At 71.4% G+C, this 55,546-nt stretch carries 55 protein-coding genes and 1 pseudogene (2 of these 56 only partly in view); 22 read left to right on the top strand and 34 right to left on the bottom strand.

The window, feature by feature from the left end:
* The 14 genes and pseudogenes from AB6L24_RS26385 to AB6L24_RS26320 all read right to left on the bottom strand — a co-directional run.
* On the bottom strand, positions 1-704 hold the 5' portion of the coding sequence (locus AB6L24_RS26385) for an ATP-binding protein (protein WP_405663344.1). Its footprint begins 772 nt before the window's first position; the window shows 704 of its 1,476 coding nt (coding positions 1-704); the start codon lies at positions 702-704; its stop codon lies beyond the left edge, outside the window.
* Positions 705-706: 2 nt separating this feature from the next.
* Entirely contained in the window at positions 707-1,567 is an 861-nt protein-coding gene (locus tag AB6L24_RS26380) for a bifunctional DNA primase/polymerase (protein ID WP_405659139.1), read from the bottom strand.
* A gap of 87 nt (positions 1,568-1,654) precedes the next feature.
* Positions 1,655-2,041, bottom strand: a complete 387-nt coding sequence (locus AB6L24_RS26375) for a hypothetical protein (protein ID WP_405659137.1) — start codon at positions 2,039-2,041, stop codon at positions 1,655-1,657.
* A gap of 19 nt (positions 2,042-2,060) precedes the next feature.
* Complete coding sequence (locus AB6L24_RS26370) at positions 2,061-2,384, bottom strand: hypothetical protein (RefSeq protein WP_405659135.1); 324 nt, start codon at positions 2,382-2,384, stop codon at positions 2,061-2,063.
* A gap of 10 nt (positions 2,385-2,394) precedes the next feature.
* On the bottom strand, positions 2,395-2,583 hold the full coding sequence (locus AB6L24_RS26365; RefSeq protein ID WP_405659133.1) for a hypothetical protein: 189 nt from the start codon (positions 2,581-2,583) through the stop codon (positions 2,395-2,397).
* 216 nt (positions 2,584-2,799) lie between these two features.
* Positions 2,800-3,225 (bottom strand): annotated as a pseudogene (locus AB6L24_RS26360) (XF1762 family protein); the annotation flags it as partial.
* 38 nt (positions 3,226-3,263) lie between these two features.
* On the bottom strand, positions 3,264-3,515 hold the full coding sequence (locus AB6L24_RS26355; protein WP_405659131.1) for a hypothetical protein: 252 nt from the start codon (positions 3,513-3,515) through the stop codon (positions 3,264-3,266).
* 141 nt (positions 3,516-3,656) lie between these two features.
* Complete coding sequence (locus tag AB6L24_RS26350) at positions 3,657-5,870, bottom strand: cell division protein FtsK (protein ID WP_405659129.1); 2,214 nt, start codon at positions 5,868-5,870, stop codon at positions 3,657-3,659.
* Entirely contained in the window at positions 5,867-6,274 is a 408-nt protein-coding gene (locus tag AB6L24_RS26345) for an RRQRL motif-containing zinc-binding protein (protein WP_405659127.1), read from the bottom strand. The genes AB6L24_RS26350 and AB6L24_RS26345 overlap by 4 nt, the downstream gene beginning before the upstream one ends.
* Positions 6,274-7,104, bottom strand: a complete 831-nt coding sequence (locus AB6L24_RS26340; RefSeq protein WP_405663342.1) for a DUF2637 domain-containing protein — start codon at positions 7,102-7,104, stop codon at positions 6,274-6,276. Before AB6L24_RS26340 ends, AB6L24_RS26345 begins: the two co-directional genes overlap by 1 nt.
* A 53-nt stretch (positions 7,105-7,157) precedes the next feature.
* Positions 7,158-7,376 carry a hypothetical protein gene (locus AB6L24_RS26335; protein WP_405659125.1) on the bottom strand — a complete coding sequence of 73 codons (219 nt, stop codon included), beginning with the start codon at positions 7,374-7,376 and terminating at the stop codon, positions 7,158-7,160.
* Complete coding sequence (locus tag AB6L24_RS26330; protein WP_405659123.1) at positions 7,373-7,819, bottom strand: Pycsar system effector family protein; 447 nt, start codon at positions 7,817-7,819, stop codon at positions 7,373-7,375. The genes AB6L24_RS26335 and AB6L24_RS26330 overlap by 4 nt, the downstream gene beginning before the upstream one ends.
* Entirely contained in the window at positions 7,816-8,085 is a 270-nt protein-coding gene (locus AB6L24_RS26325; RefSeq protein WP_405659121.1) for a DUF6284 family protein, read from the bottom strand. The genes AB6L24_RS26330 and AB6L24_RS26325 overlap by 4 nt, the downstream gene beginning before the upstream one ends.
* Positions 8,086-8,180: 95 nt before the next feature.
* A complete protein-coding gene (locus tag AB6L24_RS26320) occupies positions 8,181-8,633 on the bottom strand; it encodes a hypothetical protein (protein ID WP_405659119.1) in 453 nt (150 codons plus the stop codon).
* Between the two features lie 355 nt (positions 8,634-8,988).
* Between AB6L24_RS26320 and AB6L24_RS26315 the strand changes: the two genes are divergently transcribed.
* The 3 genes from AB6L24_RS26315 to AB6L24_RS26305 all read left to right on the top strand — a co-directional run bounded on the left by AB6L24_RS26315 (position 8,989) and on the right by AB6L24_RS26305 (position 11,313).
* The gene (locus tag AB6L24_RS26315) at positions 8,989-9,357 is read left to right on the top strand and encodes a GntR family transcriptional regulator (RefSeq protein WP_405659117.1); all 369 of its coding nucleotides are present in this window, start codon (positions 8,989-8,991) and stop codon (positions 9,355-9,357) included.
* A gap of 239 nt (positions 9,358-9,596) precedes the next feature.
* Complete coding sequence (locus AB6L24_RS26310) at positions 9,597-10,811, top strand: helix-turn-helix domain-containing protein (protein ID WP_405663339.1); 1,215 nt, start codon at positions 9,597-9,599, stop codon at positions 10,809-10,811.
* Positions 10,812-10,863: 52 nt separating this feature from the next.
* Positions 10,864-11,313: an NUDIX domain-containing protein gene (locus AB6L24_RS26305; protein ID WP_405663337.1), complete on the top strand. Its 450-nt coding sequence runs from the start codon at positions 10,864-10,866 to the stop codon at positions 11,311-11,313.
* A 200-nt stretch (positions 11,314-11,513) separates the two neighbouring features.
* On the opposite strand, the gene AB6L24_RS26300 is transcribed toward AB6L24_RS26305, so the two are convergent.
* On the bottom strand, positions 11,514-12,296 hold the full coding sequence (locus tag AB6L24_RS26300; RefSeq protein WP_405659115.1) for a hypothetical protein: 783 nt from the start codon (positions 12,294-12,296) through the stop codon (positions 11,514-11,516).
* A gap of 1,250 nt (positions 12,297-13,546) precedes the next feature.
* Between AB6L24_RS26300 and AB6L24_RS26295 the strand changes: the two genes are divergently transcribed.
* The gene (locus AB6L24_RS26295) at positions 13,547-14,878 is read left to right on the top strand and encodes a DNA gyrase subunit B (protein ID WP_405659114.1); all 1,332 of its coding nucleotides are present in this window, start codon (positions 13,547-13,549) and stop codon (positions 14,876-14,878) included.
* A 99-nt stretch (positions 14,879-14,977) separates the two neighbouring features.
* Here AB6L24_RS26295 and AB6L24_RS26290 read toward each other — a convergent pair whose 3' ends face one another.
* The gene (locus tag AB6L24_RS26290; protein WP_405659113.1) at positions 14,978-17,056 is read right to left on the bottom strand and encodes an alkyl/aryl-sulfatase; all 2,079 of its coding nucleotides are present in this window, start codon (positions 17,054-17,056) and stop codon (positions 14,978-14,980) included.
* Positions 17,057-17,221: 165 nt separating this feature from the next.
* Positions 17,222-18,067: an NAD(P)H-binding protein gene (locus AB6L24_RS26285; protein WP_405659111.1), complete on the bottom strand. Its 846-nt coding sequence runs from the start codon at positions 18,065-18,067 to the stop codon at positions 17,222-17,224.
* A 127-nt stretch (positions 18,068-18,194) separates the two neighbouring features.
* Between AB6L24_RS26285 and AB6L24_RS26280 the strand changes: the two genes are divergently transcribed.
* The 3 genes from AB6L24_RS26280 to AB6L24_RS26270 all read left to right on the top strand — a co-directional run bounded on the left by AB6L24_RS26280 (position 18,195) and on the right by AB6L24_RS26270 (position 24,485).
* Positions 18,195-18,815 (top strand): TetR/AcrR family transcriptional regulator, encoded by a 621-nt coding sequence (locus AB6L24_RS26280; protein WP_405659110.1) that lies wholly within the window; start codon positions 18,195-18,197, stop codon positions 18,813-18,815.
* 443 nt (positions 18,816-19,258) lie between these two features.
* A complete protein-coding gene (locus AB6L24_RS26275) occupies positions 19,259-23,350 on the top strand; it encodes a hypothetical protein (RefSeq protein WP_405659108.1) in 4,092 nt (1,363 codons plus the stop codon).
* 388 nt (positions 23,351-23,738) lie between these two features.
* A complete protein-coding gene (locus tag AB6L24_RS26270; RefSeq protein WP_405659106.1) occupies positions 23,739-24,485 on the top strand; it encodes a glycosyltransferase family 2 protein in 747 nt (248 codons plus the stop codon).
* Between the two features lie 73 nt (positions 24,486-24,558).
* Here AB6L24_RS26270 and AB6L24_RS26265 read toward each other — a convergent pair whose 3' ends face one another.
* Together AB6L24_RS26265 and AB6L24_RS26260 are read right to left on the bottom strand one after the other, a co-directional pair.
* Positions 24,559-25,485, bottom strand: a complete 927-nt coding sequence (locus AB6L24_RS26265; protein ID WP_405659104.1) for an FkbM family methyltransferase — start codon at positions 25,483-25,485, stop codon at positions 24,559-24,561.
* Positions 25,486-25,622: 137 nt separating this feature from the next.
* Positions 25,623-26,861: an amidohydrolase family protein gene (locus AB6L24_RS26260; RefSeq protein ID WP_405659102.1), complete on the bottom strand. Its 1,239-nt coding sequence runs from the start codon at positions 26,859-26,861 to the stop codon at positions 25,623-25,625.
* 240 nt (positions 26,862-27,101) lie between these two features.
* Between AB6L24_RS26260 and AB6L24_RS26255 the strand changes: the two genes are divergently transcribed.
* Positions 27,102-27,551, top strand: a complete 450-nt coding sequence (locus AB6L24_RS26255; RefSeq protein WP_030359624.1) for a DoxX family membrane protein — start codon at positions 27,102-27,104, stop codon at positions 27,549-27,551.
* A gap of 514 nt (positions 27,552-28,065) precedes the next feature.
* Positions 28,066-28,560: a hypothetical protein gene (locus AB6L24_RS26250; RefSeq protein ID WP_405659099.1), complete on the top strand. Its 495-nt coding sequence runs from the start codon at positions 28,066-28,068 to the stop codon at positions 28,558-28,560.
* Positions 28,561-28,956: 396 nt separating this feature from the next.
* On the opposite strand, the gene AB6L24_RS26245 is transcribed toward AB6L24_RS26250, so the two are convergent.
* Positions 28,957-29,337 (bottom strand): ArsR/SmtB family transcription factor, encoded by a 381-nt coding sequence (locus AB6L24_RS26245; protein WP_405659098.1) that lies wholly within the window; start codon positions 29,335-29,337, stop codon positions 28,957-28,959.
* Positions 29,334-29,825, bottom strand: coding sequence for an SRPBCC domain-containing protein (locus tag AB6L24_RS26240; RefSeq protein ID WP_405659095.1), 492 nt, complete (start codon positions 29,823-29,825; stop codon positions 29,334-29,336). Before AB6L24_RS26240 ends, AB6L24_RS26245 begins: the two co-directional genes overlap by 4 nt.
* A gap of 145 nt (positions 29,826-29,970) precedes the next feature.
* Between AB6L24_RS26240 and AB6L24_RS26235 the strand changes: the two genes are divergently transcribed.
* Positions 29,971-31,704, top strand: a complete 1,734-nt coding sequence (locus AB6L24_RS26235; protein ID WP_405659093.1) for an ankyrin repeat domain-containing protein — start codon at positions 29,971-29,973, stop codon at positions 31,702-31,704.
* Positions 31,705-31,827: 123 nt separating this feature from the next.
* Complete coding sequence (locus AB6L24_RS26230; protein ID WP_405659091.1) at positions 31,828-32,028, top strand: DUF4287 domain-containing protein; 201 nt, start codon at positions 31,828-31,830, stop codon at positions 32,026-32,028.
* Here the strand turns inward: AB6L24_RS26230 and AB6L24_RS26225 are convergent.
* Entirely contained in the window at positions 31,964-32,515 is a 552-nt protein-coding gene (locus AB6L24_RS26225) for a hypothetical protein (protein WP_405659088.1), read from the bottom strand. The two genes, AB6L24_RS26230 and AB6L24_RS26225, sit on opposite strands and share 65 nt — an antisense overlap.
* A gap of 604 nt (positions 32,516-33,119) precedes the next feature.
* On the opposite strand from AB6L24_RS26225, the gene AB6L24_RS26220 reads away from it, so the two are divergent.
* Together AB6L24_RS26220 and AB6L24_RS26215 are read left to right on the top strand one after the other, a co-directional pair.
* Positions 33,120-33,899, top strand: coding sequence for a response regulator (locus AB6L24_RS26220; protein ID WP_405659086.1), 780 nt, complete (start codon positions 33,120-33,122; stop codon positions 33,897-33,899).
* Positions 33,900-34,107: 208 nt separating this feature from the next.
* Positions 34,108-34,518: a RidA family protein gene (locus AB6L24_RS26215; RefSeq protein ID WP_405659083.1), complete on the top strand. Its 411-nt coding sequence runs from the start codon at positions 34,108-34,110 to the stop codon at positions 34,516-34,518.
* 53 nt (positions 34,519-34,571) lie between these two features.
* On the opposite strand, the gene AB6L24_RS26210 is transcribed toward AB6L24_RS26215, so the two are convergent.
* Positions 34,572-36,332: a GAF domain-containing protein gene (locus tag AB6L24_RS26210; protein WP_405659080.1), complete on the bottom strand. Its 1,761-nt coding sequence runs from the start codon at positions 36,330-36,332 to the stop codon at positions 34,572-34,574.
* 229 nt (positions 36,333-36,561) lie between these two features.
* Here AB6L24_RS26210 and AB6L24_RS26205 point away from each other — a divergent pair, with 229 nt between their 5' ends.
* The 4 genes from AB6L24_RS26205 (at position 36,562) to AB6L24_RS26190 (ending at position 41,590) form a co-directional block, all read left to right on the top strand.
* Entirely contained in the window at positions 36,562-37,290 is a 729-nt protein-coding gene (locus tag AB6L24_RS26205; protein WP_405659077.1) for a DJ-1/PfpI family protein, read from the top strand.
* Between the two features lie 326 nt (positions 37,291-37,616).
* Positions 37,617-38,159 (top strand): hypothetical protein, encoded by a 543-nt coding sequence (locus tag AB6L24_RS26200; RefSeq protein WP_405659075.1) that lies wholly within the window; start codon positions 37,617-37,619, stop codon positions 38,157-38,159.
* 105 nt (positions 38,160-38,264) lie between these two features.
* Positions 38,265-40,178: a S9 family peptidase gene (locus AB6L24_RS26195; protein WP_405659073.1), complete on the top strand. Its 1,914-nt coding sequence runs from the start codon at positions 38,265-38,267 to the stop codon at positions 40,176-40,178.
* A 641-nt stretch (positions 40,179-40,819) separates the two neighbouring features.
* Entirely contained in the window at positions 40,820-41,590 is a 771-nt protein-coding gene (locus AB6L24_RS26190) for an SURF1 family protein (protein ID WP_405659071.1), read from the top strand.
* Between the two features lie 70 nt (positions 41,591-41,660).
* Here AB6L24_RS26190 and AB6L24_RS26185 read toward each other — a convergent pair whose 3' ends face one another.
* From AB6L24_RS26185 to AB6L24_RS26160, 6 genes are all read right to left on the bottom strand, one after another.
* On the bottom strand, positions 41,661-43,331 hold the full coding sequence (locus tag AB6L24_RS26185) for a hypothetical protein (protein WP_405659069.1): 1,671 nt from the start codon (positions 43,329-43,331) through the stop codon (positions 41,661-41,663).
* Positions 43,328-43,984, bottom strand: coding sequence for a SigE family RNA polymerase sigma factor (locus AB6L24_RS26180; protein ID WP_380842537.1), 657 nt, complete (start codon positions 43,982-43,984; stop codon positions 43,328-43,330). Before AB6L24_RS26180 ends, AB6L24_RS26185 begins: the two co-directional genes overlap by 4 nt.
* A 434-nt stretch (positions 43,985-44,418) precedes the next feature.
* Positions 44,419-45,480, bottom strand: coding sequence for an aspartate-semialdehyde dehydrogenase (locus tag AB6L24_RS26175; RefSeq protein WP_405659067.1), 1,062 nt, complete (start codon positions 45,478-45,480; stop codon positions 44,419-44,421).
* Positions 45,477-46,748 (bottom strand): aspartate kinase, encoded by a 1,272-nt coding sequence (locus AB6L24_RS26170; protein WP_289947889.1) that lies wholly within the window; start codon positions 46,746-46,748, stop codon positions 45,477-45,479. Before AB6L24_RS26170 ends, AB6L24_RS26175 begins: the two co-directional genes overlap by 4 nt.
* 219 nt (positions 46,749-46,967) lie before the next feature.
* Positions 46,968-47,183: a DUF397 domain-containing protein gene (locus AB6L24_RS26165; RefSeq protein WP_405659065.1), complete on the bottom strand. Its 216-nt coding sequence runs from the start codon at positions 47,181-47,183 to the stop codon at positions 46,968-46,970.
* The gene (locus tag AB6L24_RS26160; RefSeq protein ID WP_405659063.1) at positions 47,176-47,985 is read right to left on the bottom strand and encodes a helix-turn-helix domain-containing protein; all 810 of its coding nucleotides are present in this window, start codon (positions 47,983-47,985) and stop codon (positions 47,176-47,178) included. Before AB6L24_RS26160 ends, AB6L24_RS26165 begins: the two co-directional genes overlap by 8 nt.
* Positions 47,986-48,063: 78 nt before the next feature.
* Here AB6L24_RS26160 and AB6L24_RS26155 point away from each other — a divergent pair, with 78 nt between their 5' ends.
* Complete coding sequence (locus tag AB6L24_RS26155) at positions 48,064-48,474, top strand: hypothetical protein (RefSeq protein ID WP_405659061.1); 411 nt, start codon at positions 48,064-48,066, stop codon at positions 48,472-48,474.
* Here AB6L24_RS26155 and AB6L24_RS26150 read toward each other — a convergent pair.
* Both AB6L24_RS26150 and AB6L24_RS26145 read right to left on the bottom strand, forming a co-directional pair.
* Positions 48,471-49,565 (bottom strand): sensor histidine kinase, encoded by a 1,095-nt coding sequence (locus AB6L24_RS26150; RefSeq protein ID WP_405659059.1) that lies wholly within the window; start codon positions 49,563-49,565, stop codon positions 48,471-48,473. The genes AB6L24_RS26155 and AB6L24_RS26150 overlap by 4 nt on opposite strands.
* Positions 49,558-50,253 (bottom strand): response regulator transcription factor, encoded by a 696-nt coding sequence (locus AB6L24_RS26145; RefSeq protein WP_405659056.1) that lies wholly within the window; start codon positions 50,251-50,253, stop codon positions 49,558-49,560. Before AB6L24_RS26145 ends, AB6L24_RS26150 begins: the two co-directional genes overlap by 8 nt.
* An 87-nt stretch (positions 50,254-50,340) precedes the next feature.
* On the opposite strand from AB6L24_RS26145, the gene AB6L24_RS26140 reads away from it, so the two are divergent.
* From AB6L24_RS26140 to AB6L24_RS26130, 3 genes are all read left to right on the top strand, one after another.
* Complete coding sequence (locus AB6L24_RS26140) at positions 50,341-50,991, top strand: M15 family metallopeptidase (RefSeq protein WP_405659053.1); 651 nt, start codon at positions 50,341-50,343, stop codon at positions 50,989-50,991.
* Entirely contained in the window at positions 50,988-52,097 is a 1,110-nt protein-coding gene (locus AB6L24_RS26135; RefSeq protein ID WP_405659050.1) for an endonuclease/exonuclease/phosphatase family protein, read from the top strand. The genes AB6L24_RS26140 and AB6L24_RS26135 overlap by 4 nt, the downstream gene beginning before the upstream one ends.
* Before the next feature lie 114 nt (positions 52,098-52,211).
* Entirely contained in the window at positions 52,212-52,784 is a 573-nt protein-coding gene (locus tag AB6L24_RS26130) for a dihydrofolate reductase family protein (RefSeq protein ID WP_405659047.1), read from the top strand.
* Between the two features lie 24 nt (positions 52,785-52,808).
* Here the strand turns inward: AB6L24_RS26130 and AB6L24_RS26125 are convergent, their stop codons facing one another.
* The 3 genes from AB6L24_RS26125 to AB6L24_RS26115 form a co-directional block, all read right to left on the bottom strand.
* Positions 52,809-53,468 carry a DUF5063 domain-containing protein gene (locus AB6L24_RS26125; protein ID WP_380842553.1) on the bottom strand — a complete coding sequence of 220 codons (660 nt, stop codon included), beginning with the start codon at positions 53,466-53,468 and terminating at the stop codon, positions 52,809-52,811.
* Entirely contained in the window at positions 53,461-54,060 is a 600-nt protein-coding gene (recR, locus tag AB6L24_RS26120; RefSeq protein ID WP_016638709.1) for a recombination mediator RecR, read from the bottom strand. The genes AB6L24_RS26125 and recR overlap by 8 nt, the downstream gene beginning before the upstream one ends.
* A 166-nt stretch (positions 54,061-54,226) precedes the next feature.
* The gene (locus AB6L24_RS26115; protein ID WP_405659044.1) at positions 54,227-54,568 is read right to left on the bottom strand and encodes a YbaB/EbfC family nucleoid-associated protein; all 342 of its coding nucleotides are present in this window, start codon (positions 54,566-54,568) and stop codon (positions 54,227-54,229) included.
* Positions 54,569-54,855: 287 nt separating this feature from the next.
* On the opposite strand from AB6L24_RS26115, the gene AB6L24_RS26110 reads away from it, so the two are divergent.
* On the top strand, positions 54,856-55,546 hold the 5' portion of the coding sequence (locus AB6L24_RS26110; protein ID WP_405663336.1) for an SLATT domain-containing protein. 53 nt of this gene lie beyond the right edge of the window; only the first 691 of its 744 coding nucleotides appear in the window; it begins with the start codon at positions 54,856-54,858; its stop codon lies beyond the right edge, outside the window.

Raw genomic sequence — 55,546 nt, 5'->3', positions numbered from 1 at the left:
GCGACCGCCGCGATCAGGTTCTCCTCATCCTTCGGCGCGCGTCGAAGGTCCCCGCTCATGCCCTCCACGATCCTGATGAGCATGCGCCCGCCGGTGGACTTGCCCGCGCCCTGCGGTCCGGCGAGGAACGGGGCGGGGACGGGCACGGACGGACCGAGGCAGCCGATCAGCCAGGCGATGGCCAGGCACTCGGTTTCCGCATTGGCGAAGTTGCACAGGCGGAGCAGGAGGTCGATGCCCTTGCCGTTGGTGTCCTTGGCGGGCAGGGGGAGTTCGCCGGTGAGCTGGGTACGGCGCCAGCACACCTCGCGGGGGTCGGGAACAGCGATATCCCAGCCGGTGGGGTGGATGCGGACGGACTGCCCGTCGTTGCGGCCCAGGTCCAGCCAGGTTGCCCCGTCGAATCCGGGGGCGATGCGGATGTGCACGGCCTGTGTGTCCTCATACAGGGCGAGTGCTTCGATCAGGTCCAACGCTTCTTTGAGGGCGGTGCCGTTGAATACGCCGTGTCCGTCGCGGTAGAGGCCGACCATGAGTTCCTGGCGGTGGCTGCCTGTGGTGCCCTGGGAGCGGATCGGGCGGGCCACGGGGTGGCCGTTCTTCTGCGCGTACACGGTGCCGTCGGCGGTGCGGAAGTACCGGAAGTGCGCTTGCGCGTAGTCGGTGATGACCTCGCGGGCAGGGTTCTTCTCGTCCTCGCCCATGGTCACAGCCCCAGCCTGGTGCGGGCGTTGGTCCACGCGTTTGTGCAGTGCCGGGGCGACTCGCCCTTGGCCTGCGCGGCGGTGAACAGGCGCCCGATGTGCGTTTCGGTGAGGCAGCCGCACCGGCCGTGCACGGACAGCACGGCCAGGAACGTCCGGTAGACGGTGGCGTGCACGCCACTGCGGGCGTCGGTGATGCGCTGCTCCGCCATGGCGATGCCACGGTCCAGATACGTGGGCGTGCGGTGCCGGCACTCCTTGCTCCCGGTCGATGCGGGCACGGCGATGGCCCGTAGGGCGGGCTGGTCCGCGACGGGCTTCGTCGCGGCGAGCGTGCGCACGGCGTCCGGCAACGGCGTGGGGGTGTCGGTGCCGTGGCCGCGCCAGCGGGCGTAGGACATCGTGGACTTGATGTCGACGCCGGGCCGGACTGCGTTGGCGGAACCCATCGCCCCGAGGTAGATCCAGTGCTCACCCCGGGTGGTGGCCACGCTCTGCGTGGCGGGCAGGTGCTCGCGGGCCCATGTGATCGCGTCGGTGTTGTCCAGGTCGACGACCGTCAGTCCCGCCCCGCCCGGGTGGTAGGCGACCGCGCTCGCGCGCATCCATGCCCACCGCCAGATGCTGGAGTTGATGACGTCCCTGTCGGTGGTCGCGGCGGCCCATGCGTGGCAGACGCCGGGGCAGGCGCACGGCCCGGCGTTCTTCATGTTGGGTCGGCCGCCGCAGGTGTTGTCGGTGCAGCGGCGACAGTTGCCGAACGGCATCTTCCCCGCTCGTAACGGCAGCACAGGCAGGCCGGAGGCTGCCAGGGCGAGCGCGGTCGACAGGTGCCCTCGCCGAATGTCGGTGGGTTGCGTCATGCTGGGAGACCTCCACAGCTCTGATGTGGGCAGGTGGACAAGGGCGGCCCCGGTTCTTTGGCGAGAGGGGAGCCGCCCTTGGCGTAGCTACTGCTCGTCGTCGGCGGGCAGGGGGGTGTGCCAGGTGGCGAGCTGATACATCTCCAGGACCTCAAGCAGGAGTTCGTCCGTCTCGCCGGTGGGGTCGTCGGGGTCGGTGACCAGCACGCGGGGCGGGCAGGTGAGCCGGTCGCGCACGCTCAGGCGGTGGGCGGGGGCGTCGTCGGGGTTGGTGTCGGCGCGCAGCGTCCAGACCTGGCCGGGCGCGGCCAGCACTATCGGGTCACCGCGCAGGATGCCGCGATGGATGAGCCGTAACGCCACCAGCTCGGGGAGGTAGTCGAGTTCGGTCAGCTCCCGGGCACGGGAGTGGAGGAAGACATGGGCCTGGTCGGCGCCCACGATCAGGGCGAGGGGTGTGGTGTGGACGGTCATGGCGGGTGTTCCTTCCAGGTCACTTGGCCTTGGGGCGGGTGAGTTTGACGGTGATCCCGCCGACGCCGAGCGGTCCGGCGACGGCACCGATCGTGGCGGCGGTGTGCGCGGCGATGTCGAGCAGCGCGAGGAACGCCACGACCAGGCCCATGCCGCCGACACAGGCCGAGGTGACCACGGCGGCGCCGACCAGGTAAGTGCGGGCCGTACGGCGCGCAGGGGCGGGCACGGGCTGCACGAGGATGATCGGCTGGCCGGTGGCCTGTGCGCGCCGGTAGGTGTCCGCGGGGATGTGCGGGGCGAGAACGCCCGGGATGACCGCGGGCGGTTGACGGTGGCGCATGGGGCGCCTCCTACCGGTCGGAGATGGTGTCGGCGATGGACTGGATGGAGTCGCTGATGTCGGGGCCGGCGTCGGTGGAGGCGAGCAGGAACCCGAAGAGGACGGCGACCAGCGCGCCGCCGACGGCAACCTTGCGGTGGTGCACAAGCAAGACCAGCACGACACCGGCGAGCAGGACGAGCGAGATGGTCACGGCCATGCCTGGTCTCCTTTCGTGGTGGTGGAGTTGGGCTTAGCGGCGGCGCCGGTAGGCGCGTTGACGGCACGCCGGGGAGCAGTAGCGAGGGGGCCGCCCTGTTGCGGCGCGGGTGATTGGCCGCTTGCACTGCGGGCAGCGTTTACGGCGGTCGCGCGTCGGCCGGGTTTCGTCACTCGTTTCGTCACGCAACTCCGGTAGCGGCGGGGCGTTGTGGGTGGTGATCTCCCAGAGCGCACGGGCGATGTTCTCGGTGCCGAGTACGTGGCGGGGGCGGCTGGGGGCGTCCCAGCCAGGGCGGGCGGGCAGGTCAGCGACCTTGCGCCAGCCAGCGGCGCGCAGGCTCGCGCCGCTTTCGCCGTCTTGGGTGTATGTGATGGCGCGGCGGTAGCCCGCGTTGCGGGCGGTGCGCCATGCAGCTGCGTACAAGGCGGAGCAGGCGTTCGTGGTGCCGTCCGTCGCGACGCGGGTGACTTCGATGGTCAGGCCGTTGTCGAGATGGCGGTTGACAGGGCGGCCCACGATGGCCACTCCGGCCAAACGGCCGTCGTCCGTTTGGACCCCGAGGGAGAACTGATGCCCTTGTGGCGGGTCGTGGTGTCGGTGGTGGGTTTCGACGTAGGCGCATGCGGCCTGCCACTTCATGGGCCGGATGTGCAGTCGTTGCAGGACTGATGGCGCGGTCACTGGGTGCCTGCGCGGTAGGTGCGGGCCCACCGGTTGTAGAGCCAGCGGCCGGTGCGGATGCGTTTGCCGGTGGCGTGGCAGCGGCGGCAGTCCTTGCCGCGCTTGAGGCGGCCCTTGCGGTCGGTGGTCATCGCGAAGCCCCATCCGGAGCACTTGCGGCAGGTGCCGAACGGCGAGGCAGTACACACCGCGACGTAACACAGTGTTATGCCGATGGTGAGGGTGATAGCGAGCAGGGCAGGGGTCATCACGGGCCCTCCCAGGGCGGTTTCAGGGGTTTCCGCAGATGGGCCGCTATCCGCTAGCGGCCTGATCAGATCAGGTTTGGGGTGCTAGCGGGGCCGCTAACGTTAGCGGGGTGTGCCGCTATCGTTAGCGGCCCCGGACCCTCAGCCCGCGTCCCGCTTCCCGTCACGCTCCGCAATCGCGGTGGTGATGTGGGAGCGGTCAATGCCGCGCCGGTTGACGACCTTGCCGTTCACGCGGCGGCCGACCTGGATGGTCGCGATGCCGTGCGGCTTCAGAGCCGCGGCAAGCGCGTCGGGGTCCCAGCCCTCGTAGACCTCCGGGCGCAGCTCCGACAGGCGCGCGGCGACGGTCTCCGACCACAGCTTGGGTTCCTTGGCCGCGACCACGGCCAGGATGTCGGCGAGCAGGTCGTAGGCGGCCACGGTCGGCTCCGGTGCCTCGCCGAGCGCGTGCCCGGACAGGGTGCCAGCGCGCTCGCGGGCGGTGCGGGCGCGGGCGCCGATGGCTTCGGCGGCGCGGCCGTCGATGTAGACGGAGCGCACGATGCGGGCGTCGGAGCCCTCGCCGACCAGGTAGTGGATGCCCTTGTCGCCCCAGGCGAACATGGTCGCGCGGACCCCGCGCTTGTAGGCGGAGGTACCGAGCACCATGTCGTTCTCCAGCTGGCCCATGACCTTCAGGCACATCCGCAGGGAGGCGTTCGCGCTGATGCCGGTGGGCAGGGACTTGGCGTCCGGGCGCTGGGTGGCGAGCAGCACCACGATGCCGGTGGCAGGGCCGCGCTTGACCAGGTCGGTGATGATCTCCTCGAACTCCTTGCCGTGGTCGGCGTGCTCGAACAGGACCTGGCACTCATCCACGCCGACCACGATGGGGTGCAGGCCCAGCGCGCGCTTGTCGGCGAGCGCGCTGGTGACCTTGGACTCCGGGCAGATGTCCCGCGGCAGCGCACGGATCGCCTTGGTACGGCGGCGCAGTTCCTCGCGCAGGGCACGGAAGTCGTTCAGCGCGTAAGCGATGACCTCGTCATCGTCACCCGCTCCGTGCCGGTGCGAGACCGCATCGCCCACCGGGTCGAGGTCGCCGGTGCCCTTCATGTCGTAGGTGTGCAGCTCCGCCCGCGGATCCAGCGCCGCGATCAGCAGGAGCAGTCGGAGGAGGAAGGTCTTGCCCATGCGCGGGATCGCGCCGATGACTCCGGCGATGTACATGAGGGTGAGTTCGACCCAGCGTCCGCGCTGGTCGGTGCCGTAGGCGACGGGCTTGAACAGGTCCGTGGTGCCGGACTTCAGCAGCGGCCAGGCGGGCTGCTTGGCCTTGGACATGTCCTGATCTCCCACCCACAGCACCAGGTGCCCGGTGTGCTCGTCCGGCACCGCCTCAGGCCACACACACCCGAGGGGGCGGCGCAGGCCGGAGGCGAGGCGTTCGCGGCGCTCGATGATGTCGGTGACCGTCACCCCGTAGGGCAGGTTGCCTTCCGCACGCCATCCGGGCCCGTCGCGGGTGATCGGGGCGGTGAACTCGAACCCGTCCCGGCCCTTGCCCTGTGCCTGGTTGATCGCAGGGATACCGAGGGAGCCGAGGGCGCGCAGCACAATGCCGCTGGTGAGCTTCACCGTCTTGGGCAGGTCGACCGCCCGGTGGACGACCGGGGCATCCGCCTTGCGCCCGGCATAGCCGAGCGCCATGACCAGCGCGCCGACAGAGATCGCCTGAAGCCAGCCGGGGGCGAGCACATAAATCGCGAGCGCTGCCCCCAGGCCGACGAACAGCGCCAGCGTGGCGACCAGGGCGCGCAGCCGGACCCGGCCGTCGCGCTGACGCGAGAGCTTCAGGTACTCCGCCGCGTCCTCGCGCCGCACCGCGGCCAGCCGCACCGGCTCGCCCTCGGTGTCCGCGACCCAGCGCATCGCGGCACCGGTGAACTTCGCGGCCCCGGCAGGGGCTTGGAAGGTGAGACGGGCGGCGTACCAGGGCGAGCGCAGCGCGTGATAGCCGACCGTGTGGGCGTAGTGGCGGGTCACCCAGGCGGTGGCGGTCTTCAGCTCAGCCACCGACCGCAGCCACACCGGCACCACATCCCGGCGCCGGGCCCCCATCAACCGACCCAAGTACCCGGGACCGGCCGACTTCGCCTCCGGCTGGTCGACCATCACGCGCTGGTCCAGGTCGGCCGACTCGGTGACCGGCGCGGGGCCCTGCTCGACCGGGCCGGAGTCGGCCGACTCGGTCCGGGCGGCACGGGCCTTGTCCAGGTCGACCACCTCACCGCCGGAGGTCAGGCCGCGGGGGGTGCTCATCTCTGCTTCGAGCCGGTTGAACAGTTCGTTCTCGTCGTCGGAGTGGTTCATCGATTCCCTCCCGTACGGGTCAGAGCGCTGTGGTTCTGGGTGTCGTGGCACAGCAGGCACATGCCGAGCGAGACCGGCAGGCAGTAGCTGTAGGTGACCTGGCACACGGGGCAGGTGCGGCGCGCGAGCATCGCCAGCGCGAGCGCGCCCCACTTGCGCGAGGTCATCGGCCGCACCGGCTTGGCCAGGTCCTCGCGGTAGAGGTAGGCGACCAGCGCACCGGACTTGCGGCCGCGGTGGCGCAGCATGAGCTGCGCCGCTATCGGCTGGCCGCCCGGACGCAGGCCGCGTGCCCGGAGCTGACGGCGCGTGGCCAGGCCGTCGGGGGCGTACTTCCAGGGGTAGGTGGGGATGCCGAAGCGGGCGCCGGTGGGGTCGTAGCACTTGCTGTACGCGGCGCCCATCACGCCACCTCACAGCCGCGCTCGCCGCGCAGCGTGTCGCGCAGCGTCCGGGCGTTCGCGGGCGAGGTGTGCACCGCCTTGCGGATGCCCTCGGCCGTCAGTTTGGCGTCGGGCCAGTCGGCCGTTGCCGTGCGCGCCTCATCGAGCAACTGCGCCGGGGTGCGCTTGGGCCGGGTCGACTTCGCGACGTCCGGTACCCGACCGGTCGCCCGGCGCGGCTGCTTGGACTGAGCGGGCACCGTACGCGCCGCGATCGGGCGGGCAGGGGCCGACTCGATCGCGTGGACGGGCTTGCTCGCCACGGCCGACTTCAGGAACCCGACAGCCACCGGTCGGGGCAGCGCCGTGACGTTCGCAGTGATCGGCGCGGGTGTCGATTCGGGGAAGTCAGCCGTAGACCGAATCCTCCCGGTCTCGGTAGATTCCTCCTCATTCGCAGTCGGGGGCTCGATCGGGTCGGGGCGGTGGTGCAGGACCTTGGCGACCAGATCCGACCCGAAGTAGATAGCCCCGACCGGAAGCGACGTGGCGAGCAGGACCAGCGCCCAGTTCGCCGGGTCCCAGTCAGCGAGTCGGCCCCAGTCGACCGTCTTGCCGTGGAGCTCCGGGACGAGGCCGTGCACGTAGTTGAGGACCAGCGACGCGAGGGTGTAGGTGCCCAGGACGCGCAGGGCGAACTTCCGGGCGTCACCGGTCAGTACGAGGGTGGCGACCAGGGCGAGGGCCATCAGGCCGTCGACGACGAACGGGTACAGCGTCGCGGCCGTATCGTCCGCGCCGATCGCGCGGGCCACGTCGCGCAACGCGTTCCACGAGACCCGAAAGGCCATGGAGACGACGGCGACCAGAGCGAGCACGAGCAGGCTCTTGCCCTTGTTGCTCTTCACCGGTCCGCCTCCCCCGCGTCGTTGTCCGCCTCGTTCGTGGACGGGGCGGGCACCTGGGTGGCGAGGTAGCGGGCGATCAGCAGGCACCCCACCGAGAGGGCGAGGGCGGGCCAAGGGAGGGCGTAGACGAACGCCGACACGCTCGCGGCGACCGCACCCAGCACGCACACGACGGTGGCGACCAGCCGCCACCCCTTGCGACCGACGGCGCTCATGCCGCACCCCCCAGCGCGAGCAGCACCGCCAGGATGAGCAGGGCGCCACCGGCGCAGGTCAGGTCGACCGCGCGGCGCAGGCAGGTGAACTTGGCGACCGCCATCCGGGACAGCCCGGCAATGTCGGCAGCCAGATCGTTCGCCATCGCGGCGGGGATCTCTTCGGGCGTGAGCGTGGCCCACAGCGTGAAACCGTGCCTGCCACGCAAGTTCGGCCGCGCGGAACGCAGCAACAGACCGGCCGCCGTGACCAGCAACCCCATGCCGAGAGCCCCGGTCACGCAGGTGGCAGGGTTCAGGGACAGCGCACGGGCGACGGTCCAGGCGCCGGCGAACACCGCGCCGACGAACGCCAGCAACAGCCCCGTCTTGGTGTCCGTACGCGTAATCTCCGCCTTCACCTCAGCGAGCGCGGCCATCAGATTCCGGTCGGGGGCGCTCACGCGGCACCACCGGGAAGGCTCGCACCGGCCGCAAGGTTGACCAGCGAAACCCGGGCGGCAAGCGCCCGACGGCGGGCCCGGCGGATACGGCGCTCGTCCAGCTCGTTCGGCGTGCGGTCGAGGGTGATGATCTGCGCGTCGAGCAGGTCGACGTCCGCGAGGATCACGGGCATCTCCCGCTCGATCGCGGCCAGCTCCGCACTGGTCGGCTCGATCCAGTCGGCGAACGCCGTAACAGCGTCCTGAACAGTAACGATGTGGTCCATGGGTCGTGTTCTCCCTAGCAGGTGGAACGGCCCGAACAGCGCCCCCGGAGGGCCAACTCCGGGGGCGCGCGCCGTTGAAATTGGGTGGGGGTGGGTCAGGCGTAGATGTGCTGGGCACCGGCCACGCGCAGCGCGGTGTGTGCCTGGCGGGCCCGCAGACCCGCCGCGTCCAGCTCGTCGGCCGGGACGTCGCCCACGGCCATCGCGGCGTCGACCGCTTCCTGAGCAACCGCCAGAAGCCCGCCGACCTGCGTGGTCATGAACAGCGTGTCCATCGCACTGGTGACAGCCGAGCGGGCCGCATAGCGGGCCTGGCGCGTCTCGGCCGTGTCGGCCACGCCTTCCCGGCGGGCCACGATCTTCAGGTACTGCTGTTCACGGTGGCGGACCAGCGCGGCCAGCAGCGCCGGGACCGCATCCGCCAGTGTGCGACGGCGCTGCTCGGCCGTCGCTGTGCGGGTTGTTCGGGTGGTGCTCAGGTGCTGCATGAACCCGGCGACGACGGCCCCGGCCAGAGTGCCGAGAACCGCGATCAGCGTTGCAGTCATGAGGACTCCCAAAGGGTCGTAGGAGCACGTTCCGGCTCCCCTCAGCGCTGCTCGTACGAGACGAGCAGCGGAGGCAACCGGCCGCAGCAGACGAGCTGCGGAGCAGTCGAACCGCTCTGTGCATCACGCGAGGGACCTCGCGTGGCCGCCTACTTGCCCGAGGAGAGGCGGCGTGATCCCCATGCAGTTGTCAAGGAACGATCAGCGCGGGGCCCGCGGCGTGCGGCCTGAGCCGCCTTCCTGTCGGGCAATCCCGGTCGCGATGTCACTGTTCTAGCACGACTGATACAGCTAGAACAAGAGGTTGTGCTGTTCGTGCTACTTGATCTAGATCAGAGGGGGCTAGCATCGAGGCATGACGCTTACCGCTGACGACGCGCGACGGGTGAACGAGCAGATCGCCGAGACCCTGCGAGAGGAGATCAAGACCGGCAAGCTGAGAGCGGGGGACAAGCTGCCATCGGTGAGGGCGATCGCGGAGCGCTTCGAAGTCGCCGCAGGGACGGCAACGAAGGCTGTCCAACTCCTCACGAAATGGGGCTTGGTGACCCCGGACTCAACGCGTGGATACTTCGTGAGCGCCCAAGCCTCGGATGCCCGAGAAGAGCCATCTCCCAGCCCTGAGTTCACTGCGATCATGCGGGAGATCGAATCGGTGCGTGAGCACCTGGGGCGTCTCGATGAACGCCTCCGCCTGTTGGAGGGCTCGGAGGAGAAGAGCTGAAGGGCTCCGCTAAGCGGCGCGCCCGCTCGGCGAGCGCTCCCACTTCCGTGGAGAGGTCTGCAAGAGCCACCATCACCTGGTGCCGTTCATCAGCCGTCAGAGACATGGCTGTGCCTCCTTGCCGCCGTGGTTGTCTCGGTCTCGACAACTACGACGCTAGGACCAGGCCTTGAAGCGACCCCGGAAAAACCTTCCGGGGTCCTCATCCAAACCGAGGTGACGCTGAAGTCATGCGAGGAATGACGCAGCAACTCACGATCGGCGAGCGCGTGGCTTGGTACCGCCACCGCCGCGGAATCTCCCAAGACGTGCTGGCCGGATTGGTTGTCCGTACGCCGGACTGGCTCGGCAAGGTTGAGAACAACCGCATCCAGCTCGATCGGCTCTCTGTGATCCGCGCGTTGGCGCATGCGCTGGATGTGTCCGTCGGCGACCTCATCGGCGAGCCGACTCTGTTGGAGTGGTCGAACGAGAGTGGCCGGCACACGGTCCCCGCGCTGCGTGAAGCGCTCATGGACTACCGGCAGTTGACGCCTCTCCTGAGTGCGCCTACCGATGGCGAGCCACCGACCTTGACGAACTTGCGGTCCGACGTGAGCGAAGTGTGGGGTGCCTATCAGGACTCTCGATTTGGCTTCGCCACGCGGCAGTTGCCGCTCATCCTGTCGGACGCACTACTCGCCGCGCGTACGTACGCAGGCGAGGAAAGGGAGGAGGCGAACGCCCTGCTCGCGCTGACCTATCAGGGCGCGGCCATGGTGCTCGGCAAGCTGGGGGAGAACGAACTCGCGTGGATGGCGGCGGACCGCGGGCTAGCCGCCGCGCAGCAGAGCGGGAACAACGTCATCGTTGGGTCGCTCTTCCGGTCCGTGACGCATTGCTTGCTGTCCACCGGCCGGTACGAGACGGCCGTTCAGCTCGTGAGCGATGCGGCAGGGTTCTTGGAGACAGGGCTCGAAGCGGCCTCGCCCTCGTACCTGTCCGTCTACGGAACCTTGTTCCTCACCGGGGCGATGGCGGCCGCTCGCGCGGAGGATCGCGCGACGGCGCAGACCTACCTGCGTGAGGCGGAAACGGCGGCCACACGCCTGGGAACAGACGCCAACCACATGTGGACCGCCTTCGGGCCAACCAACGTCGCGATCCACAAGGTGGCCACCGCTGGTGAGCTCGGAGACTTCCAGATCGCTTCGGAACTTGGGCCGCAGGTCGATACGAGCGGTCTTCCAACCGAACGCCGTGTGCGGCACGACCTCGAAGTAGCGCGGGCGCTCACCGCTCGAAACCGCACGGATGAAGCGCTCGCTGTAGTCCTCGAAGCCGAGCGGATGGCCCCGGAGCAGGTCAGACACCACTACATGAGCCGTGAACTCGTACTCGGCTGGGTCCGCGGTACCCGCGGGCGACCGAGCCGGTCCGTGGCTGACCTGGCCGAGCGGCTGCGCGTGGTGTGAGCTGGTTAGGCTCGGTCACGTGAGTGAGACCGAGAACGAGCACGAAGCGAAGATGGCGCGTCCGCGCATGGCTGCGGGCGCGCTCTTCTTCGATGACCAGGACCACGTCATGCTCCTTGAGCCGACGTACAAGGACTACCGGGACATCCCGGGGGGCTACGTCGACTCAGGCGAGTCCCCGCTCCAAGCGTGCGTCCGTGAAGTCCGGGAGGAGCTGGGCATCACGCCGGGGATCGGGCGCCTACTTGTGGTCGACTGGGCACCAAGCCCTTCCGAGGGCGACAAGGTGCTGTATCTCTTCGACGGGGGCACTCTGCCGGCGGACGTTCAGAAGCAGATCCGCTTGCAAGTCTCGGAGATCAAGGGGTACGCCTTCCACCCCGTCGACGCCGTGGACGATCTCACCATCCCGCGTCTCGCACGGAGAATCCGATCGGCCGTCACAGCACGTGGTAACGGCACGGTCGCCTACCTCGAACACGGTCGAGCTGCCGAGCAGTGACGCGAGTTTGAGTTGGCGCTCGCTCCACTCTCGGGCCGTCTTTGGATCGTCCGATATCATGACCAGGCACGAACTCGCTGCCGCGATGAGGCACCGGTATTGCACTGAGCCAGCAGCCCAGGACTACCTCAGGTGACTTAATTCTCTCGCACAAGCGAAGCTCGGCTTCTTGCCGCAGTAAGAACTTTTAATCTAACCTGTCAGCGCCTTTTCTCGCCTACCACTTCTTGCGCAAGCTTCTTAGCTTCATCATGTACCGCTTGAGCATCCTCATATACCGCTTTAGCATCCTTCAGGACTTTCTTTGAATCGTCCAGCGAATCCTCCGCCTTACTCATCACGCTAAACACATACCCAAGAATTAGAAAACATACCACCGTCATCACCACGGAAGCCCTAAGCGCCCCCTTAGCGAAGCGTGCCTGAGCAGCCGTTAGAGGGCTCTCCGGCTTGCGCTCCTTAACCGGAACGTCGACCAGGGAGGACCTGCATTGCAGCTCAGCACGCGGCCCGTCGACCAAAAGGGTAAAAGACGTGGACTGCTTCGACGAAAGAAGGGACGGCTCAATCCTGAGCACGCTACCCGCGAGCGAGGAGTTCGGTACACGACTATGAGACGGCACCGTATCGCTCTCCAACAGGGCAATGATGGGTGCACCGACCTCGAATTCAATGGAATCTCCACCATGGAAATCCTGAGCCGTCACAGCCCTGCGCCCCTCATTCTTTACCTCAATTTCCACAACCCGTGGACGACTGAGCCGAGTAGTGCCATGCGCCACACTGAGAGTTCCCGACACTTGGCCTGATGCATTTAGTAGCGATGTGTTCTTCCGCAGGCAGTAGGTGAAGAGGCACTTCGGGTTGACTATCCGGTAGTTCGAATACGCCGCAAAAATTCCAACGCCTACAGCGACGATGGCTCCGACGAAAACGGTCCAGAATGTCCCCGACTCGTACCAGGGAGCTGAGACTGTCATCATGTCGGCATCTAACCAGGCCAGATGCCCGCAGAGCAGCTACTCGAGCAAGCCTCGTCACGGAACTGGCTGCCGCCCTCGCAACGCGCCTCGTCGCTAGGGCAGTCTCAGGCCGTTGTCCCGGACAGTGATGGACAGCGCCGGAGCCGAACCAGAAGATCAGCGATCTCGATGTCTGGTCACGTAGGAGCCCGATCGCGTTCGGGAGGAAGAGCTCGTGGTTCAAGTCTGTTCCCCAACATGGGTAGGCCCTGAGGTAATAGCCTTCATGCGTGATGATCTGCCCTGACTGCCGAACCAGCCTGGACAACACACCTGTTGGGCAGCCGTGCCCGAACTGCGGTGGCAGCCAACGCAACGCCGTGGTGTACGTAGAAGCTGCCTTGGGGGCCAGCGCCACCCTCAGCGCCACGTCGAGTATTGGGTACAACCCCCAGAGGCCGTGGCAACAGAAGTGGCGCGACGTCATCAGCGACCTAGATGCCCTTCAAGCTACCTACCAGCGAAGTGACGTTGATAATGAGGTCGTGCGTCGGCAGGTCGAGAACTTCTTCAAGGACTGCCGTGAGCTCGCCGACTGGCTACAGGAGCAAGCTGGCAAGCCTGCGGCCATGACGTACGTCAACAATGACCCGGATCTGAAGCTGTGCGACGGCATGGCTCAAACTGCAAAGCACCACACGCGAAGGGCTCGCGGCAGCGGACATGACCCGGTTACCGCAAGGATCTCCGCGGTACACGGAGGCCAAGGGGCGCGAGCCGAGATCACATGGTCAGCCCCCAGCGGGCCAGCCGGTACTGAAGATGCTCTCGACCTTGCTCAGCGTTGTAAGTCTGCTTGGGAGCGGTTCTTTCAGGCACATCACTTGACTCCGTGACGAGTAACTGCCTGAGCGTTTGGCTCCGCGCCGCAACAGCTTGCGACTTCCTGACCAGGCGCTGGCGTGGACGGTCCCCACCTGGGCGATGGGGATTCGGGGGCCAAACGGGGGGCCAAACGGAGCGACCTCTCGAAGACCGTCCCGGACAGCTATGGACAACACCGGAGGCGGACAAGCAGGTCAGTGACATGCGATGCAAGGTCGCGAGGCACCTGATCGCGTTCGGGACGAAGAGGTCGTGGGTTCAAATCCCGCCACCCCGACAGCTGAAACACCAGGTCAGGGGCCTGATCCGCATTGCGGGTCAGGCCCCTGAGTGGTTTCCGGTGGCCTTGGGAGAGGTCTGCCGAGCGGGGGGGCGGAGGGGGCTTCGTGGGTGAGGGCGACAACAGGTGCGACGCCAGTCACGGCGACGTCCTGCACGGCGTCGAGGAGATCCGGAAGCGGCCCGGGATGTATGTCGGGTCGGTCGGTGAACGGGGGCTGCATCAGGCTGTGTTCGAGGTCGTGGGGCGGGGGGTGAATGAGGTTCTGGCTGGGCGTGCGAGTTCTGTCGAGGTCACCCTCATGGCCGGTGGAGGCGTGAGGGTTGTCGATGACGGGCCTGGGGTTCCCGTCGAGGGCGGCGGGGATACCGGTGGTCTCGGCGGGCTTGAGGCTCTGTTGACCCGCGTCCATGCCGGGTCGCGGCCCGTCGGGCGCGACACCGCGGTCGTGGGTCTGGGTGACTTTGGGCTCGGCGTCGCCAACGCGCTGTCGAGCCGCATGACGGCCGAGGTGCGGCGTGAGGGTGTCCGCTGGGTCCAGAGGTACGAGCGCGGGGTCGCCGTCGCTCCGCCCGGCGCCGTGGGGCGGACGTCCGGCAGTGGGACGAGCGTCAGCTTCTGGCCCGATCCCGGCATCTTCGCGACCGTGCGGTGCTCGTTCGACGTGCTCGCGGAGCGCTTTCGTGAACTGGCCTTTCTGAACAGGGGTTTGGGCGTCTCACTGTCCGACGTACGGGATCCGCGTGAGCCCCGGGCGGTGCGGTTCCTGGGTGAGGTGCGGGACTTCGTTGCCCTCCTTGATGACCCGGACACCGTTGGCGGCTCGGCAGGCAGTGGCGTTTCGGCAGGCAGTGGCGTCTCGGCAGGCACTGGCGTCTCGGCAGGCACTGGCGGCTCGGCGAGGCGGCCGCCTGTGCACCCGGATGTCATCGCCTTCGCCTGGGAGGACCCGCGGATGGCGGGGACGGCGGAGGTCGCCCTGCGGTGGTGCGCGTCCCGCGAGGAGCGGGTCCGGGGCTTCGCCAATTGCGCGCCCACCCCCGTCGGGGGCACCCACCTGGCGGGCTTCCGCGACGGGGTGACGGCCGCGGTGAACGCCTGGGCGCGGGAGCGGCGGCGGCTGATGCCGACGGAACCAGATCTGGGCGCCGATCGGGTCTGCGCCGGGCTGACGGCCGTCGTGTCGGTGAAGCTGGACCGTCCGGAGTTCGAGGGCCCCACCCGTGGCGTGCTGGGCAACGCGGCGGTACGCGCCTCCTTCTCCGAGGCCGTCCGGGAGCACCTCGGCGGCTGGCTGGCGCGCCACCCGGAGCAGGCCGAGGCCGTCGTCGGCCGGATCCTCCCCGGCGGTCGCGGCGGCCGGATCCTCCCCGGCGGTCGCGGCGGCCGGATCCTTCCCGGCAGCCGCGACCTCGCTGAGGGGTCCGGTCCGCGGTGAGCGGCAGACCCCTCAGCGACTTCGCGGGTTCGTCAGCGGTTCCGCAGGCCCGTGAGTGGTGCCGCGAGTCCGCCGGCGGCCGGGGCCGTCACGCGACAGCTACGCGCCCGCCCTCCGCGGTGTCACGATCGGGAAGCGCGGGTCCGGGAAGACCAGGTAGCCGAAGACGGTGTCCGCGGCCGAGCGGTCGTCCACCTGGATCGTGCCCGCGGTGACCTGGTCGTCGAAGTTCTGGGTGAAGCGGGGGCCAGAGAGGGCGAGTTCGTCGAGGGACGTGCGGGTGAGGGTGATCGTGGCGGTGGGCTTGCCGGCCAGGTGGTCGGGGCCGTCCACGTAGATCAGGGCGCCGTTGCGCAGGGTGGTGGTGCACTCCTGGCGGGGGGTGTCGAGGATCCAGCGCAGGACGATGGGCGTGTGCTGTTCCTCCGCCGCTCGGGGGCCGTCGATGCTCTTGGCCATGGCCTGGAAGAAGAGGTTCAGGGGCATGCTCCGGACCAGGTCCGCGGCACCGTGCCGGACTCCCTGCTGGGGGCCGTCGACGACCTCCTGGGCGCCGGTGAGGTAGAAGTTGCGCCAGGTGCCGTTCTCGGCGCCGAAGCCGAGTTGGGTGAAGGTCTGGGACTGGAGCTGCTTGGCCGTGTCCAGGGCGGCCTCGGAGATGGTGAAGTCCGGGGCGCCGGAGGCGAAGATGACGTGGTTGAGGAGTTCGGCCGCCCAGCGGTACTGGGGCGGATCGGCCGAGAGTGCCTGCTGCGCCTGGGAGTTGACGGCCTCGGGGCCGCCCATCGCGGTCACGTACCGCACCCCCGCCTCGACGGGCGGCAGCGTCCACAGGTGGGCGGGGTTGCCGTCGAACCAGCCGATGTAGCGCTGGTAGACGGCCTTGAGGTTGTGGCTCATCGAGCCGTAGTAGCCCTGGTTGTACCAGTGCTCGGCCAGGCCGCGCGGCAGGTCCTTGAGCTTCTCGGCGATCTCGATGCCGGTGTGGCCCGCGTCGATCAGACGCAGCGCCTGGTCGTTGAGGTAGGAGTACATGTCCCGCTGGTCGGAGAGGAATTCGAGGATTGGTTCCTTGCCCCAGCGCGGCCAGTGGTGCGAGGCGAACTCGACGTCGGTGTACTCGCCGAAGGTCTGGATCGCCTCGGTGAGGTACTTCGACCACGCCTGCGGGTCGCGGACCTGGGCGCCGCGCAGGCTGAGCACGTTGTGCATGGTGTGGGTGGCGTTCTCCGCCATGCACAGGGCCCTCAGCTCGGGGAAGTAGAAGTTCATCTCCGCGGGCGCCTCGGTGCCGGGCGTCAGCTGGAAGACGATCGGCACACCGTCGACGGTGTGCGCGTACAGGCCGCGCCGCCACGGGATCACATACCGCGAGGACCAGGCGTTCTCCGGCGTGGGCGGGATCTCCGGGCCGCCGACGTAGTGGCGCGGCGGGATCAGCGTCACCTCGCCCGTGGAGATCGTCAGGCCGAGGCCCGCGCCGACCTGCGCGTACGGGCCCTTGTCGAGGCCCGCCGCGTACATGTACTCCGCCCGGCGCGCCATCGCCGGGCCCGCGAGGACGTTCTCGCTGATCGCGTGCTCCAGGAACCCGATCGGCGCGTACACCGCGAGGTCGGCAGGGACCTCGTCGCCCTTCTCCGCGAACAGGCCGCGGGAGCCGCCGAAGTGGTCGACGTGGCTGTGGGTGTAGACGACCGCGCTGATCGGGCGCTGGTCCTCGGTGGTGTCCCGGTAGAGCTTGAGTGCGTACCGGGCCGTCTCGTACGAGGCGAGCGGGTCGATGACGATCAGGCCGGTGTCACCGGTCACGATGGTCATGTTCGACAGGTCGTAGCCGCGTATCTGGAAGATCGACCGCGACCCGTCGCTCGTGACCTGATACAGCCCCGCGTACGCCGTCAGGACGCCCTGGCGCCAAAGGCTCGGGTTCACGGAGGCGGGCCCGGTGTCCGGCTCGCCGTCCCGCAGGAAGTCGTAGGCCGTGAAGTCCCAGGCCACTTGGTCCTTGCCGCTCTTGGCCGGGATCACCGGCAGTTCGGGCGGCGGCACGGCCAGCAGGCCTCGCTGGGCGTCGGCGAAGTCGGTGGACTCCGGCAAGGACGTGGCCTGCCGGTTGCGGTTCAGGATGTACTCAGAGGGCTCGACGGGCTCAGTGGGCTCGGTGGTGCCGGCCATGCGCGATCTCCTTGAGAGGCGTGCGGGAATCCGCCGGGAAGGACGGACAGGTGTGACTCTCTGTCGATGCCTCGCCGACGCTAGGCAACGCCGATGCCCTCTACAAGGAAGCGATCTCGCCACTCCGAACAGCCGGTCACCGGCTGGCCGAAAGCCCCCGTCACCTCACCGAAAAGCCGCCCCGTTCCGCCGCGCCCACTCCCCGTACGCGCGCGGCGCGCGGCCGAGGATCCGCTCGGCGTCGGGGCTGACGCGGGCCTCCTCGGGGGTGGGGGTGCCGAGGATGGCGAGGGTGGTGTCGGCGACCGGGGCGGGCATGAAGTGGAGCAGTTGGGCGCGGGCCTCGTCGGGGGTCTGTTCGGTGAAGCGGATCGGGGTGCCGAGGGCCGCGGCCAGTGCCTCGGTCTGCTGGCGGGGGGTGATCAGGGACGGGCCCGTGAGGGCGTGGACCTGCTCCGCGTGGCCCGGCTCGCGCAGCGCCGCCGCGGCCACCTCCGCGATGTCGGCCGGGTCGATGACCGGCAGACCCACGTCGCCGAACGGCGCGGCGACGGTACGTGTCGTCCGTATCGACTCGGCCCAGGCGTAGGTGTTGGACGCGAAACCGCCGGGGCGCAGGACCGTCCACTCAAGGCCCGACCGCCGGACCGCGTCCTCGATCGACCGCATCAGCACGCCGTGCGAGGGCGAGTCCGGCCGCGTCGCCACGCCCTGGGAGGAGAGGAGCACCACCCGCTCCACGCCGCCCGCCGCGGCCGCGTCGAGGATCGCCGCCGGGTCGAGCCGGTGCGCGCTCGCGCCGCCGCTCTGCAGGAACAGCGCCCGCGCGCCGTCGAAGGCCGGCCGCAGGCTCTCGGCGTCCGCCAGGTCCGCGCGGCGCCAGTCGGCTCCCTCCGGCACGTCCGGGCCCGAGATGTTCCGGGACGTCGCCCGGACCTTCTCGCCCGCCGCCGCCAGCGTCCGCACCAGCGAGCTTCCTACGTTTCCGGTCGCTCCGGTCACCACGATCATGTCGTCTCCCGAGTTGGTTGTTGGTCGGTGAGTCAGCCTGGTCGTTCGTCAGTCAGTGAGTTAGTTAGTTGGCTGACTTAGTTGGACGCTAGCACGAGGCCCCGGGGCGCTGTCTATAGTCAGTCAGGTGACTGACTCAGGGAAACGTCGCGGCTCCGGGAAGCGGCAGCGGCTCATGGCCGCCGCCGCGCAGGTCCTGCACCAGCAGGGCGTCGAGCGCACCACCATCGCCGACATCGCGGCCGCCGCGGACGTGCCCGTCGGGAACGTCTACTACTACTTCAAGACCAAGGACGAGCTGGTCCGGGCCGCGCTCGCCGAGCACTCCGGGCATCTCGCCGCGCTCACCGCAGGGCTCGACGCGCTGCCCGATCCGCGGGAGCGGCTCAAGGCGCTGGTCGGGATGTGGGTCGAGCGGCGGGACACCGCGGCGCGGTACGGCTGCCCCACCGGCACCCTGGCCGCCGAGCTCGACAAGCGGTCCGCGGGCGGGCTCGACGAGGAGGCGGGCCGGGTCGTCCGGCAGCTGCTCGACTGGGCCGAGCGGCAGTTCCGTGAGCTGGGGCTGCCCGATCCGGGCGGGCTCGCGCTCGCCTTCGTGGGCGCGTACCAGGGCATGTCCCTGCTGGCCAACGCCCTCCGCGACCCGGAGGTGATGGTCGGCCAGGGCGCCCGCCTGAACGACTGGCTCGACGGCCTCGGTGGCGTCGGCGGTCCCGGCGGCAGCGGTGAGGCCGACGGCGCCTGACCGGCGTACCGGCAAGAGCCGCCGCGTCGTATCGGTACCGGTCCCTCCCCTCGTGGGGACCGGTACCTAACGAGGCGGGCGGCGTCGACCCGCGCCGGAGCGGCGTGGATCGGTGAGGGTCCGGAGTCGCGGTCGACGTGGCAGCGGTCCGGGTGCGACCTGTTCTCCACGTGTCTGGCGAGTCCGTGAACCGGAACCCTCGCCACCGCTTTTTACTCCGGCGAGAACCAGCCAGGAGGGTGCAGCGCCATGAGTCACCTCTCCGAGCGCCGGGCCCGGTGGCCTGCCCTGACGCCTCGCGGTTGGTTCGCTACTGCGCCGCGATCCTGCCAGTTGAGGGTCCGGCTGAGGAGCTTCCGGTATCGTCCGGCCCACGTTGCCGCAGGTCAGGCATATAGAGTGAGTTTTCCGGTCCGGATGTCCAGGTGCGGCGGAAGTGAGGGGTGGAGGCCTTGGGTTCCGACTCGGGGGCGCGTACGGCCTTCGCGGAACGCCTCGCGCTGCTGTATCAGGAGGCCGGGAATCCGCCTCTCAAGCGCGTCGCCGAAGCGGTCGGACAGCTCCAGCGCGTCGACGATCGCGGGCGGCCCGTCCGGGTGTCCGCGCAGCGCATCAGCGACTGGCGGCGGGCCAAGAACGTGCCCGCCCACTTCGCCGCCCTCGCCGCGGTCCTGCACGTCCTCATCCCCGAGGCCCGGCGCAAGCGGCCGACCCCGGTGTCCGCCGGCCTGTACGACCTCGCCCAGTGGCAGCGCCTCTGGGAGCTCTCCGTCGCCGACCCCGCCGACCGGACCGCGGCCGCCGGTGAGGACGAGGAGCGGCCCCCCGCCGACGCCCCGGCCGTGCCCGCCGTGTGCCCCTACCGCGGCCTCGCCTCGTACCGCGAGCAGGACGCGCAGTGGTTCTTCGGCCGGGAGCGCAGCACCGACGCCCTCGTCGCCCAGCTCCGCGCCGCCGAGCGGTCCGGCGGCCTCGTCATGCTCGTGGGCGCCTCGGGTGCGGGGAAGTCCTCCCTGCTCAACGCCGGTCTGGTGCCCACCTTGCAGGGCGGCGCCCTGGGCGCGGGGAACGGCCCGGTGCTGCAGCTCGTCCCGGGCGCCGACCCCGTCGGTGAGCTGACCGGGCGCATACCCGGGCTCGCCGACGCCGTCGCGGGCGCGGGTGCCGATACGTCCCGGTTCGCCGGTGCCGTGCGTGCCGCCCTCGGTGCCTGGGCCGAGGGGCAGAGTGCCGTCGCGGCCGACGGGCAGGACGCCGCAGGGGCCGAGCCCCCAGCACCCCCCACCCCCCGCCCCGTCCTCATCGTCGACCAGTTCGAGGAAGCCTTCACCCTCTGCTCCGACGAGGACGAGCGGCGTACGTTCATCCAGCTCCTGCACGCGGCCTGCTCGGCCGGCGACCCCGGAGCCCCCGCCGACCCCGGGGACCTCACAGCCCCCGGCAGCCCCGGCGCCCCCGCCCCCGCCCTCGTCGTCCTAGGCATCCGCGCCGACTTCTACGAGGAGTGCCTCGGCTACCCCGAGCTCGCCGACGCGCTCCAGCACCGGCACATGGTGCTCGGCCCCCTGACCACCACGGAGCTGCGGAACGCGGTGACCGGACCGGCCAAGGCCGTCGGGCTCGAACTCGAACCCGGGCTCGCGGAGCTGATCGTGCGGGAGGTGAGCACGGGCGGGCCGCGCGGAGCGCACGACGCGGGCGTCCTGCCGCTCCTCTCCCACGCCCTGCTCGCCACCTGGCAGCGGCGCAAGACGGGGAAGCTGACGCTGGCCGGGTACCGCGCGGCGGGCGGCATCCAGGGCGCGGTGGCCGCGACCGCCGAGCGCGCCTGGTCCGGGCTCGACCCGGCGGCACGCTCCGCCGCGCGGCTCCTGCTGCTCCGCCTCGTCCACCTCGGCGAGGACACCCAGGCCACCCGCCGACGGGGGACGCGGCGGCAGCTGGCGGCGGAGTCGGCGAACCCGGACAAGACCGAGGAGTCCCTGGAGGCGCTCGTACGCGCCCGGCTCGTGACCCTCGACGCTGGCACCGTGGAGATCACGCACGAGGCACTCCTGCACGCCTGGCCGCGGCTGCGCGACTGGATCGACGCGGACCGCGGCGACCATCTGCTGCGCCAGCGCCTGGAGGAGGACGGCAGGGCCTGGGAGGACTCCGGCAGGGACGCGGCGCTGCTCTACCGGGGCTCGCGCCTGGAGCGGGCGCGCGCCTGGGCGGAGTCCGCCGGCGACACCTTCCTGACCCGCGGCGCCGCGGAGTTCCTGGCCGCTTCGGCCGGGCTGCGCCGGCGCATCCTGTGGATCAGCAGGGGCGCGGTGGCGGCGCTCGTCGCCCTGGCGCTGGTGGCCGTGGTCTCCGCGGTGGTCGCCTCGCAGCAGCGCAACGACGCGGTGACCGAGCGGAACGACGCGGTCTTCGAGCAGGTGACCGCCGAGGCCGACCGCGCCCAGTCCACCGACCCGTCCCTGTCCGCCCAGCTCGACCTGGTGGCGCACCGGCTCCGGCCGGACGACGAGGGCACGAGGAACCGGCTGATCTCCATCGTCAACGCGCCCCTCGCCACCCCGCTGCTCGGCCACACCGGCGCCGTCTACCTCACCTCGTTCAGCCCGGACGGACGGCTCCTCGCCACCGCCAGCTACGACCGGACCGTCCGGCTGTGGGACGTCCACGACCGGTCCCGCCCCAAGCCCCTCGGCAAGCCCCTCACCGGCCACGGGAGCTGGGTGAGCACCGCCGTCTTCAGCCCCGACGGCACCACCCTCGCCAGCGCGTCCGACGACGGCACGATCCGGCTGTGGGACGTATGGGATCCGCACCGCCCGCGCCCGCTCGGGAAGCCCGTGACCGGGCACGGCGGCACCGTCTACCTGCTCGCGTTCAGCCCGGACGGGCGCACCCTCGCCTCCGCGAGCGAGGACCACACCGTCGGCCTGTGGGACGTGCGCAGGCCGAGCCGCCCGAAGGCGCTCGGCTCCCTCACCGGCCACACCGCCGCCGTGCGCTCCGTGGCGTTCAGCCCCGACGGGCGGACCCTGGCGGCCGGGGGCGACAACGGCACCATCAGGCTGTGGGACACCGCGGAGCCGCGCCGCCCGGAGCCGATCGGGCGGGCCCTCACCGGCCACAAGGACACGGTGCACTCGGTGGCGTTCGACCACGAGGGCCGCACCCTCGCCAGCGGCGGCTCGGACAACACCGTACGGCTCTGGAACGTCACCGACCCCCGCCGCGCGACCTCCTTCGGCGCGCCCCTGACCGGCCACACCGGACCCGTCTGGTCGGTGGCCTTCAACCCCGCGGGGACCATGCTGGCGGCCGCCAGCGCGGACAGCACGGCGAGCCTGTGGAACGTCCGCGACCCGGCGCACCCCTCGCAGGTCGGCGTGGAGCTCTCGGGCAGCGGCGGCGAGGTGTACGCCCTCGGGTTCAGCCCCGACGGCCGCACCCTCGCGACGGGCAGCGGCGACAACAAGGTCCGCCTGTGGTCGATACCCACGTCGGACATGATCGGCCAGATCGGCTCGTTCCGCCCCGACGGGAAGGTGCTCGCCACCGCCGCGCGCGACGAGAAGGTCCGGCTGTGGGACGTGCGCCGACCGGAGCGGCCCGAGGCGCTGAGCAAACCGTTCAAGCCAGGGGCGGGGGCGGTGCGCACGCCGACGTTCTCCCCCGACGGGGACACGCTGGCCGTGCTCACCGGGGCCCGCGCGGTGCGGCTGTGGAACGTGAGCGACCCGTCCCGTCCCGTCTCCTACGGTCCCGCCGTCGAACTGCGCACCCGATTCGCGGCCGCGATGGCCTTCAGCCCCGACGGCCGCGTCCTCGCGACGGCCTACGAGGACCGCACCGTCCGGCTGTGGAACGTCAGCGACCCGGCCCGCCCCCGCCCCCTCGGCGCCCCCCTCACCGGCCACAAGGGGTACGTCAACGACCTCGCGTTCAGCCCCGACGGCCGCACCCTCGCCAGCGGCAGCTCGGACGCCACCCTCCGGCTCTGGGACGTGGCCGAACCGCGCCGCGCCACCCCGCTCGGCAAGCCCCTCACCGGCCACCTCGGCCCCGTCAACGCCCTCGTCCTCAGCCCGGACGGCAAGACCCTGGCCAGCGGCAGCGACGACAGCACGGTGCGGCTCTGGGACATCACCGAACCGCGCCGGGCGACCCGCCTCGGCAAGCCCCTCACCGGCCACACCGACGCGCTCGTGTCCCTGACGTTCAGCGAGGACGGCCGCACCCTGGCGAGCGGCGGAAACGACAACACGGTCCGGCTCTGGGACGTGCGCCGTCCCGCGCGGACGGCCCCGATCGGCCAGTCGATGAGCCCCAACGCCAAGACCGGAAGTTTCCTGTCGTTCAGCCCTCACGGTCACATGCTCGGAGTTTCGAGCGGCACGGATACGGTCCGGTTGTGGAACCTGGACACCGACGAGGCCATTCGCCGTATTTGCTCGACCACACAGGGTGTCCTGACGCCGGAGAATTGGCGTGAGTATCTGCCCCGGCTCTCGTACGCACCGCCGTGCGAAAGGTGAAGGGTCACAGTTTTTCCGCCGCGCCCTGCGGCGTGATCCCGCTCACAACTGGCCAACTCCCGCTCATTCCTTCCCCCCACGCGAGCAGGCTTGTTACGGTTGGGCACAGCCCGATCGCTGGTGCATCCCCCGTCGCCAGCGATCGGGCCCTTCCATGCCCTCTTCGACCTGTGCGTTTACCGCGATTGCGCCCTCCGCAACGCCGTGCGCCAATGCGCCGAATTGCAGAGCTCTTTCAATACTCGCGACCCAGGACCGGATTACGGCAAAAGATCTGTTCCGCCTACACGCAACCCCTGTTACCCCCTGTCCGAACCCCTGTCGGCGAATATCTCGTTGAGGGGTGTACGTCACCCCTTCACCGTTCCACGGAAAGGTGGTGCGTGCCGTGCGCAGGCGCGTCGTCATCATCACGGCAGTCCACGGCCCCTCCGCCCCGTACCTCACGGGCGCCTACGAATCGCTGCGCGCGCAGCGGCTGCCCGAGGGGTGGGAGTGGCACTGGGTGATCCAGCAGGACGGCACCGGCGAGGGCGTCGCCCCGCACGTCCCGGACGACGGCCGCGTGACGTTCCGCCAGGGCCGTCGCGGCGGGCCCGGCGTCGCCCGCACCTTAGCCCTGGGCCACGCCGACGGCCCGTACGTGAAGGTCCTCGACGCCGACGACCAGCTCTCCCCCGGTGCGCTGGCCCGCGATCTGGCCGCCCTGGAGAGCGATCCGACGCTGGGGTGGGCCACGTCCCGCGTCCTCGACCTGCTGCCGGACGGCAGCACCGTGGGGTTCCCCGGGGATCCCGGGGAGGGCCCGATCGAGCGCCGGGCCGTGCTCGACCACTGGGCCGCGCACGACTACCGCGCGCAGGTCCACCCCGCGACGCTCTTCGTACGCCGCGACCTGCTCGTCGCCCTCGGCGGCTGGATGGCGCTCCCCGCCTCGGAGGACACCGGCCTCCTGCTCGCCCTGAACGCGGTGTCCCGCGGCTGGTTCTCCGCCGAGGTGGGCCTGCTCTACCGCAAGTGGCCCGGCCAGGCGACGAGTCAGCCCGCGCACACGGACGCCGCGGAGCGGGACGTGCGGATGGCGGTGGTGCAGGCGCGGGCGCGGGCGCTCGGGGGGTTCGAGTGGAGCTGCTGAACGGGACTGCGCGCGACCGCGCCACCGCGTGCGAAGCCACCGCCCGCAACGCCACCGCCCACGACGTCTCCGCCTACAGCGTCTCCGCGTCGACCCGCGAGAAGATCAGGTCGCTCTCCTCGACCACGGGCCCCCGCAGCCGCACCGGCGCGACGGCCGGGCCGCGCAGGGCCGCCGGGTAGGTCCCGACGGCGTACTCGTTGGCGATCCGATAGGCGTGGAACCCGTGATCGCCCATGGTCGCCATCAACTCGTCCACGGAATCACCGAGTTGGCGCATGCGGTCCGGGGTCACCTCCACGGTCACCTCGGCGTCGGGGCGCAGCCGGTCGAGCATCGGGGCCAGGCCGCGGACGACGCCGCCCTCGGCGCCCTCGACGTCGATCTTGACGACGCGGGCGGTGGCGATCTCCTCGTCGTCGAGCAGCTCCGGCAGCGGCCGGGCCTCGATGTCGAACGTCGACTCCGCGGGCCCGTCGTAGGGGACGATGCTGTTGGCCCCCATGTTGTGCGAGCTGGCCAGGACGAACGTCAGCGTCCGGGCCCGGTCGGACACGGCGGCGTTGAGCGCGCGGACGTTCCCGCAGCCGTTGAGCCGCACCTGCCGCAGCAGCCGCTCGTGGAACACGGGCGAGGCCTCGACCGTCACCACCCGCCCGGTCGGCCCGACGAGCCGCGAGGCGAGCACGCCGTAGTAGCCGATGTTGGCGCCGACGTCGACGAACGTGTCCCCGGGGCGGAGCCGGCCGCGCAGCCACCGCGTCATGTGGGGCTCCCACGAGCCGAACAGGTAGAGGTAGCGCTGGATGAGGTCCTGGGTGTCGACGGCGAACCGCGCCCCCGGCGCACCCTCCGCCCCGCACGCCCCGAAGTCGACGTCCACCACCCGGCGCCGGGGGTGCTCGCGCAGGCGGGAGTTGAGGTAACGGGAGGCCAGGGCAGCCTTGCCGATGGCGCCGGGCGCCCGGCGCACGTACGCCCGCGCGAGCGTGGTCAGCACCTCCGAGGCGGGACGGACCTCTGAGGCGGGACGGCCCTCCGGGACGGGACGGACCTCCGCCGTGGGGTGCCCCTCCGAACGTGGACGCGACATCCGGTCCGCCTGCCTCTCCGCACGGTACGGCGCGGACCGTGGCGTCAGGCCGTGGCCGCGGCCGTCCGGTCTTGGTCAAACGGCAGCTCCAGCATACGAATCGCGTTGCCGCGCAGCAGCTTGTAGGCCACGTCCTGCGGCAGGTGACCCACGTGGTCGGTCGCGACCTGCTTGGTGTGCGGCCAGGTGGAGTCGACGTGGGGGTAGTCGGTCTCGAAGGTGGCGTTGTCCACCCCGACGGTCTCGATGGCCTCGATGCCGTGCTTGTCGCGGAAGAAGCAGCAGAAGATCTGCCGGTAGTAGTACGTCGACGGCGGCTCGGGGACGAGGTCCTTCACGCCGCCCCACGCCCGGTGCTCCTCCCAGACGTCGTCGGCGCGTTCGAGGGCGTACGGAATCCACCCCATCTGCCCTTCGCTGTAAGCGAGCTTCAGCCGGGGGAACTTCACGAGCACCCCCGAGAACAGGAAGTCCATCATCGATGCCATCGCGTTGTTGAAGGACAGCGAGGCCTGGACGGCGGGGGGCGCGTCCGGGGACGCGGCGGGCATCTGGGACGACGAGCCGATGTGCATGTTCACGACCGTCCCGGTCTCCTCGCAGGCGGCGAAGAAGGGGTCCCAGTAGCCGGAGTGGATGGAGGGCAGCCCCAGATAGGTGGGAATCTCGCTGAAGGTCACGGCGCGCACGCCACGGGCGGCGTTCCGCCTGATCTCCGCGACGGCGAGGTCGACGTCCCACAGCGGGATGAGGCAGAGCGGGATCAGGCGCCCCCCGCTGTCCCCGCACCACTCCTCGACCATCCAGTCGTTGTACGCGCGGACGCAGGCGAGCCCCACCTCCTTGTCCTTGGCCTCGGCGAAGGTCTGGCCGCAGAAGCGCGGGAAGGTGGGGAAGCAGAGCGAGGCCTCGACGTGGTTCATGTCCATGTCCGCGAGGCGCGCCTTGGGGTCCCAGCAGCCCCGGCGCATCTGCTCCCGGGTGATCCCGTCGAGCGTCATCTCGTCCCGGGAGAAGCCGACGGCGGCGATGATGCGCTTGTACGGGAAGATCTCGTCCTCGTACCGCCACCAGTCCGTGACCTGGCCCTCCGGGTCGGTGGTGAAGCGGTACTTCCCGCCCACGTACGCCAGTTCGCCGATGCCCGCGGTGAAGGGCTGCGGGCCCCGGTCGCGGTACTTGGCCGGGAGCCAGGTCGCGAAGAGGTGCGCGGGCTCGATGACGTGATCGTCCACGCTGATGACCTTCGGGATGTCCCTGGCGCCGCTCTCGTTGCCGCTCACGCTGTGTCCCCTTCACCGCCCGCCGGATCCACCGGCCCGAATCTGACGACCCATCAGATCGAGGCTATGGCGCGGAGGGCTGGACGGCAAGCGGCAGTACGGAGTCGGGCGCGGGGGCCTCGGGGGGCCGCACCGGGTCGTACGGGGCCCTTGCGGTCTCGGCGGGCATCCGCTGAACTGACGGATCGTCAGACATGGGTGCGAGCGGGGACGGACACCGGGCGGCGGGAAGGGCACGCGATGCAGACGATCTGGCTCAGCGGCGCGGAGTGGTTCGCGATCCTCCGGATCGGGCTCGGGCTGTGGTGGCTGGAGAGCTGGCGGCACAAGGACAAGAAGACCTGGTTCACCGGCGGGGGCATCGGCTGGGCGGCCGGCATCGCCGAGAAGCACCGGTGGCCCGTCGTGCGCCGCGGCTTCGACACCGTGGTGAAGCCGCGCCCACGGCTGATGGCCTACGTCGTCGCGTACGCGGAACTGGCCCTGGGCCTCGGCCTGATCGCCGGCTTCCTCACCCCGATAGCGCTGGCCTGCGGCCTCGTGCTGAACCTCATCTACCTCGTCCTGATGATCCACGACTGGGCGGAGCAGGGCCAGAACCTGATGATGGCGCTGATCTCGGCGGTGGCGCTGCTCGCGATGAGCTGGCAGGTGTGGTCGGTGGACGAGGCGGTGGGGTGGTTCTTGTGAGGGGGCGTCCTGGGGGGCGCCGGGGGTGGTGGCCGTGAGGGCGGCCGAGGGGGCGCCAGGGACGGCGGGTGGAAGGGCGCCTGAGGGGGCGTCAGGGACGGCGAGTGGAAGGGCGCCTGAGGGGACGTCAAGGACGGCGAGTGGAAGGGCGCCTGAGGGGACGTCAGGGGCGGCGGGCGAGGGTGGGTCCGAGGGGACCTCGTGGTCGGGAAGGAGATGGGGCGTGAGCGGATCTGGGTGGGATGAGGGTTCGGGCGGGGTGCCTGGGGTCGAGGGTTCGGCCGGGGCCGATGGTGTCGCCGGGGCCGAAGGTGCCGCCAGGGCCGAAGGTGCCGCCAGGGCCGAAGGTGCCGCCAGGGCCGAAGGTGCCGCCAGGGCCGAGGCCGGGGTGGAAGTCGACGTCACGGCAGGGGCCGAGGCCGGGGGCGGGGCCGAGGCCGAGGGCACGGCTGACGGGGCCCTGCGGGCGGGGCACGCCGCTCGGGCGCGGAGTGCTGCTGCGCGGGCTGCCGCTGTGAGCCGGTACATCGAGCGGGGGCGGGAGGCGGGCGGTGCTTCCGAAGCAGACGGGGGCGCGGACGGCGCTTCCGAGGCGGCCGACGTGGACGAGGGGGTTGTCTGGAAGGCGGCCCATGCGGCCCGGGTGTCCGCGCAGGCCGTCGCCGTACTGGCCGAGACCGACCCCGACCCGGCGGCGGACTCGCGCTGCGCGCGGAACGCCGCAGCATCCGCCGCGCAGGCCGCCCGCATGGGGCAGATCCACGACGGCGACACCGAACTCGCCGTGACCGCCTGCGAAGCGGCCCTGAAGGCGGCGCAGTCGGCGGGGGCGGCCTCGAAGGCGGGCGAGCTGGGCGCGAACCAGGAACTGAACGCGGCGGCCGACGCGGCGGAGGCGGCGGCGGTCGCTGCGGCGGAGCGGGCCGGGTGGGTGCGCCCCGGGGAGGAGGCGCCGCGGGTGGCGACGGGGGTGCGGAGCGGGGAGTTGATGCGGATGCTGCATCTGTGAGGGAGCGGCGGGCGCCTGGGGCGGGACCGGAGGTGAGGCCGGTCCTGGTCGTCGCCCCGTGGCACCTCGGCGAGGCGACGGCGCCTCCGACTTCGCCACCGACAACGGTGACGTGGCCATCGCCGGCGACTCCGGCGGCGTCCTCAACACCTACGGCGCCCCGCTCGTCGACGTCGACCCGCGCTGCGCCGTCCCGCAGCCGGAGGACGAAGGCATCGGCGGCCGCCTCCTCGGCGGCCCGAAGGCCGCGTGCAACGTGGCACCGGTCGACCAGTACCAGGCGCCGCAGCGCCTGGTACTGCCCTTCGGGCAGCAGCCGTACGCGACACGGCCCTCGCCCGCGCCGATTCCGGTGCGGGCGGGGGCTGTCGGCGAACGGGCCGGGCACGCGCGCGTCTACCGCGCGTCCCGTTCCGCGGCCTCCGCCGCCTCCGCGATGCGCTTGACGGTCGCGAGGCGCCGGTCCCAGTCGGCCGCGAGCGCGGCCATCCAGCGGGCCGTGACGTCCAGCGCCGCGGGCCGTACCGCGTACCGCACCTCGCGTCCGACCCGGTTGCCGGAGACCAGCCCTGCGGCGTCCAGGACCGCGAGGTGCTTGACCACCGCCTGGCGGGAGACGGGGAGTTGGTCCGCGAGCGTCGTCGCGGTGGCCTCGCCCCGCGCGGCGAGCAGGTCGAGGAGCCGACGCCGGGTCGGATCGGCCAGCGCGGCCAGAACGCCGTCCACGGCCTCGCCCACGACCTCGGTCCCGCCCTCGGTCGGGTCCTGATCGGTCACGCGGCCGGCTGCTCGGCTCGCTGCTTGAGCGCGTCGAGCTCCTGGGGCCAGCCGCCGGTGTTGTCCCGTACCGCCTGGGCACGCAGTTCCTCGGACCCGGCGAGGGCCGCGAAGCCGCTCTCCACGACGCGCAGCCGCGTCTTGTCGCCCTCCGGGGTCAGCGTGAACTCCACGAGGGTGCTGTTGTCGGCCCGCAGCTCCTCGCCCGGGAACGCGCTGGCCCAGCGGTACGCCACGTACGTCTGCGGCTCGACCTTCTCCACCCGCACCGGATAGTCCCCGTACTCCGGATTCCTCGCCAGCGTCGACTCGCCCTCCCGGGCCGTGGTCCCCGCCAGGCTCGCCTTGTCGGCCACCCAGAACCCGGGCTCGGTCACCAGGGACCAGACCCGGCCCAGGGAGGCGGCGATCAGGGTCTCGCGCTCGATCCGGTCCTGCGGGCCATTCGGGTTGTGCGGGTCCCGCGGGCTGCTCCCGGTGTCACTCATGGCTGGCTCCTTCGGTCGTCTCGGCCTCAAAGGGTCGCTTGGTGCAACCTCAGAGTTGCACATCGAGGAGATCGACGCAACCTATGGGTTGCACATCGGGAGCGCCCGGCCGCACGTTGTCAGTGGGTGCTGTCACTCTGCGCTCATGGGATTCTTCGAGGAGTTAGTGCTGCCGGAGGAACCGGCGGAGGCGCGCGGCGAGTTGCTCCGGCTCGGCCCCCCAGGGGAGGACGCGGGGCGGGAACAGCCGCCCGTCGACTGGTTCGTGCCGGTGCTCGTGTCGCAGGCGGGCGTGGCGGGGGCCGGGGCCACCGCCAAGGTGATGGTGGTCGGCTGGTCCGTGTGGCCGCGGTCGGTCACGCTGCATCTGGCCGTGTTCGAGACCGTCCACTGGCAGGGCGAGCGCGGGGGACGGCAGTCCGGGCTGCGGGTGGGTCTCGCGCTGTCCGACGGGCGGCGGGTGACCTCGCTGGGCAGTGCGGCGGAGCCGCGCGTGCTGGGGCCCGCCGCCTACGCGTCCGCCGAGCCGTCCGGAGGACTCGTCCCCCTGGACCCCGGCACGGACTTCCTCCACCAATCGCTGTTCAAGACCGACGTCGACCTGTACCTCGGGGAGCTGCCGCCCGCCGGTGAGACGCAGCTCGTGGTGGAGTGGCCCGACGAGGACATCCCGGAGACCAGAACCCCGGTCGACGCCGACGCCCTGCGGGCCGCCGCCAGGCGCTCCGTGGAGGTGTGGCCGGACCTCAAGGCGCCCGACCCGGCCACCCAGCCGAGCGCCTTCGGACTCTTCCGGCGCAGCGGCCCGCCGAGCCTCCTCGCCCCACCTCTCACCCGATGGCAGCGCGACGCACTGCGCGAGCAGGAAGAGGCCCGGCAGCGCTATGTGCCGCGGGGTGACTGGGAGCGTGTGGTGTACGCGGACTGGGGCGACGCGGCGCTGATCCGCGCCCGCCTGGAGGGCGGCGCGCCGGCCGACGCCGACCTCTGGGGCTCAACCCCCCTGCATTGTGCGGCCGAGCAGGGTTCCGCCGACGCGGTCGCCCTGCTCCTCGAACACCTCACGGAGGTCGACGCGTTCGACGACGAGGGCAACACCGCCCTCTGGCACGCGGTGTGCAGCATGGACGAGGGAAGCATCCGCGCGCTCATCGACGCCGGGGCCGACGTCTGGACGCCGCAGATCGGCGACTGGTCACCCGGCCGCCTGCTGCTCAGCACGCCGTACGCCCCGCTCGTCGCGGGTCTGCCGGGCGCCGTTCCCCTCTCGGCCGAGGACACCGCCGCCTTCCGGGCCGCGGACGCCCTCATCAAGGCGTTCGGCGACGAGGAGTTGCACACCGAGGGCCTCGGCATCGCCTTCGTACGCGACCTGGACGGAGACGAGTTGATACGACGGCTGGGAGCGGACCCCGGGCGGATCCCCGAGACCCGTCCGCACGACACCCCGTTCGACGACCGGGACTTCGACACGGCGCTCCGGCACGTGGCGGTCAGCGAGATATCCGGAACGCCCGGCGGCTGCGTCCTCACGCAGTGGGGGTACATGCCGAGCGACGACGCAGTCCTGCGCGCCATCACGGCGGGCACCTCGGCGTACGGCGTGTACTTCAACGCCAAGGGCGGAACGCACGGCACCCTCGCCCGGGACGGCGAGATCATCGAGGGCGAGGAGATCGGCCTCTCCCCGTTCGAGTCCGACCCGCCCTCCTACTGGCACTTCCGCTTCTGGCAGCGCGGCGCCCGCTTCCCGCACGACGCGCCCAGCCTCGCCTACGCCTGCGCGGCGGCCGGGATGCGCGTCAGCGAGGGCCGCGCCGCCGTCACCCGGCAGGGTCCGCTGCGCCGGGTCGAGCTGCCCCGGAGGCTTCGACGCTGAGCGGGCGGCCTCGGAGCCAGCAGGGCCTGTGATGTGGATCACTTCACGAAGGCGATGAGTTCCGGGGCGAGGGCGGTCCAACCAGCAACAAGACCAAACGTGAGACCCAGGGAGGGCGTTGAGATGTCTGCTGCCGCTGTGAAGGGGCCCGCCAGCTACTTTCCTTCGATCGAGGCGAAGTACGGGCGGCCCGTCGCCGAGTGGGTGGAGCTCATTCGGGGGTCCGAGCTGAGCAAGCACATGGAGCTCGTGAAGTGGCTCAAGGACGAGCACGGTCTCGGGCACGGGCACGCCAACGCGCTGGTAGCCCACGCCCGGAGGTGAGCGCGGCCGCCGCCCCCGCAAGCACCGCGGCCGTGATCGTCAGCGTCAGCGCCGCCGGATTGACGTACTCGGGCACGCCCACCGAGTACGTCGTGCCGTCCGCCGCGTGGCAGCCGAAGCGCAGCGGGATGTACGTGGCGCTGTAGCGGTCGATCGTCGTCACGTCGGCCGGGTCCTCCGCCCGGACGCAGGCCGGGCCCGCCTCCGTGTCGTCGAAGGCGAGCAGGCTCAGGGCTCCCCGGGCGTAGACGGCCAGGGCGCCCGCGCCGGCCAGGGACGCCGTGGCGCGGAGGGCAGGGAGGGTGCGGAGGGCCGGGAGGGTGCGGGGCTGTGCGGGGGGCGCGCTCGCCGCGTGTGTGCGGCCCGTGGCCATGCGTACCAGCGTGATCGTCGCGTACGCCGTCAGGCCCACGGCCAGCGCCCCCGCCACGAACACGATGCCCATGAGCGAGATGACGTTGTGGCCGGCCATCGGATCCGTGGACATGTTCCCCCGCTTGCTCGCCCTGCCTGGATCCCACCGAGTGCGTGTCCCGCGCGCATGGTCCGTGCGCGCGTTCCGATTCCGGGCTGTTGTCCGAATATCGGTGGGTGGCTGGGAATCTACCAGGGCAGGAAATGTCCCGAGTCGCGGCATGCGTACCGCTTCAGCGCGCGGGGGCTCGATGCGCCTGCGCGGCCGCTCCCCTGCGGCCGCGCAGGCGGGTGCGGTGGTCGCTGGACATGTACTCAGCCATGCCGCACCGGAACGGACCCGGTGCGGCGGAGTGCGGCTCCGCTGCGGCACCGGAATCCCGTGTCGAGGGTTGTTCCGTACTCAACAATGCCCGGTGCGGGGCGCGTTGCGCGAGGGCCGAGTGGCCCTCGTACGGGGCCGCTCGGCCCCTGCGTCCGGGCCCTGCCGGGCCGTTCGGCCCCTGGCAGGGAGCAAGCCCTTACCGTCACCCTCGAAGGGGCACGGTTCACCGCCCCCGTACGGACATGAATGCCCTGCCGTACGGGCACGGACACGGGCACCGGCGCCCCCTCCGCGTGGCAGAGCCGCCGACCGGCAGACCGATGGACACGCCCGGGCCGACCAAGGGGTAGACATGGACAGCACTGCCGCAGCACCGGACCCTGCCCCCACCGACCCCGGCGAACCCGCCGAACCCGGCACCCCGCCACGCCCCATCCGCGTCTTCCTCCTCGACGACCACGAAGTCGTCCGGCGCGGGCTGCGCGACCTGCTCGGCGGCGAGCCCGGGATCGAGGTGGTCGGGGAGGCCGCGAGCGGGGAGCAGGCGCTGGCCAGGGGACCCGCGCTGCGGCCCGACGTCGCCGTCCTCGACGTCCGCCTGCCCGACGGGAACGGCATCACCGTCTGCCGTGAACTGCGCGCGCTCATGCCGGGGCTGGCGTGTCTGATGCTCACCTCGTTCGACGACGAGGACGCGCTGCTCGACGCCATCATGGCGGGCGCGGCGGGCTACGTACTCAAACAGATCAAGGGATCCGACCTGGTGACGGCGGTGCGGACCGTCGCATCGGGGCAGTCGTTGCTCGACCCGGCCACGACCGCCCGGCTGATGCGGTCGCTGCGCGGCCCGGAGAGCGAACTGCCGCCCGAGGACGCCCGGCTCTCCGTCCTCAACGAGCGCGAGCGTGCCATCCTCGCGCTCATCGGGGAGGGACTCACCAACCGCCAGATCGGCGGGAAGCTGTATCTCTCCGAGAAGACCGTGAAGAACCACATCTCCCGGATGCTGGCCAAGCTGGGCGTCGAACGGCGGGTGCAGGCCGCCGTCATCGCCGCGCAGGTCGCTCCGCTGGGTGATCGGGCCCAGGCTGGGCCCGGGGCGCCGCCGTCGCAGGGGCGGCCTGGCCGGTGAGCCCACCCCGGCCCCGCCCCTTCCCGAACGGGGGCTACGCCCCCTGGCCCCCGCTCATCGGCGCTCCGCGCCTCGTCCTCAAACGCCGGACGGGCTAGGACTGTGCCGGGGCGGGCCAGAACCTTGCCGCCCCCCCCGGGAATGGATCAAGGCACTCCATGGCTGTCCCGCATGGATCACGCCACCGTCCCGAAGGAGTGTCATCAGCATGTCCACTGCCAAGCCCGCCGCCGAGCGCGTACGCGTCACCGCCGACCCCGACTGGTACGAGTCCGCGGGCATCTCCCTCGGCGTCCGCGTCGGCAACCTGGTCTTCACCTCCGGCCAGGCCCCGATCGACGCGCAGGGCGCCACCGTCGGCGCCGGGGACTTCGAGGCGCAGGCCCGGCAGGCGCTCGCGAACCTGTCGACCGTCCTCACGAACGCGGGCTCCAGCCTCGCCGACGTGGTCAAGGCCACCGTGTTCGTCACCGACATAGCCCGGCAGGACGTCTTCGCGGAGCTGCGCGCCGAGCACTTCCCCGACAAGCCGCACCTCGCGGAGTCGTTCGTGGAGGTGTCCTCGCTCGCCGACCCGGAGTGGATGATCGAGATCGAGGCGATCGGGCTCGTGCGCTGAGGCCGTCCGTCCGGCCAGGGGTGACATCGGGCGGGGTACGGCCGCCCCCGGCCCTACCCCGCCACCGGCACCCGCCACTCCAACCGCGTCCCCCTCCGCTCCCCCGCCCGCACCACCAGCTCGCCCCCGAGCCGCTCGGCCCGCTCGGCGAGGTTCCGCAGCCCCGCGCCCCGCTCGGCCCCGGCCTCGGCCCCGACCCCGACTCCGGCCCCGGCGGCCTGCCCCGCCCCCGCCTCGATCCCCACCCCGTCGTCCACGACCGCCAGTTCGAGCACCCCTTTGCGTACGACCAGAGAGACCTCGGCCCGGCGGGCGCGGGCGTGCCGGGCGACGTTGGAGAGGGCTTCGTTGAGGACGGCGACCACGTCGTCGGCGACCGCGCGGGGGACGTCGGTGTCGACCAGACCCTCCATGCGCAGGGCGGGCGTGAAGCCGAGGGCGGCGGCCGCGTCCTCGATCGCGCGGACCGTGCGGACCCGCAGCCCGGCCGCGCCGCCGGGCGCCTCGTGGTCGCGCAGGCCGAAGATGGTGGAGCGGATGATCTTGATGGTGGCGTCGAGGTCGTCCACGGCCCTGCGCAGCCGCTCGGCGGCGCCCGGGTGCTCCACGAACCGCTGCACGCTCTGCAGCGTCATGCCGGTCGCGAACAGCCGCTGGATCGCCAGGTCGTGCAGGTCGCGGGCGATGCGGTCGCGGTCCTCCAGGAGGCTCATCTGCTCGGCGTCGCGGCGCCGGTCGGCGAGTTCCAGGGCGAGCGCGGCCTGGCCCGCGAAGCCGATCAGGGGGGTCGTCTCGGCCTCCGAGAAGCCGGGGCGGCCGCTGCTGCGGGCGAGCACCAGGACCCCGCGCACGTCGTCGCGCGTGCTCATCGGAACGGCGACGGCGGCGCCGAGCCCCTCCCAGCGGTCGGCCTTGAACGTCACCCGGGCGTCCTTGCGCACATCCGACGCGGACACCAGGGCCTGGGCGTCCAGCGCGGCCCCCGCGAACGAGCCCTCGCGCGGCAGGGTGGCGCCGCGGTGCGCCTCGGCGCCCAGGCCGAGGGCGATCTCGACCCGTAACTCGCCCTCGCCCCGCACGAGTTCGATCACGCCGAGGTCGGCGGACGTGATCTCCCGGGCCCGCTCCACCATCAGCTCGAGGACCTGTGCCTCCGGCGCGCCCGAGAGGACCGCGCTGGTGACCTCCGCGCTCGCCTGCAGCCAGCGCTCGCGCAGCCGTGCCTCCTCGTACAGGCGGGCGTTCTCGACGGCCACCCCGGCCGCGACCGCGAGGGTGGAGAGCACCGACTCGTCCTCGGCGTCGAACTCCGCGCCGCCGTGCTTGCCGGTCAGGTAGATGTTGCCGAAGACCGTGTCCCGTACGCGGATGGGGACGCCCAGGAACGAGTGCATCGGCGGGTGGTGCGGCGGGAAGCCGGACGACGCGGGGTGGTCGGACAGCTCCGCGAGGCGCAGCGGCTGCGGGTTGCGGATCAGCTCGCCGAGCAGGCCGTGCCCGGAGGGCAGGTCGCCGATCTCGGCGCGCAGTTCCTCGCTGATGCCGACGGGCAGGAACTCGTCCAGCATGCGGCCCTGGCCGATCACGCCGAGCGCTCCGTACTCGGCGTCGACGAGGGCGACCGCCGTCTCCACGATGCGTCTGAGCACCTGGGCCAGGTCCAGCTCCCTGCCGACCGAGAGCACCGCCTCCAGGAGGCTGTGCAGCCGGTCGCGGGTGCCGCGGACGGTGCTGATCCGCGCGGCCAGCTCCTCAAGCAGTTCGTCGAGGCGCAGCCGCGTCAACTGACCTGCGTCCGCCCGCTGTTGGCCCATCAGCTCCTCCGCCCGAGCAGACGTGCGCTCACCGCCCCGCGTCCAGACGCTCACCGTAGCCGGTGCGTGGCGCTGCGTGGAGGTTCTTCACATGCTTGGCTCCCCCACCGGAATCTTCCGGACGACGGGAACCCCATCGGCGTACCGCACGACCAACTGTCCACACCCGTACGGGAGTTGAACAAGAGCGAGGACGGCGGCGACGGCCGCGGGAGCGAGGAGGGCCGGGATGGACCGCAGGGGTCTGCTGAGGTCGACGGCCGCCGTGGGGGCGGCGGGGGCGACGGCGTGGGGCGCGGGGGGCGTGGTGAGCGCCGCGGCGCGCGAGCGGCGACAGGAGGGGCGCGGGCCGGGTCCGCTGCGCGTGCACATCGTCGTCTTCGACGGCGTCGAGGAGCTGGACTTCGCCGGTCCCCTGGAGGTCTTCGGCGCCGCGCGCTCCGTCGGGCAGCGGGTCGAGACGGAACTGGTCACGAGCGGCGGCCCGGGCGGCTTCACCGGCCGCTTCGGTACGCGCGTGACGGACGTCGGCGCCTGGGACCCGGACGCGGCCGACGTGATCGTCGTGCCCGGCGGCGGCTTCGCGCAGCGGGACGGCGCCGGGATCTGGGCCGAGATCAAGAAGGGCCGCCTGACCCGCGCCCTGCGGGACGCCGTCCGGCCCGACCTCACCCTGCTCGGCGTCTGCACCGGCGTGATCGTGCTGCACGCGGCCGGCGTCATCGGCGACCGCCCCTGCACCACGCACCACCGCGCGAAGGACTACCTGCGCGAGCGGGGCGCCGACGTCCGCGACGCCCGCGTCGTCGACGACGGGAACCTGGTCTGCGCGGGCGGGGTCAGCTCCGGGATCGACGGTTCGCTGTGGCTCCTGGAGCGGGCGCTCGGGACGGCACCGGCCGGGCAGGTGGAGGCGCTGATGGAGTTCGAGCGGAGGGGGACGGTGCTGCGGACGTGAGGTGGGGGGGGCTGTCGGCGGGAGCGTGTCGGCGCCGATCCGCGTACCGATCCGCGTACCGACCCCGCGTACCGATCCGCGTACCGGCCCATGTGCTGATACGCGTACCGACCCGTGTGCCGACCCGTGTGCCGATCCGTCCGCGTCGAGGGCCGCCGCGTACGAGCCTCAGCGCGCGCCCGGGCGCGAACTCGGCGCGTACTGCCCGCAGCTCGTCGTTCGCGCGTAGTTCCGCGAGCGGTCGTGTGGTGTCACCATGCGGAGTCCAGGTGCGGCGCGCGGGGCGGGGCGGCTCGGGGTCGCGGGGCGCGGGGTGGGAGGCGTGGATGACTGAGGTGTTCTTGCGACGGCTGACTCGGTGGCAGGCGGAGCAGCAGCGCGAGTCGATCGCGAACGTGTACGTGGAGTGCTACGGGCCGCCGGGCGGGACCGGTGAGCCCGGCGGCGCCGACCGGAAGGCGTTCCTGGAGCGGTTCGAACGGCACGTCCAGGAGCCCGACTTCGACATGGTGACGGCCGACTCCGGTGCGGTGCTCGCCGGTTGTCTGTACGGGTTCCGGGGCACCCGGGGCAGCGCGCTCCTGGAGTCCCTGCGGGACGTGCTGCCCGCCGACGCGGCCGGGCGCGCCGCGGTGGGCCGCCTCTTCGTGCTCACGGAGCTGATGGTCCTGCCGGACTACCGTCTGGAGGGCGTGGCCACCCGGCTGCGGGACCTCCTGCTGTCCCGGCACACGACCGACGTCGTCGTCGCCGCGGTGCCGCCCGGGGACGGGGTCGCCCACGAGGTGCTCCGCGCCTGGTCGTACACCAAGCTGGGCGAGTTCGGGCCGCCGCAGCGGGAGGCGTGGCTGCGGCCGGGACCGGGCTGACAGGGCTGAGCGGACCGACCGGGCGGGCGGGCCCGTCCGGAAAGTTATCCACAGGCTGGGGACCCTCGCCAGCGGGCGGACGCCCCGGCCAGGCACTATGGGGCCATGAGTGACACGGGTACGCAGCCGAACGCGGGTACGCAGCCGAACGCAGGGCCGGGTGAGGGCGAGGGCACGACGTCGTCCGTGACCACGTCGTCGGGGACGGGGGCGTCGCCGTCCGGGACGGGGTCGACGCCCGACTGGGAGAAGCGCTTCCGCGCGCCCCGCGTCTCCCTGCCGGACTGGGCCGAGGACGCCCCCGACCACTGCCTGTTCGTGTCGAACGCCACAGGGACGTACGAGCTGTACGCGTGGGACCGCGCCACGGGCGAGCAGCGCCAGGTCACCGACCGGCCGAACGGCACGACGGACGGCCTGCTCGCGCCGGACGGCCGCTGGATCTGGTGGTTCAACGACAAGGACGGCGACGAGTTCGGCGTGTGGATGCGCCAGCCCTTCGACGGCGGCGGCACGGACGAGCCCGCGGTGCCGGGCCTGGAGCCGTCGTATCCGGCGGGCCTCGCCATCGGCCGCGACGGGCGCACGGTCGTCGTGGGCCGCTCCACGGACGAGGTCGGCACCACGATCCACGTCGTCCGCGCCGACGCCGCCCCCGGCGAGGCGCCCACCGAGATCTACCGCCACCGCGAGTCCGCGGGCCTCGGCGACCTCTCCCACGACGGCACCCTCATCGCCATCGAGCACACGGAGCACGGCGACGCGATGCACCCCGCGCTGCGCGTCGTGCGCACCGACGGCTCGACCGTCGCCGAGCTCGACGACAGCGAGGGCGGCACGGTCGAGCTGGGCCTCGAGGTCCTCGGCTTCGCGCCGGTCGACGGCGACACCCGCCTCCTGGTGGGCCACCAGCGCCGCGGCCGCTGGGAGCCGATGGTCTGGGACGTGGCCACGGGCGAGCAGACCGACCTCGCCCTCGACCTGCCCGGCGACGTCTCCGCCGAGTGGTATCCGGACGGCTCCGCGCTGCTCGTCGGGCACGGCTTCGAGGCCCGCGGCGACCTGTGGCGGTACGACCTCGCGGGACGGGAGCTGACCCGGGTCGAGACCCCCCGCGGCTCCGTCTCCGGCGCCACCGTCCGCCCCGACGGCACCGTCGAGTACATGTGGTCGTCCGCCGCCGAGCCGCCCGTCCTGCGCTCCACCTCCGGCAAGGTCGTCCTGGACCCGCCCGGCATGAAGGCGCCGCGGTCCGTACCCGTCGAGGACGTGTGGGTGGACGGGCCCGGCGGCCGCATCCACGCCCTCGTCCAGAAGCCCGCGGGCGCGAGCGGTCCTCTGCCCACCGTCTTCGAGGTGCACGGCGGGCCCACCTGGCACGACAGCGACTCCTTCGCCGCCGGGCCCGCCGCCTGGGTCGACCACGGGTACGCGGTCGTCCGCGTCAACTACCGCGGCTCCACCGGGTACGGCCGCGAGTGGACCGACGCCCTCAAGCACCGCGTCGGCCTCATCGAGCTGGAGGACATCGCCGCCGTCCGCGAGTGGGCCGTCGCGTCCGGGCTCGCCGACCCCGACCGCCTCGTCCTCTCCGGCGGCTCCTGGGGCGGCTATCTCACCCTCCTCGGGCTCGGTACGCAGCCCGACGCGTGGGCCCTCGGGCTCGCCGCCGTCCCCGTCGCCGACTACGTGACCGCCTACCACGACGAGATGGAGGCCCTGAAGGCCATCGACCGCACCTTCTTCGGCGGCACCCCCGAAGAGGTCCCCGACCGCTTCTCCGCCTCCTCCCCCCTCACCTACGTCGACTCCGTCAAGGTGCCCGTCTACATCTCCGCCGGGGTGAACGACCCCCGCTGTCCGATCCGCCAGGTCGAGAACTACGTCGACCGCCTCGCCGCCCGCGGGGCCGTCCACGAGGTCTATCGCTACGACGCCGGCCATGGCTCCCTCGTCGTGGACGAGCGAATCAAGCAGGTGGCCCTTGAGCTGGACTTCGCGGGGCGGCATCTGGGGTAGCGGGGGGGCGGCGTCCCTGCCGGGGGCACCCCAACCCCACCCCTTCCCGAAACCGTGGCTCCGCCCCGGACCCCGGGGGTAGGTGTCCCCTTGCCGTGAGACGGCGCACCCCCGATCGGCGCTCCGCGCCTCGTCCTCAAACGCCGGACGGGCTGAAAACTTCCCCGAGGCGGGCTGAAAACTTCGCCGGGCGGGCTGAATACTTCGCCGGGGCGGGCTGAAGGGTGCGGGGCGGGGCGGGGCGGTCCTGAAGGTGCCGACTGCCGGGTCGAACGCATGGTGGGGGCGGGTGGGTGGGAGAAAGCCGGTCCGGCGCTTGAGGACGAGCGCGCAGCGCGATACGGGGGTGACCCCGGCAGGGCTGACGGTGCCGGGCTGCTGCTCAGCCGAAGCAATGGTGGGGGCGGGCGGGTGGGAAAAAGCCCGTCCGGGGCTGAGGGTGCCGGGCTGTCGGGTGGGCCGGTGCGAGTTGGGGCGGGTGGGTGGGAGAGAGCCTGTCCGGCGGTTGAGGGCGAGGGGCGGAGCGCCGTAGCGGGGGAGCGCCGTAGCGGGGGAGGGCCGTAGCGGGGGAGGGCAGGGCCAGGCGTGGGGACGCCCACCCCGGGGGCGGGGCCGCGGCCGGGCGGCCGTACGGTGGGGGTGTGTACCGGTTCCTGCTGACGCCCCGCTGGTGGGGCATCAACCTCTTCGTCGCCCTGGCGATCCCCGTATGCCTCTTCATGGGCTCCTGGCAGCTCACCCGCTTCGAGGACCGCGTACAGGACCACAAGGACGCCGAACGGCAGGCGACCACGGACACGGGCGCGGCCCGCCCGCTGACGTCCCTGCTGCCGGTGGACCGGAAGACCTCGGGCGAGACGGCGACGGCGACCGGCCGCTGGGGCAGGCAACTGCTCGTTCCGGACCGGGAGTTGGACGACAAGAGCGGGTTCTACGTCCTGACGATGCTGCGGACCGACGGCGGCAGGTCACTGCCGGTGGTGCGGGGCTGGCTGCCCGGGACGGCGGACGCGAAGAAGGCTCCGGCACCACCGAAGGGCGAGGTCACGGTCACCGGCGCGCTCCAGGCCTCGGAGAGCCGGAGCTCGAACGGCGTGACCACGGCGGGCGGCCTCCCGTCCGGCCAGGTGGGCATGATCAGCGCGGCGTCGCTGGTGAACATGGTCCCGGACGACCTGTACGACGCGTGGGTCACGCTCGACCGGGGCACGGGGCCGCTGACGCCGGTGCCCGCGACGGCCCCGGAGGACTCGGGCCTGAGCATGAAGGCCTTCCAGAACCTCGGCTACACCGGCGAGTGGTTCGTCTTCGCGGGCTTCCTGGTGTTCATGTGGTTCCGGCTGTTCCGCCGCGACCGGGAACTCGCACGGGACGCCGAGCTGGGACTCGTACCGGACGCCACGGAGGCGTAACCCGGACACCCTCGCGTGCCGAGGAGCCCCATGGGGCGCCCGGCACGTGTCACCACACACACCGCGCGCGTCACTGCGCCGCGAGCACCCCGGTCTTGTACACGGTCCCCGCACACGCGTTGGGCACCGTCGCACCCGCGGAGGGCGAGCCCGGCTCGGCCGTCAGGGACACGGCGACCTTGCCGTCCTCCGTGCCCTCGTCCCGGGCCAGCTGCGTCGTCGTGCCGTCCGGAGCACCGCTCTCGGAACCACTGCTGCCGCCGCCGCTGTCGCTGGGCGTGGGGTTGGGCGAGGGGTCGCCGCCGTCGGACGGACAGGTCCCCGAGGGGACGAAGGCGAACCGCACCTCGTACGAGGCGCCGGGCTTCAGGACGAGCGCGCTGGACTCCTGCGCCGGGTCGGGCAGACCGGTCGCGGCGTCGCCCGCCGTGTGGTCGACGACGTTCACGTTCGCGGGGTCGGCCGCGCCCAGGGCCGCGGCGTTGACGCTGCCGGCCGAGTTGACGGTGCAGCTGTTGCCGGAGTTGTTGGAGATCCGGAAGGTGCCGTAGACCGTGCCGTTGGCCTCGGCGGGGGCGACGGAGCCCGTGGCGCCGAGCTGGGCGGCGTCGCAGCTGGGCGAGGACACGGCGTCCGTGTCGTCGTCCGTCGGGTCGGGGCCGCCGGTGGCGCCGCCCTGCTTGCCGTCCTTGTCCTTGCCGTCCTTGCCCTTCCCCTCCTTGCCCTTCTCTTCCTTCTTGTCCTTCTTGTCTTCCTTGTCCTTGACTTTGTCGCCCTTGCCGCGCTCGTCGCGGTCCTTGCTGCCGCCGGTGTCCTCCTGGCTGGGCTGGTTGCTGCCCGCGCCGATGATGGAGGGCCGCGCGTCCGAGTCGCCGCCGGACCCGGCGACGTGCACGAGGGCCGGGATGGCCGTGCCGACGAGGAGCGCCGCCGCCGCCATGCCGACGAGGGCCTGGCGCTTGCGGGCCCGGCGCGCGGGCACCGCGTGCCGCAGCCGCTCCAGGGCGGCGTCGCCCGGCTGGATCTCCTGGACGACCTGCTGGAGCATGCGCCGCAGCGCCAGCTCCTCGCCGTGCAGACCGTCGGCGTCGTCGGCGTCGTCGTGGTCGTCGGGGCCGCCGCCGAACGGGCCGCCGCCGAAGGGGCCACCGCCCGAGCCACCGGAGCCCGAGCCACCGCCCGGCCCCGTCCCGCGCGGACCGCCGCCCGAGCCCCCGGCCGCGCCGCCACCCTCGGCACCGCCGTCCTTGGCACCGCCGTCCTTGGCACCGCCGTCCTTGGCACCGCCGTCCTTGGCACCACTGCCCTGCGCACTGCCGCCCTGCGCACTGCCGCCCTGGGCGCTGCCGCCCGGGCCGCCGCCGCGGGCGGGGCCGTCGCTCGACGCGCCCTCCTGCGGGCCGTCGCCGGATTCGCTCACGATCAGGCCGAGTACGCCGAGTCCGCGGTCGGGGCGGCCCTTGCCGCTCGGCCCGTGCTTCACAGTTCCGTTCCCAGCGTCTTGCCCGCGGGCGCGCCCGGCGTCCCGCTCTTCGTACATGTCCCGCTTGTCCAGTGCGCTCGGCTTCTCCAGCGAGCCCCGCGCACTCGGCGTGCTCGGCTTCTCCAGCGAGCCCCGCGTGCCGGGCTTCCCCGGCGCACCCCGCGTACTCGGCTTGGTCAGCGAGCTCCGCCTGACCCGCACGCCCGGCTTGTCCGAAGCGGCCAGCTTCTCCTTGCCCTGGTGTCCCCTGTCCGTCATGCCGGGGCCTCCATGGCGACGCGCAGGGCGGCGATGCCCCGCGAGCCGTACGCCTTGACCGAGCCGAGGGATATCCCGAGGGTCTCGGCGACCTGGGCCTCGGTCATGTCCGCGAAGTACCGCAGGACGAGGACCTCGCGCTGACGGCGCTGCAGGCCGCGCATGGCCTTGATGAGCTCGTCGCGCTCCAGGAGGTCGTACGCCCCCTCCTCGGCGCTCGCCATGTCCGGCATCGGCTTGGTGAGCAGCTTCAGGCCGAGGATGCGGCGGCGCAGCGCGGACCGGGAGAGGTTGACGACGGTCTGGCGGAGGTACGCCAGGGTCTTCTCGGGGTCGCGCACGCGCTTGCGCGCCGAGTGCACGCGGATGAACGCCTCCTGCACGACGTCCTCGCAGGAGGCGGTGTCGTCCAGGAGCAGCGCCGCGAGGCCGAGCAGCGACCTGTAGTGGGCGCGGTAGGTCTCGGTGAGATGGTCGACGGTGGTGCCCGCGGTCACGCTCAACTCATCGCCCTCGCGCTGAGTCGGGATGCGGGCGGGCCGCGCTGCGGGCATGGGGGCGATCACCGGCATGCCGCCGGGTACGCGCGGGCGCCGGGGCGGTCGCAAGGCCACCGCGCCGCTCGCTGCTGTGAAGTCCAGTACCTCTGCCACGCCTGTTTGACACGCTTCCCCCCATCAGGGTTGTACGCGTCGGGTGTGGCGTTCCGCATCGCCTGCCCGGTGCGGGCCGCAGGCGCCGTGGTCGCGGCGTGCGCCGCGGTTGCGGGAACCGCTCGCGACGATGCATCAAAAGCCCCCATGCGTACCAGCTCTTCCCCTATGCCCCATATTCTTTTTCGCAGCGCTTCAGGCCGCCCACTGGAGGGCGACGGCGAAGACGCGCGCCACGCCGTCGCGGTTGCACGACGCGGAAGCCGAATCTTCGAACGCGGAGACGCCCCAGTTCAAGCGGTCTGGACCATCGGATTGAACACAGAACTTACACAGTTCCTACAGGGCGTTCCGCTCCGGGAGGCCTCTACGACGGCGGAAGCAGCGCCTCCGCGGCTCCGGGCCGCCGACTCCGCCGCTCCGGGCTCCCGCCCTCAGCCGCCGCCGGTGAACTCACCCGCGATCAGCTCCGCGATCTGCGTCGTGTTCAGGGCCGCGCCCTTGCGCAAGTTGTCCCCGCACGCGAAGAATTCGAGCGCCGTCGGGTCGTCGAGGGCGCGGCGCAGCCGTCCGACCCACGTCGGGTCGGTGCCCGTGGCGTCGGCGGGGGTGGGGAACTCACCGGCGGCGGGGTCGTCGAAGAGCACGACGCCCGGCGCGGTCGCCAGGATCTCGCGGGCGTGCGCCACGGTCACCTCGTCCTCGAAGCGCGCGTGCACCGTCACCGAGTGGGTGGTGACGACGGGCACGCGGACGCAGGTGACGGCGACCTTCAGGTCGGGCAGGCCGAGGATCTTGCGGGACTCGTCGCGGACCTTCATCTCCTCCGAGGACCAGCCGTCCTCACGGAGCGCGCCGACCCACGGCACGACGTTCAGCGCGACGGGCTCCGGGAAGGGCCCGGTGTCGTCGCCCACGGCCCTGCGGACGTCCCCGGGGCCGGTGCCGAGCTCCGAGCCCGCGACGAGCTTCAGCTGCCGCCGCAGGGTGTCGATGCCGTCCTTCCCGGCCCCGCTCACCGCCTGGTACGAGGAGACGATCAGCTCGCGCAGGCCGAACTCGGCGTGCAGGGCGCCGAGGGCGACCATCATCGACAGGGTGGTGCAGTTGGGGTTGGCCACGATGCCGCGCGGCCGGAGCCGGGCGGCGTGCGGATTGACCTCGGGGACGACCAGGGGGACGTCCGGGTCCATCCGGAAGGCGGCGGAGTTGTCGACGACCACGACACCGCGGGACGCGGCGATGGGCGCCCACTGCTCGGCCACGTCGACGGGGACGTCGAACATGGCGACGTCCACGCCGTCGAAGACGTCCTCGCTGAGCGCGAGGACCTCGACCTCCGCACCGCGCACGGCCAGCTTGCGGCCGGCCGAGCGCGGTGAGGCGACGAGTCGGATCTCGCCCCAGATGTCGGCGTGCTGCGACAGGATCTGGAGCATCACCGTGCCGACGGCTCCGGTCGCTCCGACGACCGCGAGCGTCGGCTTGCGGTTCATCGCCCGGTGCCTCCATAGACCACGGCCTCGTCGGAGTCCGAGTCGAGGCCGAAGGCGGTGTGCACGGCGCGCACGGCCTCGTTCACGTCGTCGGCGCGGGTGACCACGGAGATGCGGATCTCGGACGTCGAGATCAGCTCGATGTTCACGCCCGCGTCGCTGAGCGCCTCGAAGAAGGTCGCCGTGACGCCGGGGTTGGTCTTCATGCCGGCGCCGACGAGGGAGATCTTGGCGATCTGGTCGTCGTAGCGCAGGGAGTCGAAGCCGACCTGGGCCCGGGTCTTCTCCAGCGCGTCGATGGCCTTGCGGCCCTCGGTCTTCGGCAGCGTGAAGGAGATGTCGGTCAGGCCCGTCGAGGCGGCCGACACGTTCTGTACGACCATGTCGATGTTGACCTCGGCGTCGGCGATCGCCCGGAAGATCGACGCGGCCTCGCCCGGCTTGTCCGGGACGCCCACGACCGTGATCTTGGCCTCGGACGTGTCGTGCGCGACACCGGAGATGATGGCCTGCTCCACCTTGCGGTCCCCTTGCGGTTCGTTGCTGACCCAGGTGCCCTGCAGTCCGCTGAAGGACGAGCGCACGTGGATCGGGATGTTGTAACGGCGGGCGTACTCCACGCAGCGGTGGAGCAGCACCTTGGACCCGGAGCTGGCGAGCTCCAGCATGTCCTCAAAGCTGATCCACTCGATCTTCCGCGCCTTCTTCACGACGCGCGGGTCGGCGGTGAACACACCGTCGACGTCCGTGTAGATCTCGCAGACCTCCGCGTCGAGCGCGGCGGCGAGGGCGACAGCGGTGGTGTCGGAGCCGCCGCGGCCCAGCGTGGTGATGTTCTTGCCCTCCTGGCTGACGCCCTGGAACCCGGCGACGATGGCGATGTTGCCCTCGTCGATCGAGGTCCGGATGCGGCCGGGCGTGACATCGATGATGCGCGCTTTGTTGTGAACCGAGTCGGTGATGACACCGGCCTGGCTGCCGGTGAACGACTGGGCGGCGTGGCCCAGGTTTTTGATCGCCATGGCAAGGAGGGCCATGGAGATCCGCTCTCCTGCGGTCAGCAGCATGTCGAATTCGCGCCCGGCAGGAATCGGCGATACCTGTCCGGCGAGATCGATCAACTCATCCGTCGTGTCACCCATCGCCGACACCACGACAACGACCTGGTGGCCGTTCTTCTTGGCGTCGACGATCCTCTTGGCGACCCGCTTGATGCCCTCGGCATCGGCTACGGAGGAGCCTCCGTACTTCTGCACGACAAGGCCCACGTGCGCTCCTCGCTCAGTCCGTCTCGTTCCGCATCACTGCGGTCGGCTCAGTCTAACGAGCGGCCGAAATTCGCCCCGCGAGTATCAGATCGTGAGATGTCCCGCTCACTCCTTGATCAACACGGTGGCTCCATGCCCTCCGGCCGCTCCGGGGAGTCCTCTGCCCGCTGCGGACCGGGACACTCCGGAAAGTGGGCCGCGTCACATGCGGGACGGCCCTCAGTCAGTCCGCGCACGCCTTGAGCTTTTCCGTGTCGAGCGTGATGCGGAGATGAAGGCCTTCCAGGCGGGTGCGGCGACGTGCAGGTACTGGCCGTGGGCCTGCTTGGAGTCGCGTATGTGGACGGCGTCGGGCCCGCCGAGGGCCACTTCGACGCAGGCGCCGCCTTCGCCGTCGCTATGGCTCGACTTGAACCACTTCAGCTCATCACTCACAGCTTCCCGCCATCCGCTCGATGAAGTGCGCCGAGTCACCAGGGTCGAGGGCCATCGTGCGGATCATGCTAAGGCGTTCGGTCTGATCGCTCACCACCCTTGGTTCAGCCGTCAGTTGGCTGACTGATGGAGCTTCCGTATACGCGAGCCGTTCATGGTCCTGGGTCTCCAGCAGCACCAACTGCCCGTGGAGCGCCGCTGTCATCGCCCGGCCATAGGGCAGCACCTGGATCGACACGTTGTGCCGCACGCCCACATCCAAGAGGTGCTGCAATTGCTCCCAGTCCACGTAGGGCCCACGCAGCGCCGCCTCGTACACGACGTAGCTGCACGCGACTAGCGGCTTGCGGGTGTGGATTCCCTGGCGCTCCAGCCTTGCCTCGACTCGCTCCTCGATCACGTCCTCGTCGAGGGGCGGGATGTGGCTGCCGATGAGCTTGCGGGCGTACGCCTTGGTCTGCAACGGGCCGGGGATCAGCAGCGGCTCGTACCACCACACGTTGATCGCCTCGCGCTCGTGGACCATGAAGTCCTGCGCCCTCGGCGGAAACGGCTCCCGCCTCACGTAATCCTTAGCCGCGCTCAGCAACCCTTCCGCATGGCACAACTCGTCCGCCACGTCCAGGACCCGGGCCGTCGGCATCCGTACGCCCTGTTCCATCGCCTTGATGGTGTCCGGCGAATAGTTGGACGCGGCGCCCAGCTCCTCGCGGGTGACGTTCGCCTTCGTGCGCCAGCGTTTCAGCTGGTTGCCGCCGTACCTCCACGTACCGGGAGACGAGGAGTTGTACTGGACCGACACAGCGGCCACCTCCCACAGCTACACGTGCGCGTGTCACCCCGCAGTCACTACCGAGCGTAGCCCGCCGGGCAGCACCGTGTGACCATGAACAACGCGATTCACTGGCCCGACTGGGTCCCGGTGGCGGGCCACCAACTCCGGGTGTCCGGAGTGCACTTCGACGCGCTGCGCGTCCCCGGCGTACGCGGGGAGCTGGTGGCGGCGCGCCTGATCGAGGAGGCGGACGGGGACGCGGGCCCCGTGATCTGCGAGGCCGTCGGCTTCCGGTGGATGTACTTCCTGGTGGCTCCCGGCGCCGCGAGGGCACACTCCTGGCCGCTCGGCGTCCAGCGGTTCGGCGGGGCGGGCTGCCGCACGGTGACGTACATCGGCGTACCGGCCCTGGACGGCAATACCTGGCCGCTGCGCTGGTACAGCGAGCCGACGCCGACGGCCCCGTTCGTGGACCCGGCGGGGCTGCGGGCGGCGCTGGGAGGCGGGTCCGCCTAGGCCCCGGGGCCAGGCCCCCTCGGCAGCTCCACGGTGACGCGGAGCCCGCCCTCGGGGCGCGGGGCGAGGGTCAGGGTGCCGTCGTGGGCGTGGGTGATGGTCTTGACGATGGCGAGGCCGAGGCCGAGGCCCGCGTGGTCGGCGGTGTGCAGGCGTTCGGCACCGCGCTGGAAGGGTTCGGTGAGGGTCGCGGCCAGCTCGGCGGAGACCTCCTCGCCGGTGTTCTCGACGGTGAGCGCCACCGTCCTGGGGCGCAGGGCGGTGGTGACCCACACCGTGCCGCGCGCGGGCAGGTTGTGGACGATCGCGTTGTGCACGAGGTTCGTGGTCAGCTGCAGCAGGAGCGCCTGCGAGCCGGTCGTGGGGGTGATGTCGCCGGAGGTCTCCAGGGTGATGCCGCGCTTCTCCGCGAGGGGGAGGAGGGTTTCGGTGGCCTCCTCCGCCATCAGGGACAGGTCGATGTGCTCCCGGGTGAAGGAGCGCTGGTCGGCGCGGCTGAGCAGGAGCAGCGCCTCGGTGAGGTCGATGGCCCGGGTGTTGACGGTGCGGAGGCGGTCGATGATCTCGCCCCGGTCGTGGTCGGGGTCGGTGCGGGCCACGTCGAGCAGGGTCTTGGAGACGGCGAGCGGGGTGCGCAGCTCGTGCGAGGCGTTGGCGGCGAACCTCCGCTGTTCGCCGACGTGCGCTTCGAGGCGTTCCATCATCGTGTCGAAGGCGTCGGCGAGTTCGCGGAACTCGTCCTTGCGGCCGGGCAGCCGGATCCGGTGGGAGAGCGATCCGTCGGTGGCCGTGCGGGTGGCGTCCGTGATGCGGGTCAGCGGGGCGAGCATGCGCCCGGCGAGGAACCATCCGCCCAGGAGGCCGAAGACCAGCAGGAACACCATGACCCCGGCGGCCGTCGGCGCGAAACCGCGGACCATGTCCGTGCCCGGAGTCTGCTTCCACGCCCCCTCCTCGTTGGTCCGCAACCATCCCTGCCTCAGCAGGAAGAACCCCGCGGCGCCGATCAGCAGCACCCCCGCGAGCATGAGGAACCCGGCGTAGCTGAGGGTGAGCTTGAGGCGGACGCTCAGGCCGGGCCGCCTATCCACGGCCGCCGCCCCCATGCCCGGCGCCGGGCTGCGCGTCGATGCGGTAGCCGACACCCGGCACCGTGGCGATGACCCAGGGTTCGCCGAGCCGCTTGCGCAGCGCCGAGACGGTGATGCGTACGGCGTTGGTGAACGGGTCGGCGTTCTCGTCCCACGCCCGCTCAAGCAGCTCCTCGGCGCTGACGACACCGCCTCCGGCGGCGACGAGGACTTCGAGGACCGCGAACTGCTTGCGGGTGAGCGCGACATAGCGGTCGTCGCGGTAGACCTCGCGGCGGAACGGGTCGAGGCGCAGGCCCGCGATCTCCTGCACCGGCGGCCGGCTGTGGGCGCGCCTGCGGTCGAGTGCCCTGAGCCTGAGCGCGAGTTCCCTCAGCTCGAAGGGTTTCGTGAGGTAGTCGTCGGCGCCGAGTTCGAACCCGGACGCCTTGTCGTCGAGCCGGTCGGCCGCGGTGAGCATGAGGACGGGCATGCCGCTGCCGGAGGCGACGATGCGCCTGGCGATCTCGTCGCCGGACGGGCCGGGCACGTCACGGTCGAGTACGGCGATGTCGTACGCGTTGACGCTCAGGAGCTCCAGGGCGGTGTCGCCGTCGCCCGCGATGTCGGCCGCGATCGCCTCCAGGCGCAGGCCGTCGCGGATGGCCTCCGCCAGATAGGGCTCGTCCTCGACGATCAGCACACGCATGACACAGACGCTACAAGCGGGCGCATATCGTCGGCATATCGAAAACCGCATACCCGCCGGCAACACCCCGGTTCCTTCACTGGCGGTATGACGCGAACCTCGCCCTCAGCACGCACAGCACCCCGCCGGATCCCCTGGCTCCTCGTCGTCGGCCTGTTAGTGGTCGTGACCCTGGCCACCGCGGCCCTCGTCGACCAGACGCGACAGCCCGCGTCCTCGTCCTCGTCCGGGTCCGCCCTGTCGCCCCCGGACCACGCCCCCAACGGTGAGCGCCGTGGTCCGATCGGCATGGCCGACGGTGTCGTCCCCGACCACGTGACGGTCTACGACGACGGGATCCCGGCCGTGGCCAAGCTCGACGCGGACCTGCGCGAGGCCCTCCGCGAGGCGGCGGGCGACGCCGCGGACGCCGACGTCGACTTCTACGTCAACAGCGGCTGGCGCTCCCCCGGTTACCAGAACCAGCTCCTGCGCGAGGCCGTCGCCAAGTACGGCTCGAAGGACGAGGCCGCCCGCTGGGTGGCCACCCCGGAGACGTCCCCGCACGTGGCGGGCGACGCGGTCGACATCGGGGACTCCGACGCCCAGAAGTGGCTGTCCGAGCACGGCGCCGCGTACGGGCTCTGCCAGATCTACCGCAACGAACCGTGGCACTACGAACTGCGCACCGAGGCCGCCGACGAGGGCTGTCCGCGCATGTACGCCGACCCCACCGAGGACCCGAGGACACGCAAGTGACCAGCACCATCACGAACACAGCCCCAGCCCCAGCCCCAGACACCGGCACCGGCACCGGCACGAACACAGGCCCCGGCCCAGCCACCCCGCCCTGGCGCGCGGCCCTCCACCGGGCGAAGCTCGCCTGTTCCCGGCCGGACCCCTGGAAGCGCGGCCCGCTCCTCACCGCACTCGCCCTCCTCCTCGGCCTCTTCCTGCTCCTGCACGGGTGGATCCCGAACCGGATCGGGAACGTCGGCAGCCTGGTGGAGACCTTCCTGCCGTGGTTCGGCCTGTTCGTCCCCGTGCTGCTCGCCGGGGCGCTCTGGCGCCGCTCCGCCGCCGCGCTGTGCGCGCTGCTCCTGCCGGTCACGGTGTGGCTGAACCTCTTCGGCGGGCTCCTCGACGACAAGTCCCGCGCGGGCGGCGACCTCACCGTGGTCAGCCACAACGTCGGCGCCGACAACCCCGACCCGGCAGGCACCGCCCGCGACCTGGCCGCCTCCGGCGCGGACGTACTGGCCCTGGAGGAGATCAGCACGCAGGCCAAGCCCCGGTACGAGAAGGCCCTGGCGACGGCGTACCCGCACCACGTGGTCATCGGCACGGTCGGCCTGTGGAGCAAGCTGCCGCTCTCGGACACCCGGCCGGTCGACACCGAGCAGGACGTGGGGCCGCTGGGCGACGCCAAGCCGGCCGACGTCACGCTGACGGACACCCGGGCGCTGCGCGCCACGGTGGCCACGAAGCAGGGCCCGCTCGCGGTGTACGTGGCCCACCTGGGGTCCGTGCGGGTGGTCCCCGGGGACGGCTTCGCGACCGAGCACCGGAACCGCGGCGCGCGGGCGCTCACCAAGGCCGTCGCGGCCGAGCGGAACGAGCGGGTGGTGCTGCTCGGCGACCTCAACGGCGCCCTGGACGACCGCGCGTTCGCCGGGCTCACCGCGCGGATGGACTCGGTCCAGGAGAAGGCCGGGGACGGCTTCGGCTTCACCTGGCCCGCGCGGTTCCCGGTCGCCCGGATCGACCAGATCCTGGCCCGTGGCGTACAACCGCGGGGCGCCTGGGTGCTGCCCGCCACCGGCAGCGACCACCTGCCGGTGGCGGCGGGCATCGACTACCGATGAGTTTTCCCGTGGCGCTCGGTCTCAGTAGTCGTAATCATGACGGGCACCGGACACCGAGTCCGGCACCCTCCGAGAAGTCCGGCACCCTCCGGACCGAGATACCGAGGAACTCCGATGCGCACTCTGATCAGCACCGCTTTCATCTCGCTCGACGGTGTCGTCGAGGCCCCGGGCGGCGAGCCCGGCTACCGGAACTCCGGCTGGACGTTCAAGGACGTCGAGTTCGTGCCCGAGGCGTACGAGATCAAGGAACGGGAACAGCGGGAGTCCGCCGCGCTGCTGCTCGGCCGGACCAGCTACGAGGCGTTCAGCCCCGTGTGGCCCGGCATGGCGGAGTTCGCGGACTACAAGGTGATGCCGAAGTACGTCGTCTCCACCACCCTCGCCGAGAGCGACCTGGTGACGGACTGGGGCGACACCACGATCCTGCGCTCCCTCGACGACGTAGCCGCCCTGAAGGAGACCGAGGGCGGCCCGATCATCGTCCACGGCAGCGCCACCCTGAACCGGGCCCTGTCGGACGCGGGCCTCATCGACCGCTACCACCTGCTCGTCTTCCCGCTCCTGCTCGGCGCGGGCAAGCGGCTCTTCAGCAGCACCGACAAGGACACCCAGAAGCTGAAGCTCGTCGAGCACGAGGCCTACGCCAACGGGCTGCAGAAGAACGTCTTCGACGTCGTCCGCTAGGTCGCGGGGCTCATACCGCGAGGCTCAGGTCGCGGGGCGCAGCCCCAGCGGGCCCGCGATCTCCTCGGCCATGACCTTGCCCGCCTCCTCGGCGAGGGCGTCCTCCATCAGGTCCTCGTCGGTGTCCAGGCCGTTGAGGTCCTCAAGCGGCTGGTTGAGCCGGACGTGGGCGACCAGGGACTGCAGGGCGCGCAGACAGGCGGACGCGGTGGAGCCCCAGTTGGAGAAGTAGGAGAACTGCCACCACCACAGGGCCTCCGTGGTGCGGCCCTCGCGGTAGTGCGCGAGGCCGTGGCGGAGGTCGGTGAGGACGTCGGCGAGGTCGTCGGAGATCCGGCAGGCCACGGGGGCCTTGCGGGGCTCGTAGGGGTCGAAGACCTCGGAGTAGACGTCGATGGGGTCGAGCAGCCGGGCCAGGCTCTCGCGGAGGTCGTCGACGTCCGCCTCCGGGCCGAGGTCCGGTTCGTACCGCTCGTCGGGGACGATGTCCTCGTGCGCGCCGAGGCGGCCGCCCGCGAGCAGCAGCTGGGAGACCTCGAGGAGCAGGAAGGGGACGGCCGAGTCCGGCTCGTCGCCCTTGGCGATCTCCGTGACCGCGACGATGAAGCTCTCGATCTGGTCCGAGATCTGGACGGCGAAGTCGTCCGGGTCCTGGGTGATCGCGTGCAGCGTGGCGTCAGACATCTAGGAGTCGTCTCCCCTCGAAGGCGCGGCCCAGGGTGACCTCGTCCGCGTATTCCAGATCTCCCCCGACCGGCAGTCCGCTGGCCAGTCGGGTCACTTTCAGGCCCATGGGCTTGATCATGCGCGCGAGGTACGTCGCCGTGGCCTCGCCCTCCAGGTTCGGGTCGGTGGCCAGGATCAGCTCGGTGACCGTGCCGTCGGCGAGGCGCGCGAGGAGTTCCCTTATCCGCAGGTCGTCCGGGCCCACGCCCTCGATCGGGCTGATCGCGCCGCCGAGGACGTGGTACCGGCCACGGAACTCACGGGTCCGCTCGATCGCCACGACGTCCTTCGGCTCCTCCACGACACAGATCACGGAGGGGTCGCGGCGCGGGTCGCGGCAGATGTTGCACAGCTCTTCCTGCGCGACGTTCCCGCAGGTCGCGCAGAAGCGGACCTTGTCCTTGACCTCGAGGAGGGCGTGCGCGAGCCGGCGGACGTCCGTGGGCTCGGCCTGGAGGATGTGGAAGGCGATCCGCTGCGCGCTCTTGGGACCGACGCCGGGCAGCCTGCCCAGTTCGTCGATGAGGTCCTGGACCACGCCTTCGTACACGGATTGCCTTCCTGTCTCCGGCCGCCGCCTCGGCTTGCCGGATCTTCAGTCTTCGGGGCTCAGGGAGCTTTTGTACGTACCGTAGTTGGCCGTCGGCCGACATAGAAGGGAAGCGCGGGCCACAACGGCGGCCCGGGCGCGGCCCCGCCACGCGGCGGGCGACGTCCTAGAACGGCAGGCCGGGGATGCCGCCGCCGCCCAGACCCTGGGCGAGGGGGCCCAGCTTCTGCTGCTGCAGCGCCTGGGCGTTCTCGTTCGCCGCCTGCACCGCCGCGACCACCAGGTCCGCGAGGGTCTCCGTGTCGTCCGGGTCCACCGCCTTCGGGTCGATCACGAGGCCGCGCAGCTCACCCGAGCCGTTGACCGTCGCCTTGACGAGGCCGCCGCCCGCCTGGCCCTCGACCTCGGTCCGCGCGAGCTCCTCCTGCGCCGCGGCGAGGTCCTGCTGCATCTTCTGGGCCTGCTGGAGCAGCTGCTGCATGTTGGGCTGGCCACCACCGGGGATCACGATCAGCTCCTGGTTCCTCTGGTCCGTATGGCGGGATTTTCCCGTCTGGCACGAGCCTACGTGGTCACTGCCGCACGCGCCCCAGCACTCCGGCCGCCACTCTTTCGGGTGAGATCCGCCCAGCTCCTATACCTGATCAAGCGACCCTTCCAGGCGGAAAAGCCGCGAAAACTGCCGCATAGCCACCCATTGGGCGGTAGGACTGGTTGCCGCGCAGCGGCACCAGCCAATTACGTTGCGCCACCAAGCGGAAGCCGAGGGAGTGCCGGGTGAGCCACCAGCCGGAGATGCAGCCTGAGGGGGTGCCCCATGACGGGGACGGGACCGGCGCGGGGACGCCCGGGGCGGCGCCCGGCGACCTGGTGGGGCGATCGTTTCCGCAGGGCGACTGGGGAGAGCCCGCCGAGCGCCTCGACGAGCTGTACCGGTGGGTGGAGCGCGGGGCGCTCGACACCGCCGCGTGGTATCTGCGCGACCGTACGCGCAAGCGGCTCGGGGCGCGGCTGCTGCGGGGCGGCGCCGCGCTCGGGGCCGCGGGGGCGGGGGTGCTGCCGCTGCTCGATCTCGCCGGGGGCGTGGGCGGGGTCGCCACCTGGGGATTCGTTTCGCTGCTCGCCGGGGTGGCGTGTGTGGGGTGCGACCGGTTCTTCGGGCTCACCTCCGGGTGGATAAGAGATGTCGCCACCGCGCAGGCCGTGCAGCGGCGGTTGCAGGTGCTGCAGTTCGACTGGGCCTCGGAGAGCGTGCGGGAGGTGCTCGGGCCCACGGAGGGGACCGCCAGTGAGGCGGCCGAGCGGTGTCTTGGGGTGTTGCGGCGCTTCACGGAGGACGTGACGGAGCTGGTGCGGGCCGAGACGGCCGACTGGATGGTGGAGTTTCGGGCCGGGCCCGCGCCGCTTGTGATGCAGGCCGCGGTTCCTGGCGGGGGCGCCGGGGCGGCTCGGGAGGGCTCGGGTGGGCCCGGGCGGTTTCCGTTGC

It is taken from the genome of Streptomyces sp. RK9 (assembly GCF_045070545.1).
Taxonomy (GTDB): Bacteria; Actinomycetota; Actinomycetes; order Streptomycetales; family Streptomycetaceae; genus Streptomyces; species Streptomyces alboflavus.
Note: the sequence above shows the minus strand (reverse complement) of the source record. Positions and strands in the feature narration are given on the sequence as shown.

What these genes read in the sequence shown, in the direction of transcription:
- AB6L24_RS26380 (WP_405659139.1), bottom strand. Translation starts at nt 1,567, where the DNA reads ATGACGCAACCCACCGACATTCGGCGAGGGCACCTGTCGACCGCGCTC.
- AB6L24_RS26375 (WP_405659137.1), bottom strand. Translation starts at nt 2,041, where the DNA reads ATGACCGTCCACACCACACCCCTCGCCCTGATCGTGGGCGCCGACCAG.
- AB6L24_RS26370 (WP_405659135.1), bottom strand. Translation starts at nt 2,384, where the DNA reads ATGCGCCACCGTCAACCGCCCGCGGTCATCCCGGGCGTTCTCGCCCCG.
- AB6L24_RS26365 (WP_405659133.1), bottom strand. Translation starts at nt 2,583, where the DNA reads ATGGCCGTGACCATCTCGCTCGTCCTGCTCGCCGGTGTCGTGCTGGTC.
- AB6L24_RS26355 (WP_405659131.1), bottom strand. Translation starts at nt 3,515, where the DNA reads ATGACCCCTGCCCTGCTCGCTATCACCCTCACCATCGGCATAACACTG.
- AB6L24_RS26350 (WP_405659129.1), bottom strand. Translation starts at nt 5,870, where the DNA reads ATGAACCACTCCGACGACGAGAACGAACTGTTCAACCGGCTCGAAGCA.
- AB6L24_RS26345 (WP_405659127.1), bottom strand. Translation starts at nt 6,274, where the DNA reads ATGGGCGCCGCGTACAGCAAGTGCTACGACCCCACCGGCGCCCGCTTC.
- AB6L24_RS26340 (WP_405663342.1), bottom strand. Translation starts at nt 7,104, where the DNA reads ATGGCCTTTCGGGTCTCGTGGAACGCGTTGCGCGACGTGGCCCGCGCG.
- AB6L24_RS26335 (WP_405659125.1), bottom strand. Translation starts at nt 7,376, where the DNA reads ATGAGCGCCGTCGGTCGCAAGGGGTGGCGGCTGGTCGCCACCGTCGTG.
- AB6L24_RS26325 (WP_405659121.1), bottom strand. Translation starts at nt 8,085, where the DNA reads ATGGACCACATCGTTACTGTTCAGGACGCTGTTACGGCGTTCGCCGAC.
- AB6L24_RS26320 (WP_405659119.1), bottom strand. Translation starts at nt 8,633, where the DNA reads ATGACTGCAACGCTGATCGCGGTTCTCGGCACTCTGGCCGGGGCCGTC.
- AB6L24_RS26315 (WP_405659117.1), top strand. Translation starts at nt 8,989, where the DNA reads ATGACGCTTACCGCTGACGACGCGCGACGGGTGAACGAGCAGATCGCC.
- AB6L24_RS26310 (WP_405663339.1), top strand. Translation starts at nt 9,597, where the DNA reads ATGACGCAGCAACTCACGATCGGCGAGCGCGTGGCTTGGTACCGCCAC.
- AB6L24_RS26305 (WP_405663337.1), top strand. Translation starts at nt 10,864, where the DNA reads ATGGCGCGTCCGCGCATGGCTGCGGGCGCGCTCTTCTTCGATGACCAG.
- AB6L24_RS26300 (WP_405659115.1), bottom strand. Translation starts at nt 12,296, where the DNA reads ATGATGACAGTCTCAGCTCCCTGGTACGAGTCGGGGACATTCTGGACC.
- AB6L24_RS26290 (WP_405659113.1), bottom strand. Translation starts at nt 17,056, where the DNA reads ATGGCCGGCACCACCGAGCCCACTGAGCCCGTCGAGCCCTCTGAGTAC.
- AB6L24_RS26285 (WP_405659111.1), bottom strand. Translation starts at nt 18,067, where the DNA reads ATGATCGTGGTGACCGGAGCGACCGGAAACGTAGGAAGCTCGCTGGTG.
- AB6L24_RS26255 (WP_030359624.1), top strand. Translation starts at nt 27,102, where the DNA reads ATGCAGACGATCTGGCTCAGCGGCGCGGAGTGGTTCGCGATCCTCCGG.
- AB6L24_RS26240 (WP_405659095.1), bottom strand. Translation starts at nt 29,825, where the DNA reads ATGAGTGACACCGGGAGCAGCCCGCGGGACCCGCACAACCCGAATGGC.
- AB6L24_RS26235 (WP_405659093.1), top strand. Translation starts at nt 29,971, where the DNA reads ATGGGATTCTTCGAGGAGTTAGTGCTGCCGGAGGAACCGGCGGAGGCG.
- AB6L24_RS26230 (WP_405659091.1), top strand. Translation starts at nt 31,828, where the DNA reads ATGTCTGCTGCCGCTGTGAAGGGGCCCGCCAGCTACTTTCCTTCGATC.
- AB6L24_RS26225 (WP_405659088.1), bottom strand. Translation starts at nt 32,515, where the DNA reads ATGTCCACGGATCCGATGGCCGGCCACAACGTCATCTCGCTCATGGGC.
- AB6L24_RS26220 (WP_405659086.1), top strand. Translation starts at nt 33,120, where the DNA reads ATGGACAGCACTGCCGCAGCACCGGACCCTGCCCCCACCGACCCCGGC.
- AB6L24_RS26215 (WP_405659083.1), top strand. Translation starts at nt 34,108, where the DNA reads ATGTCCACTGCCAAGCCCGCCGCCGAGCGCGTACGCGTCACCGCCGAC.
- AB6L24_RS26210 (WP_405659080.1), bottom strand. Translation starts at nt 36,332, where the DNA reads ATGGGCCAACAGCGGGCGGACGCAGGTCAGTTGACGCGGCTGCGCCTC.
- AB6L24_RS26205 (WP_405659077.1), top strand. Translation starts at nt 36,562, where the DNA reads ATGGACCGCAGGGGTCTGCTGAGGTCGACGGCCGCCGTGGGGGCGGCG.
- AB6L24_RS26200 (WP_405659075.1), top strand. Translation starts at nt 37,617, where the DNA reads ATGACTGAGGTGTTCTTGCGACGGCTGACTCGGTGGCAGGCGGAGCAG.
- AB6L24_RS26195 (WP_405659073.1), top strand. Translation starts at nt 38,265, where the DNA reads ATGAGTGACACGGGTACGCAGCCGAACGCGGGTACGCAGCCGAACGCA.
- AB6L24_RS26185 (WP_405659069.1), bottom strand. Translation starts at nt 43,331, where the DNA reads ATGACGGACAGGGGACACCAGGGCAAGGAGAAGCTGGCCGCTTCGGAC.
- AB6L24_RS26175 (WP_405659067.1), bottom strand. Translation starts at nt 45,480, where the DNA reads ATGAACCGCAAGCCGACGCTCGCGGTCGTCGGAGCGACCGGAGCCGTC.
- AB6L24_RS26145 (WP_405659056.1), bottom strand. Translation starts at nt 50,253, where the DNA reads ATGCGTGTGCTGATCGTCGAGGACGAGCCCTATCTGGCGGAGGCCATC.
- AB6L24_RS26140 (WP_405659053.1), top strand. Translation starts at nt 50,341, where the DNA reads ATGACGCGAACCTCGCCCTCAGCACGCACAGCACCCCGCCGGATCCCC.
- AB6L24_RS26130 (WP_405659047.1), top strand. Translation starts at nt 52,212, where the DNA reads ATGCGCACTCTGATCAGCACCGCTTTCATCTCGCTCGACGGTGTCGTC.
- AB6L24_RS26125 (WP_380842553.1), bottom strand. Translation starts at nt 53,468, where the DNA reads ATGTCTGACGCCACGCTGCACGCGATCACCCAGGACCCGGACGACTTC.